This window comes from Klebsiella sp. 1SOBk5mer (assembly GCF_046603115.1).
In the GTDB taxonomy this organism is placed as follows: Bacteria; Pseudomonadota; Gammaproteobacteria; order Enterobacterales; family Enterobacteriaceae; genus Klebsiella; species Klebsiella quasipneumoniae.
Map to the genome: position 1 here is coordinate 170690 of NZ_JBKIUU010000001.1, position 57472 is coordinate 228161.

54 protein-coding genes and 2 pseudogenes (2 of these 56 cut by a window edge) are annotated in these 57472 nt (G+C 57.8%); 29 read left to right on the forward strand and 27 right to left on the reverse strand.

What is annotated here, in order from left to right:
• From dcuR to ACLH1U_RS00855, 3 genes are all read right to left on the reverse strand, one after another.
• Positions 1-679 carry the 5' portion of a two-component system response regulator DcuR gene (dcuR, locus tag ACLH1U_RS00845; protein WP_023290248.1) on the reverse strand. 38 nt of this gene lie to the left of the window's left edge, so only the first 679 of its 717 coding nucleotides appear in the window; the start codon lies at positions 677-679; its stop codon lies beyond the left edge, outside the window.
• Positions 680-732: 53 nt separating this feature from the next.
• Positions 733-2418, reverse strand: coding sequence for an NAD-dependent malic enzyme (locus tag ACLH1U_RS00850; protein WP_048336017.1), 1686 nt, complete (start codon positions 2416-2418; stop codon positions 733-735).
• A gap of 62 nt (positions 2419-2480) precedes the next feature.
• Positions 2481-3428 (reverse strand): AEC family transporter, encoded by a 948-nt coding sequence (locus tag ACLH1U_RS00855; RefSeq protein WP_065805757.1) that lies wholly within the window; start codon positions 3426-3428, stop codon positions 2481-2483.
• 416 nt (positions 3429-3844) lie between these two features.
• Here ACLH1U_RS00855 and ACLH1U_RS00860 point away from each other — a divergent pair, with 416 nt between their 5' ends.
• Positions 3845-5179, forward strand: coding sequence for a 2-hydroxycarboxylate transporter family protein (locus ACLH1U_RS00860; RefSeq protein ID WP_194859647.1), 1335 nt, complete (start codon positions 3845-3847; stop codon positions 5177-5179).
• A 63-nt stretch (positions 5180-5242) separates the two neighbouring features.
• Here the strand turns inward: ACLH1U_RS00860 and pyk are convergent, their stop codons facing one another.
• Both pyk and ACLH1U_RS00870 read right to left on the reverse strand, forming a co-directional pair.
• Entirely contained in the window at positions 5243-6685 is a 1443-nt protein-coding gene (pyk, locus tag ACLH1U_RS00865; protein WP_002911440.1) for a pyruvate kinase, read from the reverse strand.
• A gap of 125 nt (positions 6686-6810) precedes the next feature.
• The gene (locus ACLH1U_RS00870; RefSeq protein WP_072096624.1) at positions 6811-7716 is read right to left on the reverse strand and encodes a MurR/RpiR family transcriptional regulator; all 906 of its coding nucleotides are present in this window, start codon (positions 7714-7716) and stop codon (positions 6811-6813) included.
• Positions 7717-7875: 159 nt separating this feature from the next.
• Here ACLH1U_RS00870 and ACLH1U_RS00875 point away from each other — a divergent pair, with 159 nt between their 5' ends.
• The 4 genes from ACLH1U_RS00875 to ACLH1U_RS00890 all read left to right on the forward strand — a co-directional run bounded on the left by ACLH1U_RS00875 (position 7876) and on the right by ACLH1U_RS00890 (position 12225).
• Complete coding sequence (locus tag ACLH1U_RS00875) at positions 7876-8025, forward strand: formate--tetrahydrofolate ligase (protein WP_237902561.1); 150 nt, start codon at positions 7876-7878, stop codon at positions 8023-8025.
• A gap of 10 nt (positions 8026-8035) precedes the next feature.
• A complete protein-coding gene (gene zwf / locus ACLH1U_RS00880) occupies positions 8036-9511 on the forward strand; it encodes a glucose-6-phosphate dehydrogenase (RefSeq protein ID WP_004203394.1) in 1476 nt (491 codons plus the stop codon).
• Positions 9512-9733: 222 nt separating this feature from the next.
• Positions 9734-11545 carry a phosphogluconate dehydratase gene (edd, locus tag ACLH1U_RS00885; protein ID WP_023290242.1) on the forward strand — a complete coding sequence of 604 codons (1812 nt, stop codon included), beginning with the start codon at positions 9734-9736 and terminating at the stop codon, positions 11543-11545.
• A gap of 38 nt (positions 11546-11583) precedes the next feature.
• Positions 11584-12225 carry a bifunctional 4-hydroxy-2-oxoglutarate aldolase/2-dehydro-3-deoxy-phosphogluconate aldolase gene (locus ACLH1U_RS00890; RefSeq protein WP_002911423.1) on the forward strand — a complete coding sequence of 214 codons (642 nt, stop codon included), beginning with the start codon at positions 11584-11586 and terminating at the stop codon, positions 12223-12225.
• Positions 12226-12281: 56 nt separating this feature from the next.
• Here ACLH1U_RS00890 and purT read toward each other — a convergent pair whose 3' ends face one another.
• Positions 12282-13460, reverse strand: coding sequence for a formate-dependent phosphoribosylglycinamide formyltransferase (gene purT / locus ACLH1U_RS00895; protein ID WP_032453377.1), 1179 nt, complete (start codon positions 13458-13460; stop codon positions 12282-12284).
• 135 nt (positions 13461-13595) lie between these two features.
• On the opposite strand from purT, the gene ACLH1U_RS00900 reads away from it, so the two are divergent.
• The 3 genes from ACLH1U_RS00900 (at position 13596) to ptrB (ending at position 16933) form a co-directional block, all read left to right on the forward strand.
• Positions 13596-13943, forward strand: coding sequence for a YebG family protein (locus ACLH1U_RS00900; protein ID WP_411298993.1), 348 nt, complete (start codon positions 13596-13598; stop codon positions 13941-13943).
• A gap of 149 nt (positions 13944-14092) precedes the next feature.
• The gene (locus tag ACLH1U_RS00905) at positions 14093-14752 is read left to right on the forward strand and encodes a tellurite resistance TerB family protein (protein ID WP_048324838.1); all 660 of its coding nucleotides are present in this window, start codon (positions 14093-14095) and stop codon (positions 14750-14752) included.
• Positions 14753-14872: 120 nt separating this feature from the next.
• Positions 14873-16933, forward strand: a complete 2061-nt coding sequence (gene ptrB, locus ACLH1U_RS00910) for an oligopeptidase B (protein WP_048297811.1) — start codon at positions 14873-14875, stop codon at positions 16931-16933.
• A 3-nt stretch (positions 16934-16936) separates the two neighbouring features.
• On the opposite strand, the gene exoX is transcribed toward ptrB, so the two are convergent.
• The gene (gene exoX, locus ACLH1U_RS00915; protein WP_023290237.1) at positions 16937-17596 is read right to left on the reverse strand and encodes an exodeoxyribonuclease X; all 660 of its coding nucleotides are present in this window, start codon (positions 17594-17596) and stop codon (positions 16937-16939) included.
• Between the two features lie 78 nt (positions 17597-17674).
• On the reverse strand, positions 17675-17905 hold the full coding sequence (locus ACLH1U_RS00920; protein WP_002911406.1) for a DNA polymerase III subunit theta: 231 nt from the start codon (positions 17903-17905) through the stop codon (positions 17675-17677).
• Between the two features lie 112 nt (positions 17906-18017).
• On the opposite strand from ACLH1U_RS00920, the gene yobA reads away from it, so the two are divergent.
• Genes yobA through ACLH1U_RS00935 form a run of 3 tightly spaced genes read left to right on the forward strand, consistent with a single transcriptional unit; the run spans position 18018 to position 19620 of the window.
• On the forward strand, positions 18018-18392 hold the full coding sequence (gene yobA / locus ACLH1U_RS00925; protein WP_032453372.1) for a CopC domain-containing protein YobA: 375 nt from the start codon (positions 18018-18020) through the stop codon (positions 18390-18392).
• Between the two features lie 3 nt (positions 18393-18395).
• On the forward strand, positions 18396-19265 hold the full coding sequence (gene copD / locus ACLH1U_RS00930) for a copper homeostasis membrane protein CopD (protein WP_048297809.1): 870 nt from the start codon (positions 18396-18398) through the stop codon (positions 19263-19265).
• Positions 19266-19281: 16 nt separating this feature from the next.
• Positions 19282-19620, forward strand: coding sequence for a YebY family protein (locus ACLH1U_RS00935; RefSeq protein ID WP_002911404.1), 339 nt, complete (start codon positions 19282-19284; stop codon positions 19618-19620).
• Positions 19621-20259: 639 nt separating this feature from the next.
• Here the strand turns inward: ACLH1U_RS00935 and ACLH1U_RS00940 are convergent.
• Positions 20260-20403: an Ecr family regulatory small membrane protein gene (locus ACLH1U_RS00940; RefSeq protein WP_032425946.1), complete on the reverse strand. Its 144-nt coding sequence runs from the start codon at positions 20401-20403 to the stop codon at positions 20260-20262.
• Positions 20404-20506: 103 nt separating this feature from the next.
• Positions 20507-21475: a VirK/YbjX family protein gene (locus ACLH1U_RS00945; RefSeq protein ID WP_168381031.1), complete on the reverse strand. Its 969-nt coding sequence runs from the start codon at positions 21473-21475 to the stop codon at positions 20507-20509.
• 156 nt (positions 21476-21631) lie between these two features.
• Here ACLH1U_RS00945 and pphA point away from each other — a divergent pair, with 156 nt between their 5' ends.
• On the forward strand, positions 21632-22285 hold the full coding sequence (gene pphA / locus ACLH1U_RS00950; RefSeq protein ID WP_411298994.1) for a protein-serine/threonine phosphatase: 654 nt from the start codon (positions 21632-21634) through the stop codon (positions 22283-22285).
• Here pphA and ACLH1U_RS00955 read toward each other — a convergent pair.
• The 5 genes from ACLH1U_RS00955 to yebS all read right to left on the reverse strand — a co-directional run bounded on the left by ACLH1U_RS00955 (position 22282) and on the right by yebS (position 28371).
• Complete coding sequence (locus ACLH1U_RS00955; RefSeq protein WP_002911395.1) at positions 22282-22473, reverse strand: YebW family protein; 192 nt, start codon at positions 22471-22473, stop codon at positions 22282-22284. The genes pphA and ACLH1U_RS00955 overlap by 4 nt on opposite strands.
• A gap of 97 nt (positions 22474-22570) precedes the next feature.
• On the reverse strand, positions 22571-22810 hold the full coding sequence (locus tag ACLH1U_RS00960; protein ID WP_002911393.1) for a YebV family protein: 240 nt from the start codon (positions 22808-22810) through the stop codon (positions 22571-22573).
• A gap of 115 nt (positions 22811-22925) precedes the next feature.
• On the reverse strand, positions 22926-24356 hold the full coding sequence (gene rsmF / locus ACLH1U_RS00965) for a 16S rRNA (cytosine(1407)-C(5))-methyltransferase RsmF (protein WP_411298995.1): 1431 nt from the start codon (positions 24354-24356) through the stop codon (positions 22926-22928).
• Positions 24357-24485: 129 nt separating this feature from the next.
• Positions 24486-27119, reverse strand: coding sequence for a PqiB family protein (locus tag ACLH1U_RS00970; RefSeq protein ID WP_017900210.1), 2634 nt, complete (start codon positions 27117-27119; stop codon positions 24486-24488).
• The gene (gene yebS / locus ACLH1U_RS00975) at positions 27088-28371 is read right to left on the reverse strand and encodes a membrane integrity lipid transport subunit YebS (protein ID WP_032428915.1); all 1284 of its coding nucleotides are present in this window, start codon (positions 28369-28371) and stop codon (positions 27088-27090) included. The genes ACLH1U_RS00970 and yebS overlap by 32 nt, the downstream gene beginning before the upstream one ends.
• A gap of 132 nt (positions 28372-28503) precedes the next feature.
• Between yebS and ACLH1U_RS00980 the strand changes: the two are divergent.
• From ACLH1U_RS00980 to htpX, 4 genes and pseudogenes are all read left to right on the forward strand, one after another.
• Positions 28504-29017: pseudogene (locus tag ACLH1U_RS00980) on the forward strand (GAF domain-containing protein).
• Between the two features lie 81 nt (positions 29018-29098).
• A complete protein-coding gene (gene proQ / locus ACLH1U_RS00985) occupies positions 29099-29776 on the forward strand; it encodes an RNA chaperone ProQ (RefSeq protein ID WP_023290227.1) in 678 nt (225 codons plus the stop codon).
• Between the two features lie 19 nt (positions 29777-29795).
• Positions 29796-31844, forward strand: coding sequence for a carboxy terminal-processing peptidase (gene prc, locus ACLH1U_RS00990; RefSeq protein ID WP_032453364.1), 2049 nt, complete (start codon positions 29796-29798; stop codon positions 31842-31844).
• Between the two features lie 234 nt (positions 31845-32078).
• The gene (gene htpX, locus ACLH1U_RS00995; RefSeq protein ID WP_023290225.1) at positions 32079-32963 is read left to right on the forward strand and encodes a protease HtpX; all 885 of its coding nucleotides are present in this window, start codon (positions 32079-32081) and stop codon (positions 32961-32963) included.
• A gap of 68 nt (positions 32964-33031) precedes the next feature.
• Here htpX and ACLH1U_RS01000 read toward each other — a convergent pair whose 3' ends face one another.
• Positions 33032-34402, reverse strand: coding sequence for an MFS transporter (locus tag ACLH1U_RS01000; protein WP_044523967.1), 1371 nt, complete (start codon positions 34400-34402; stop codon positions 33032-33034).
• Between the two features lie 177 nt (positions 34403-34579).
• Here ACLH1U_RS01000 and kdgR point away from each other — a divergent pair, with 177 nt between their 5' ends.
• Complete coding sequence (gene kdgR / locus ACLH1U_RS01005) at positions 34580-35371, forward strand: DNA-binding transcriptional regulator KdgR (protein ID WP_004203369.1); 792 nt, start codon at positions 34580-34582, stop codon at positions 35369-35371.
• 57 nt (positions 35372-35428) lie between these two features.
• Here the strand turns inward: kdgR and ACLH1U_RS01010 are convergent, their stop codons facing one another.
• Positions 35429-35668, reverse strand: coding sequence for a YobH family protein (locus tag ACLH1U_RS01010; RefSeq protein ID WP_065805745.1), 240 nt, complete (start codon positions 35666-35668; stop codon positions 35429-35431).
• 159 nt (positions 35669-35827) lie between these two features.
• Between ACLH1U_RS01010 and mgrB the strand changes: the two genes are divergently transcribed.
• From mgrB to rlmA, 6 genes and pseudogenes are all read left to right on the forward strand, one after another.
• A complete protein-coding gene (mgrB, locus tag ACLH1U_RS01015) occupies positions 35828-35971 on the forward strand; it encodes a PhoP/PhoQ regulator MgrB (RefSeq protein ID WP_002911375.1) in 144 nt (47 codons plus the stop codon).
• Between the two features lie 74 nt (positions 35972-36045).
• Complete coding sequence (locus ACLH1U_RS01020; protein WP_023290222.1) at positions 36046-36336, forward strand: YebO family protein; 291 nt, start codon at positions 36046-36048, stop codon at positions 36334-36336.
• Positions 36337-36927: 591 nt separating this feature from the next.
• Positions 36928-36999 (forward strand): annotated as a pseudogene (locus ACLH1U_RS01025) (DUF2627 domain-containing protein); the annotation flags it as partial.
• Between the two features lie 85 nt (positions 37000-37084).
• Positions 37085-37294 (forward strand): transcription antiterminator/RNA stability regulator CspE, encoded by a 210-nt coding sequence (gene cspE, locus ACLH1U_RS01030; RefSeq protein WP_001062678.1) that lies wholly within the window; start codon positions 37085-37087, stop codon positions 37292-37294.
• Positions 37295-37481: 187 nt separating this feature from the next.
• Entirely contained in the window at positions 37482-39230 is a 1749-nt protein-coding gene (gene ftsI / locus ACLH1U_RS01035; protein WP_032428912.1) for a peptidoglycan glycosyltransferase FtsI, read from the forward strand.
• 61 nt (positions 39231-39291) lie between these two features.
• Positions 39292-40086 (forward strand): 23S rRNA (guanine(745)-N(1))-methyltransferase, encoded by a 795-nt coding sequence (gene rlmA / locus ACLH1U_RS01040; RefSeq protein ID WP_023290220.1) that lies wholly within the window; start codon positions 39292-39294, stop codon positions 40084-40086.
• Between the two features lie 3 nt (positions 40087-40089).
• On the opposite strand, the gene mntP is transcribed toward rlmA, so the two are convergent.
• From mntP to manX, 5 genes are all read right to left on the reverse strand, one after another.
• Positions 40090-40656 (reverse strand): manganese efflux pump MntP, encoded by a 567-nt coding sequence (gene mntP, locus ACLH1U_RS01045; protein WP_023290219.1) that lies wholly within the window; start codon positions 40654-40656, stop codon positions 40090-40092.
• A gap of 419 nt (positions 40657-41075) precedes the next feature.
• Complete coding sequence (locus ACLH1U_RS01050; RefSeq protein WP_023290218.1) at positions 41076-41534, reverse strand: DUF986 family protein; 459 nt, start codon at positions 41532-41534, stop codon at positions 41076-41078.
• A gap of 62 nt (positions 41535-41596) precedes the next feature.
• Positions 41597-42448: a PTS mannose transporter subunit IID gene (locus tag ACLH1U_RS01055; RefSeq protein ID WP_004145526.1), complete on the reverse strand. Its 852-nt coding sequence runs from the start codon at positions 42446-42448 to the stop codon at positions 41597-41599.
• A gap of 12 nt (positions 42449-42460) precedes the next feature.
• On the reverse strand, positions 42461-43261 hold the full coding sequence (locus ACLH1U_RS01060; protein WP_004203359.1) for a PTS mannose/fructose/sorbose transporter subunit IIC: 801 nt from the start codon (positions 43259-43261) through the stop codon (positions 42461-42463).
• A 56-nt stretch (positions 43262-43317) separates the two neighbouring features.
• Positions 43318-44289 (reverse strand): PTS mannose transporter subunit IIAB, encoded by a 972-nt coding sequence (gene manX, locus ACLH1U_RS01065; protein ID WP_004203357.1) that lies wholly within the window; start codon positions 44287-44289, stop codon positions 43318-43320.
• A gap of 446 nt (positions 44290-44735) precedes the next feature.
• On the opposite strand from manX, the gene yoaE reads away from it, so the two are divergent.
• On the forward strand, positions 44736-46295 hold the full coding sequence (gene yoaE, locus ACLH1U_RS01070) for a CNNM family cation transport protein YoaE (protein ID WP_374014601.1): 1560 nt from the start codon (positions 44736-44738) through the stop codon (positions 46293-46295).
• Between the two features lie 36 nt (positions 46296-46331).
• Here yoaE and ACLH1U_RS01075 read toward each other — a convergent pair whose 3' ends face one another.
• From ACLH1U_RS01075 to pabB, 4 genes are all read right to left on the reverse strand, one after another.
• On the reverse strand, positions 46332-47888 hold the full coding sequence (locus ACLH1U_RS01075) for an EAL domain-containing protein (protein WP_121935953.1): 1557 nt from the start codon (positions 47886-47888) through the stop codon (positions 46332-46334).
• Between the two features lie 189 nt (positions 47889-48077).
• Positions 48078-49442, reverse strand: a complete 1365-nt coding sequence (sdaA, locus tag ACLH1U_RS01080) for an L-serine ammonia-lyase (protein ID WP_004203344.1) — start codon at positions 49440-49442, stop codon at positions 48078-48080.
• A gap of 162 nt (positions 49443-49604) precedes the next feature.
• A complete protein-coding gene (locus ACLH1U_RS01085; RefSeq protein ID WP_023290215.1) occupies positions 49605-50183 on the reverse strand; it encodes a CoA pyrophosphatase in 579 nt (192 codons plus the stop codon).
• A 3-nt stretch (positions 50184-50186) separates the two neighbouring features.
• Complete coding sequence (pabB, locus tag ACLH1U_RS01090; RefSeq protein WP_411298996.1) at positions 50187-51542, reverse strand: aminodeoxychorismate synthase component 1; 1356 nt, start codon at positions 51540-51542, stop codon at positions 50187-50189.
• An 88-nt stretch (positions 51543-51630) separates the two neighbouring features.
• Here pabB and ACLH1U_RS01095 point away from each other — a divergent pair, with 88 nt between their 5' ends.
• The gene (locus tag ACLH1U_RS01095; protein ID WP_004203339.1) at positions 51631-51816 is read left to right on the forward strand and encodes a YoaH family protein; all 186 of its coding nucleotides are present in this window, start codon (positions 51631-51633) and stop codon (positions 51814-51816) included.
• On the opposite strand, the gene ACLH1U_RS01100 is transcribed toward ACLH1U_RS01095, so the two are convergent.
• Complete coding sequence (locus tag ACLH1U_RS01100; RefSeq protein ID WP_002910910.1) at positions 51817-52161, reverse strand: RidA family protein; 345 nt, start codon at positions 52159-52161, stop codon at positions 51817-51819. It lies immediately after the preceding gene.
• Positions 52162-52292: 131 nt separating this feature from the next.
• On the opposite strand from ACLH1U_RS01100, the gene ACLH1U_RS01105 reads away from it, so the two are divergent.
• The 4 genes from ACLH1U_RS01105 to fadD form a co-directional block, all read left to right on the forward strand.
• A complete protein-coding gene (locus ACLH1U_RS01105) occupies positions 52293-54203 on the forward strand; it encodes an ATP-dependent DNA helicase (RefSeq protein WP_411298997.1) in 1911 nt (636 codons plus the stop codon).
• A 145-nt stretch (positions 54204-54348) separates the two neighbouring features.
• Positions 54349-55044, forward strand: a complete 696-nt coding sequence (gene tsaB, locus ACLH1U_RS01110) for a tRNA (adenosine(37)-N6)-threonylcarbamoyltransferase complex dimerization subunit type 1 TsaB (RefSeq protein WP_101861952.1) — start codon at positions 54349-54351, stop codon at positions 55042-55044.
• 38 nt (positions 55045-55082) lie between these two features.
• On the forward strand, positions 55083-55664 hold the full coding sequence (locus ACLH1U_RS01115) for a Slp family lipoprotein (protein WP_194859641.1): 582 nt from the start codon (positions 55083-55085) through the stop codon (positions 55662-55664).
• Positions 55665-55869: 205 nt separating this feature from the next.
• Positions 55870-57472: the 5' portion of a long-chain-fatty-acid--CoA ligase FadD gene (gene fadD / locus ACLH1U_RS01120; protein WP_085551111.1), read on the forward strand. 83 nt of this gene lie beyond the right edge of the window; the window shows 1603 of its 1686 coding nt (coding positions 1-1603); its start codon is at positions 55870-55872; its stop codon lies off the right edge, out of view.

Genomic DNA, 57472 nt, shown 5'->3' on the forward strand with positions numbered 1-57472 from the left:
CCGCAAGCCGGTAACGATACTCCGGTCGGCCGGTGATACCGTAGTGATTGCTGGTGAAGAGCACGTTGATCTGCTCCAGCCAAATCAGGTATTTGCGGCATGAAACTCTGGAGATCTGCAGTGCCGCCGCCAGCTCATTGGTTGAAAAATCTCGCGCCTGATGAGCGATTATCCACCGGCACACCAGGCGAAGCGTTTGCGGCGTCAGCCCTTTCGGCAAGCGGCGGGGGCCGTCCTGTTGTTGAACCCCGCGGCGTAGCAGGGTGTCGATATCCGCTTGGGCGTAGCAGGATTTCGCTTGCTTCGCATCGCGTTTATTGCGCCAGGTTCGCAGGGCTTCCTCAAAGCGCGGAAACTGAAACGGTTTAATCAGGTAATCAACCACGCCATAGCGCAGCGCCGTCTGCACGGTGAGCGCATCGGCGGCGGACGTCATCATGATGACATCAATATTCCGCCCATCAGCGCGAAGCGCCGGCAGCAGGTCCAGGCCGCTCTCCTGTTGCATATAGACATCCAGCAGCAGCAGATCGATCGGCGCCAGATGGCTCAGCATCGCGTTGGCATCGGCGATCGTCGCCGCGACTCCGCAGCAGTGAAAATCCGCTACCTGGCTGATAAACAACCGGTTCAGTTCGGCCACCATAGGATCATCATCGACAATCAGCACATTGAACATGGGTGGTTCCCCCGAGTGGCGGGAAGCCAGCCGGCTTCCCGCGAGATGAGCGATCACAATGACGAACGTTTATACGCGGTGTAGCGCGCTCGCCAGAAGGTTTTATCGATATTCGCCGCCAGCTGCGCCTCGTCAATCTGCGGCGCTACGCCGTCGAGTTGAGCCGCGCGGGCGACCTCTGCGGCAATAGCCCGTGAGATCATCTCGATCTCTTCCACCGGCGGCAGTAAACCGCCGGTTTCGCGGGTCGCCAGAGGCGAGTGGGCGGCCAGCGTTTTACTGCAGGTGATAAGCATTGCTTCGGTGACGCGCTCGGCTTTACTGGCAAGGATCCCCAGCCCCAGACCGGGGAAAATATAGGCGTTGTTGCACTGGGCAATGTCGTAGGTTTTGCCGTCATAGAAGACTGGGTCGAACGGGCTGCCGGTGGCGATGAGCGCGCTACCCCGGGTCCACTCCAGCAGATCCTTCGGCTGGGCCTCGGCTCGGGAGGTGGGGTTAGAGAGCGGCATAATAATCGGACGCGGGCAGTGCCGATGCATCTCTTTCACTATCTCTTCGCTAAACAGCCCCGGCTGGCCTGACACGCCGATCAGCACGGTAGGGTGGACGTTGCGTACGACATCCATCAGCGACAGCTGGGCCGCCTCGGTATCCCAGTGGGCGATACTGGCTCGGGGGGTGACCAGCTCGCGCTGAAAATTGAGCAGATTAGGCATCTCATCAGTCAGCAGACCAAAGCGGTCAACCATAAAGATGCGGCGACGTGCTTCCGTTTCTGAGAGCCCATCATCCACCATCAGCGCAATGATTTTTTCCGCAATGCCGCATCCGGCCGAACCGCCGCCAAGGAAAACCACCCGCTGGTCGCGGAGCGACGTCCCGGCGGCGGCGGCGGCGGCGATCAGGGTTCCCGAGGTCACGGCGGCGGTTCCCTGAATATCATCGTTAAAACAGCACAGCTGGTGTCGATAGCGGTTGAGCAGTCGCGTGGCATTCTTTTGGGCAAAATCTTCAAACTGGAGCAAGACAGTCGGCCAGCGCTGCTGAATGGCATGGACAAACATGTCCATAAACTCCAGGTACTGCTCATCGCTGATGCGCGGATGTCGCCAGCCCATATACAGCGGATCCTCCAGATGTTGCGGATTGTTGGTACCGACATCTAACATAATGGGCAGCGTTGATGCCGGGTGAATGCCCCCGCAGGCGGTATATAACGAGAGTTTGCCAATGGGGATCCCCATACCGCCGATCCCCTGGTCGCCCAGCCCCAGAATACGCTCGCCATCGGTTACCACGATGACTTTGATATCGTTGCGGGAAAACCCCTGCAGCATCTCGTCAATATGGTGACGGTTGGGCCAGGAGATGAACAGGCCGCGTCCCCGGCGATATATTTCTGAAAAGTGTTCGCACGCTTCACCCACCGTCGGGGTATAAATAATGGGCAGCGTCTCTTTCATATGACTGCGCAGCAGGTTATAGAATAACGTCTCGTTTGTGTCCTGAATATTTCTGAGATAAATATGGCGCGAAATGCTTTTTTTGAACTGACAAAACTGGCCCCATGCGCGCTCGGTTTGTTCCTCAATGGTTTCCACATTGTGCGGTAACAGTCCCTGAAGATTAAACGCTGCGCGTTCGCTTTCCGTAAATGCGAGGCCTTTATTTAATAACGGGTTTTCCAGCAGGACAGCACCGTTATAGGGGGTGTATAAGGTTTCTGTGGCTAACATTACATGACTCCTGAATATCAAATTAAAACATTGCCTGATGTCTTGGCGTTTAATTTCTGTGATTACGAAATGAGATAAATCATGACGCCTTCGGTGACTACGCCGATGGCGGTGCCCAGCAAAATAGAAGATGAGGCGGGTTCAATATAGGTATCGCTGCGCAGGGCAAACATCCCCGCCGCGATAGCGGAAGGCGTCGCGCCAATGACAATAACCTGTTGCATCAGGGAATGACTGAGCCCAAAGGCCAGCCCGGCCAGCGCCATCATGGCCGGCTGGATCAGGTTTTTAATACTAATGTTGGTGCAGGTTTGAATATTGACCGTCGGACGTTCACCGTAAAACAGCAGCCCAAGGGCGAACAGTGACAGACCGCCGGCGATTTTACCCACCATTTCGACGGGCACGCTGAGCAGAGGCGGCAGCTGGATCCCGGCCAGGCTGAGCAGCACCCCGAAAATGGGGATCCAGACAATGGGATTTCGCACGGCGTTAAGCAGGTTTTGCAGGATCAACCGCCCGGCGTGGAGCTGGGGAGCCTCAGCGTCTCCGGGCTGGTCTCCCATGCGGATCAGGATGATGGTCAGAGGGATCATCAACACGCTGGTCACCAGGTTTCCGATAAGCACCCCGAGAAAGCCCTCCGGACCTATCAGCACCGCCAGCACGGGGGCGCCAAAGTAGGCCATATCGGGGAAGGCGCAAACCAGCGACTGAATCGCGCTGGTTTTAATATCATGACGAAAAACGTAGCGCGAGATCAGTAGCGTAAGAAAATACGACCCCATCAGACCAATAACCAGCACCGCCATAAAGGTGAAGTTTTTTATTTTATCCGGGCTGGTATGTAATGCGCCGATAAAAAGATGAAAAGGAAGGGCAAAGCGGATAACCACCGTGGCAAGAACGGAGGCGTCCTCACGGCGGGTATAGCCGAGTTTGCCGCTAAGCCATCCGAGCAGCATGATAAATACCAACGGGAAAAGAGATTGCAAGAGCAGTGAAGGCATAAAATGTCCTGACATATATTATCGGGTTGTTGTGCTGCCAATCTAACGATCCCCTAATATTTAAAAGGTGATAGCCATCACAGTCATCTGGCTTTAAATAATTTCGCCTTGGCTACTTTACTTACAAATAGAGAAAAGATTATTAAATCATTGCGTTGTATTAACAGAGTTCATTATTTTAGCTGGCGATAACTTTAGCTTCGCGATAATAAATTAAATTACTTAAAATAAACTTTATGGCTCAGTCACAAAGCCGGCAGCGTTAATACGGTTGTCGTTTTTAGTTTTAAAGTCCTGTGCTACCGTTTCGGTGTATTTAGTTGATACGGCGTTTAGTGCTTTTTAGTTCATAGTGCTGCGCGATTTTAATATTGCATCCTGACCCTACGTGACCTCCTTATTATTCAGGTAAAAATATGAAAAATAATTCACTCAACCACCCGATAGATAAAACGTTGCCGAACGGGCAAGCGACTCGACTTTTCGCCAATATCGAAGTCGGCGCCGTGCCGTTAACGCTGTTTATAGGTATCGCCGCGATAGTGGCGCTCTCCGCTGGCGCGGGGTTGTTGCCAAAAAACATGATTGGCGGGCTGGCGGTCATCATGACCCTGGGGTTCGCACTGGCGAAAATTGGCCGCATGGTGCCGGTGTTAAAAGATATTGGCGGTCCGGCGATTTTGTGTCTGATGACGCCCTCAGTGCTGGTCTACTTTGGCGTATTTGAAGCGCATACGCTCGATACCGTGCATTTGCTGATGAAGGAGGCCAATCTCCTCTATTTCGTCATCGCCTGCCTGGTGGTCGGCAGTATCCTTGGCATGAACCGCACGATTCTGATCCAGGGGATGGTGCGCATGTTTGTCCCGTTGGTGGTCGGAACCGGCGCGGCAATCATAACCGGCCTGCTGGTGGGCAGCTTATTCGGCTACAGTATGTATCACAGCTTCTTCTTTATCATTGTGCCGATTATCGGCGGCGGCATCGGCGAAGGGATCCTGCCGTTGTCGCTGGCTTATTCGGCGATCCTCGGACAGGCGCCAGATGCCTACGTGGCTCAACTGGCGCCGGCGGCGGTGGTGGGTAACATCTTCGCCATTATCTGCGCCGGCTTTCTGGCCCGCATGGGCGCTCGTCGCCCGGCGCTGTCCGGCAACGGGATGCTGATCCGCAGCCATGAAGATAATAGCGTCTTTGCGCAGAATCAGAGTACGCAGCCCACCGATTTTCAACTCATGGGCGCCGGGTTGCTGATGATTTGCGCCTTTTTCATCATCGGCGGTCTGCTGGAGAAGGTGGTGCATATTCCGGGGCCGGTTCTGATGATTCTGGCGGCGGTATTCTGCAAATATACAAAAGTTATCCCGGCGGCGATGGAGCTGGGGGCGCACAGTTGCTACAAGTTCGTCTCCGCCGCGCTGGTGTGGCCGCTGATGATCGGCCTGGGCATGCTGTATGTACCGCTGGAGAGCGTGGTCTCGGTCTTCTCCGTTGGCTACGTCGTGGTGTGCGGCTCCATTGTCATTGCCATGGCGCTGAGTGGGTTCTTTATCGCTTCACGTCTTAATATGTATCCTGTGGAAGCCGCCATCGTTACCAGCTGCCACAGCGGGCTGGGCGGAACGGGGGATGTCGCCATTCTCTCGGCCTCAAACCGCATGGGATTGATGCCGTTTGCACAGATTGCGACGCGTATCGGTGGGGCGTCGACGGTGATCGCTGCGACGCTATTGCTGAGCTGGATGGTGTAGCCTGCCGGGCGTTGGGCAAAAAAATACCTGCCAGCCGTAGCGCTGGCAGGTAGAGACCGAGGCTTACTCGACGGTGAGGATACGCGTGGTGTTGGTGCTGCCGATGGTGCTCATCACGTCACCCTGGGTAACGACCACCAGATCGCCGGAGACCAGGTAGCCTTTGTCCCGCAGCAGATTGACGGCATCGTGCGCAGCGGCCACCCCGTCATTCTGGCTGTCGAAGAACACCGGCGTCACCCCGCGGTAGAGGGCGGTCAGGTTCAGGGTGCGCTCGTGGCGGGACAGGGCGAAAATCGGCAGACCGGAGCTGATGCGCGAGGTCATCAGCGCGGTACGGCCCGATTCGGTCATGGTGATGATGGCCGTGATGCCTTTCAGGTGGTTGGCGGCATACATCGCCGACATGGCAATCGCTTCTTCCACGTTGTCGAACTGGACGTCCAGACGGTGTTTGGAGACGTTGAGGCTCGGGATTTTTTCGGCGCCCAGACAGACGCGCGCCATCGCGGCCACGGTTTCCGACGGGTACTGACCGGCAGCGGTTTCCGCGGAGAGCATCACCGCATCGGTACCATCCAGCACGGCGTTGGCCACGTCCATGACTTCCGCACGGGTCGGCATCGGGTTGGTGATCATCGACTCCATCATCTGGGTGGCGGTGATGACGGAACGGTTCAGCTGACGCGCACGACGAATCAGCGCTTTCTGGATGCCCACCAGCTCCGGATCGCCGATTTCGACGCCGAGGTCACCGCGGGCAACCATCACCACATCGGAGGCGAGGATCACGTCGTCCATGGCGTCCTGGTCGCAGACGGCTTCCGCACGCTCGACTTTGGCGACGATTTTCGCATCGCAACCGGCATCGCGCGCCAGGCGACGGGCGTAGTTCAGGTCTTCGCCGCAGCGCGGGAAGGAGACGGCGAGATAGTCGACGCCAATTTTAGCGGCGGTGACGATATCGGCCTTGTCTTTGTCAGTCAGCGCTTCGGCAGACAGGCCGCCGCCCAGCTTGTTAATCCCTTTGTTGTTGGACAACGGGCCGCCGACGGTCACTTCGGTGAACACTTTCATCCCCTGAACTTCGAGGACTTTCAGCTGCACGCGACCATCGTCGAGCAGCAGGATATCGCCGGGCACGACGTCCGCCGGCAGGCCTTTATAGTCGATTCCGACTTTCTCTTTGTCGCCTTCGCCCTTGCCGAGGTTGGCGTCGAGCAGGAATTTGTCGCCGACGTTGAGGAAAATTTTGCCTTCTTTAAAGGTCGATACGCGAATTTTTGGTCCCTGGAGGTCGCCGAGGATGGCTACGTGACGGCCCAGTTTTGCCGCAATCTCACGCACTTTATCGGCACGGAGCTGATGATCTTCCGGGGTGCCGTGAGAGAAGTTCATACGCACTACGTTTGCGCCCGCGGCGATAACTTTTTCCAGGTTGTTATCGCGGTCAGTTGCCGGGCCTAAGGTAGTAACGATTTTGGTTCTGCGAAGCCTTCTGGACATGTAATACTCCGTTGACTGATACAACTTTGGTGTTGCGTGAACATGGATTCGGTAGCGCCAGCCTGCAACGTCGCACAGCCGGATCGTTATCGAAGGTGTAATGGGGTACTGCTTGTTATCAACTTTTATTGATTATCACTGGGTACGAACGGTTCTTTATCAAAACGCGATTCCTTCAGCGCTTCCTTGACCCTCTTCAAGTTATCTCTGAATTTTGCTCCCCGGCGCAGGGTAAAGCCAGTCGCCAGCACGTCAATGACGGTCAACTGGGCCAGACGCGAGACCATTGGCATATAGATGTCGGTATCTTCCGGCACATCCAGGGTAATGGCCAGCGTGGCTTCCCGGGCCAGCGGCGAGCCGGGGGAGGTGAGGGCGATCACCATGGCATCGTTTTCACGGGCCAGCTGCGCCAGCTCCACCAGGCTCTTGGTCCTTCCGGTATGCGAGATAATCACCACCACATCATCGTCATCGCAATTCATACAGCTCATGCGTTGCAGGACAATGTCGTCGGAATAGATGACCGGCACGTTAAAGCGGAAAAATTTGTTCATCGCGTCATGAGCGACCGCCGCCGAAGAGCCCAGGCCGAAAAAGGCGATTTTTTTGGCCTGAGTCAGGAGATCCACCGCGCGATTCACTGCCGACATGTCGAGAGAATGATGGACCTGATCTAAACTCGCCATGGCCGATTCAAATATTTTTCCCGTGTATGACTCAACGCTGTCGTCTTCATCAACATTGCGGTTAACATAGAGTGTGCCGTGCGCAAGGCTCTGGGCGAGATGCAGTTTGAAGTCAGGAAAGCCGCGGGTTTCGAGACTGCGGCAAAAGCGATTGACGGTCGGTTCGCTCACCCCGGCCTCAAGAGCGAGGGCGGCGATGCTCGAATGAATGGCCTGCGCGGGGGTGGCAAGGATCACTTCCGCCACTTTGCGTTCAGATTTGCTAAGGTGTTCCAGTCGGGACTGGATTTTTTCCAGCATGTTCATTAGTAACAGGGCGCTCATCAATGGAAACGATTTCATTAATGGGTGAAATCATCGGGCGTTTTAGCAAGAATATACCCCTCCGCAAGCGCAAGCGGTGAGGAATGACGGGAAAAAATGTTGTTTTTTTTCATTACATGATCAGAGTCGTATTTTACTGACCTGAAACAGGTACAAACAACGAACAATATCAGCCAGATGTCCAAATCATCGCCGAATGTTTTCACCCTGTGCGGTTTTCCCGCCGCAAACGGAGGGGAAGGCTTTCGGGAAATACGTAAACACAGTACAGTGCAGTGTAAGAAAATTACAAATATAGCCTGGCAAAAGCACCAGACTATCAACTGAGGAGAATGACATGGCGGTAACGCAAACGGCCCAGGCATGCGACCTGGTCATTTTCGGCGCGAAGGGCGACCTGGCGCGGCGTAAATTGTTGCCTTCCCTGTATCAGCTTGAAAAGGCGGGCCAGATCCACGCCGACACCCGGATCATTGGCGTCGGCCGTGCCGACTGGGATAAAGCGGCTTACACCAAAGTGGTGCGCGAAGCGCTGGAAACCTTCATGAAGGAAAAAATTGATGAAGGTTTGTGGGATTCCCTGAGCGGACGCCTGGAGTTCTGTAATCTTGACGTCAATGACACCAGCGGCTTCACCCGCCTGGGCGACATGCTGGACCAAAAGAATCGCGTCACCATCAACTATTTCGCCATGCCGCCGAGCACCTTTGGCGCCATCTGTAAAGGTCTGGGCGAAGCGAAGCTCAATGCCAAGCCTGCGCGCGTGGTCATGGAAAAACCGCTGGGCACCTCGCTGGAAACCTCGCGGGAAATCAACGATCAGGTCGGCGAGTTTTTTGAAGAGTGCCAGGTCTACCGTATCGACCACTACCTCGGAAAAGAGACGGTGCTCAACCTGCTGGCGCTGCGCTTTGCCAACTCCCTGTTCGTCAATAACTGGGACTGCCGTACCATCGATCATGTGGAAATCACCGTCGCGGAAGAGGTAGGCATTGAAGGGCGCTGGGGGTACTTCGACCAGGCCGGACAGATGCGCGACATGATCCAGAACCACCTGCTGCAGATCCTGTGCATGATTGCCATGTCGCCGCCGTCCGATCTCAGCGCCGACAGCATCCGTGATGAAAAGGTTAAAGTGCTGAAATCCCTGCGCCGTATTGACCGCTCCAACGTGCGCGAGAAAACCGTTCGCGGCCAGTACACCGCCGGCTTTGCCCAGGGCAAAAAAGTGCCAGGCTACCTCGAAGAAGAGGGGGCGAACAAAACCAGCAACACCGAAACCTTCGTGGCGATCCGCGTTGATATCGATAACTGGCGCTGGGCTGGCGTACCGTTCTATCTGCGCACCGGCAAACGTCTGCCGACCAAATGTTCCGAAGTGGTGGTTTATTTCAAAACGCCGGAGCTGAACCTGTTTAAAGAGACCTGGCAGGAGCTGCCGCAGAACAAGCTGACCATTCGTCTGCAGCCGGACGAAGGGGTGGATATCCAGGTCCTGAACAAAGTGCCGGGCCTCGACCACAAGCATAACCTGCAGATCACCAAGCTGGATCTGAGCTACTCCGAAACCTTCAACCAGACGCATCTGGCCGATGCCTATGAACGTCTGCTGCTGGAGACCATGCGCGGTATCCAGGCGCTGTTCGTCCGCCGTGATGAAGTGGAAGAGGCGTGGAAGTGGGTGGACTCCATCACAGAAGCCTGGGCAGCCGACCGCGATGCGCCGAAACCGTATCAGGCCGGGACCTGGGGACCCGTGGCCTCGGTGGCCATGATCACCCGCGATGGTCGCTCGTGGAACGAGTTCGAGTAAGCTCGCGGTCTTATCCGTCAGGGTTATTTTACCGGTAACATGATCTGACGCAGAAAGTCGCACGCTTTTTAATCTTTTAAGCCCCGTGAGGATTCACCCACGGGGCTTTTTTTATTACACTGCCTGCAGACATTTTGCCCCTGAGCGCTGGTGTTGGTGGCTTCGGGCACCAAAACACGTCATCTCGCAGCGGCCGGACAGATAAAATTTTGAGGAGCCTTTATGAATTCGACAATGTTACGGGTAACAAATCGCATTATCGAACGGTCGCGTGATACCCGCGCGGCTTACCTCGCAAGGATTAACCAGGCCAAAACCGACACCGTGCATCGTGCGCAACTGGCCTGCGGCAATCTGGCTCACGGTTTCGCGGCCTGTCAGGCCGACGACAAAGCCTCCCTGAAAAGCATGTTGCGCAACAACATCGCCATCATCACCTCCTACAACGATATGTTGTCCGCGCATCAGCCCTACGAACACTACCCGGATATCATTCGCAAAGCGCTGCACAGCGCCAATGCGGTCGGCCAGGTGGCCGGCGGCGTGCCGGCGATGTGCGACGGCGTGACCCAGGGACAGGACGGCATGGAGCTCTCTCTCCTGAGTCGCGAAGTGATCGCCATGTCCGCGGCCATCGGCCTGTCGCATAACATGTTCGATGGCGCGCTGTATCTCGGCGTATGCGATAAAATTGTGCCCGGACTGACCATGGCGGCGCTCTCATTCGGCCACCTGCCGTCGGTCTTTATTCCCTCCGGTCCGATGGCCAGCGGCCTGCCTAATAAAGAGAAGGTTCGCATTCGCCAGCTATACGCTGAGGGCAAAGTTGACCGCATGGCGCTGCTGGAGTCCGAAGCCGCTTCTTACCACGCTCCGGGGACCTGTACGTTCTACGGTACGGCGAACACCAACCAGATGGTGGTGGAGTTTATGGGCATGCAGCTGCCGGGATCGTCCTTCGTCCATCCGGATGCCCCGCTGCGGGAAGCGCTGACCGCCGCCGCCGCGCGCCAGGTCACCCGCATGACCGGCAATGGCAACGAGTGGATGCCGTTGGGCAAAATGTTTGACGAAAAAGTGGTGGTCAACGGCATTGTGGCGCTGCTGGCGACCGGCGGTTCCACCAACCACACCATGCACCTGGTGGCGATGGCCCGCGCGGCGGGCATCATCATTAACTGGGATGATTTCTCCGACCTGTCAGACGTGGTGCCGCTGCTGGCGCGCCTCTACCCCAACGGCCCGGCGGATATCAACCATTTCCAGGCGGCGGGCGGCGTTCCGGTTCTGGTGCGCGAGCTGCTGAAAGGCGGCCTGCTGCATGAGGACGTTCACACTGTCGCCGGCTTCGGCCTGTCGCGCTACACCCTCGAGCCGTGGCTCAACAACGGCGAGCTGGACTGGCGGGAAGGCGCGACGGCGCCGCTTGACGATCAGGTCATCGCGACGTTCGAGAAACCGTTCTCCCGTCACGGCGGCACCAAGGTGCTGAGCGGTAACCTCGGCCGTGCGGTCATGAAAACCTCGGCAGTCCCGGTAGAGAACCAGGTGATTGAAGCGCCGGCGGTGGTGTTCGAGAGCCAGCACGACGTGTTGCCGGCCTTTGAAGCGGGTCTGCTGGACAAAGACTGCGTGGTGGTGGTCCGTCATCAGGGGCCAAAAGCGAACGGGATGCCAGAATTACATAAACTTATGCCGCCACTTGGTGTATTATTGGACCGCCGTTTCAAAATAGCGCTGGTGACCGATGGCCGACTCTCTGGCGCCTCCGGTAAAGTCCCGTCAGCCATCCACGTCACGCCTGAAGCCTATGATGGTGGGTTGCTGGCGAAAGTGCGCGATGGCGATCTTATTCGCGTGAACGGGCAGACGGGGGAACTGACGCTGCTGGTGGACGATGCCGAACTGGCGGCGCGTCAGCCGCATATCCCTGACCTCAGCGCGTCGCGCGTAGGAACCGGTCGGGAGATGTTTGGGGCGCTGCGTGAGAAGCTCTCTGGCGCGGAGCAGGGCGCAACCTGCATCACTTTTTAAGACGATTTAATTTCTAGATCTGGCGAGAGAAAATCCTGATGAAAAACTGGAAAACAACAGCAGAAGCAATCCTCACCTCCGGTCCGGTTGTCCCGGTTATCGTAGTGAAAAAGCTGGAACACGCGGTACCGATGGCGAAAGCGCTGGTCGCGGGCGGCGTGCGCGTCCTGGAAGTGACTCTGCGCACCGAGTGCGCCCTGGAGGCGATCCGCGCGATTGCTAAAGAAGTGCCGGACGCGATTGTCGGCGCGGGCACCGTCACCAACGTCGAGCAGCTGAAAGCGGTAACAGAAGCCGGCGCGCAGTTCGCTATCAGCCCGGGGCTGACCGAATCTCTGCTGAAAGCGGCGACCGAAGACGGCACTATTCCGCTGATCCCGGGGATCAGCACCGTCTCCGAGCTGATGCTGGGCATGCAGTACGGTCTGAAAGAGTTTAAATTCTTCCCGGCGGAAGCCAACGGCGGCGTGAAAGCGCTGCAGGCGATTGCTGGTCCGTTCGGTCACATTCGTTTCTGCCCGACCGGCGGTATCTCCCCGGCCAACTACCGTGATTACCTGGCGCTGAACAGCGTGCTGTGCATCGGTGGTTCCTGGCTGGTGCCGGCCGACGCCCTGGAAGCTGGCGACTACGATCGCATCACCACCCTGGCGCGTGAAGCGGTGGAAGGCGCGAAGTAAACCGCGCCTCAAGGTCAACAACCCGGTCAGCGGCAACGCGACCGGGTTTTTTGTTTTTACCCTTCGACGATAACCGCCGCGGCGGCGGTTTTAGCCCGCGCTACGGCCTCTTCCACTGAATCGGCGACGGCGAGGGTCACCCCCAGACGACGGGTGCCGTCAATCTCCGGCTTGCCGAACAGACGCAGCTGCAGGCCAGCTCCGACGGCCGACTGCAGCTGGCCGAAGCTGACGTTCTGGCTGGTCAGCTGCGGAAGGATCACCGCGGAAGCGGCTGGGCCATACTGGCGGATGGCGCCGACGGGCAGCCCAAGAAAGGCGCGAACGTGCAGAGCGAATTCCGAGAGATCCTGCGAAATAAGCGTCACCATTCCGGTGTCGTGCGGGCGCGGGGAGACTTCGCTGAAGATCACCTCGTCGCCGCAAACGAACAGCTCCACGCCGAACAGGCCATGCCCCCCCAGCGCCAGCACTACCTTACGGGCGATATCCTGAGCGCGTTCAAGGGCCAGGTCGCTCATCTGCTGCGGCTGCCAGGATTCACGATAATCGCCATCTTCCTGACGATGGCCGACCGGGGCGCAGAAATGCACGCCATCGACGGCGCTGACGGTGAGCAGGGTGATTTCAAAGTCGAAATTCACCACCCCTTCGACGATCACCCGCCCGGCGCCGGCGCGGCCGCCCTGCTGGGCGTAGCGCCAGGCTTCGCTGAGCTGGTCAGCCGAGCGGATAAAGCTCTGGCCTTTACCGGAGGAGCTCATCACCGGTTTGACGATGCACGGCAAGCCGATCTCCGCGACCGCCGCGCGGAAGGCGTCTTCACTGTCGGCGAAACGGTAGCTGGAGGTGGGGAGCTGCAGCTCTTCTGCCGCCAGACGGCGAATACCTTCGCGGTTCATGGTGAGCTTCGCTGCCCGCGCCGTGGGGACCACTTTCTGCCCGGCCTGCTCCAGTTCGACCAGGGTATCGGTGGCGATAGCTTCGATCTCCGGCACGATGTAATCAGGTTTTTCCTGTTCGATCAGCGCGCGCAGGCTCTCGCCGTGCAGCATATTGATGACGTGGGCGCGGTGGGCTACCTGCATCGCCGGGGCATCGGGGTAGCGGTCGACGGCGATAGTTTCAATGCCCAGACGCTGACATTCAATGGCGACTTCTTTACCCAGCTCGCCGGAGCCTAACAGCATAACTTTGGTGGCTGCCGGGCGCAGCGCGGTGCCTAATACAGTCATAACTCTCTTCCGCAGTAAAAAAAGATGCGGTCGATTATAAACGAAAACGTTTGCGTCTGTCTTTACGCGCGTGAGTTGAGTCCGGAAGGGAAATTTGTTATACTGTATAAAAATACAGTATCGAGAGGCTGCAGCATGGCGGTTGAAATTAAATATGTGGTGATCCGCGAAGGTGAGGAAAAAATGTCTTTTGCCAGCAAAAAAGAGGCCGACGCTTACGACAAAATGCTCGATCTGGCAGAGGTGCTGAATGACTGGCTGGTAGCATCGCCGCTGGAAATGGACGATGCCCAGCGCGATACCATGGCGATGTGGCTGGCGGAGCGTAAAGAGGCGCTGCAGCATATCCTGCGCGCCAGCAAACTGCCGGAGCAGGATGCGACTGCGCACGATGCGCCCGCGCCGTCAACGGACGCAGAGGCTACCCCGGCGGAAGATGCCGCCGCGCCGGCTGCCAAAACGCGGAAAGCCAAAGCGGCCTGATGGCTGGCGGGCTGGCGGGTTGGTCGGTTGGTCGGCTGAACCCGGTACCGCCGCCGCGCGCACCTTTGCGCATCTTTAGCCATATCTAACATTTCCTGACATCGCGTCGTTTAGGCTGATAACAGTGTTTGTCACCTGAGAGGAAAACCATGGCTAACTGGCTAAATCAACTGCAGTCGCTGCTCGGACAGCAGGGCGCGTCGCCGTCCGGCGAATCGTCAAAAGGGAGCGCCCTGCTACCCGGCGCCATTGGCGGGCTGGCAGGGCTGTTGGTGGCCAGCAAATCGTCACGCAAGCTGCTGGCGAAATATGGCACCAGCGCGCTGCTGGCTGGCGGCGGGGCAGTGGCGGGTACCGTGTTGTGGAACAAGTATCAGCAGAAAATGCGCGCTCAGAACGCGCCCGCCCCGACACCAGAGACGGCTGCGGCGCCGGCGGATGTCGATCCGCGCAGCGTGCGGCTGATCACCGCCCTGGTGTTTGCCGCCAAAAGCGATGGGCATATCGACGATCACGAGCGGGCGAAGATTGAAGCCCAGCTTCGGGAGGCCAATATTGACGTTCAGGCCCGGGTGCTGATCGACCAGGCGCTGGCTCAGCCGCTGGATCCGCAGCGTCTCGCCGAGGGCATCGTTGACCCGCAGGAGGCGCTGGAGATCTACTACGTCAGCTGCGCGGTGATCGATATCGACCACTTTATGGAGCGCAGCTATCTCAACGCCCTGGGTGAGGCCCTGGCGTTGCCAAAAGATGTCCGGGCCGACATCGAACAGGATATCCAGTCACAAAAACAGGCGCTAAGCGTTTAAATTATCACGTTTCGCTTGCATCGCCCGCGTCTTTTGCCACCCTTATAGACACGTCATCATTCAGGCGCCACCCTGCGGCCTGAATGCTCTTGTGTCACGAAAAAGCAGCAGAAGAATAACATGCCACCTAAAGCCAAACGGATCCCTCACGCCATGACCTTGCATGGCGATACACGCATCGATAACTATTACTGGCTGCGCGACGATGAACGCGCGCGGCCTGATGTGCTGGAATATCTGCACGCGGAAAACGCCTACGGCAAGCAAGTGATGGATTCGCAGCTCAGCCTGCAGGAGCGTCTGCTGAAAGAGATTATCGACCGCATTCCGCAGCGAGAAGTCTCGGCTCCCTACAGCAAAAACGGCTTTCGCTATCGTCAGGTGTACGAGCCGGGCTGCGAATACGCTATCTACCAGCGCCAGTCGGTGCTGAAAGAGGAGTGGGACGAGTGGGAGATCCTGCTTGATGCCAACCAGCGGGCGGCGAAAAGCGAGTTTTACACCCTGGGCGGGCTGGGCATTGCGCCCAACAACCAGCTGATGGCGGTGGCGGAAGATTATCTCTCCCGCCGCCAGTACGGGCTGCGCTTTTGCGACCTCAGCAACGGCGAGTGGTATCCGGAGACCCTGGAAAATGTCACCTCCGGCTTTGCCTGGAGCAACGATTCACGCTTTGTGTGGTATGTGCGTAAACATCCCACCACGCTGCTTCCTTATCAGGTCTGGCGCCACACCGTCGGGACGCCGGCGCAGAGCGACGCGCTGGTCTATGAGGAAAAAGATGAGACCTTCTACGTCAGCGTGCATAAAACCACATCCCAGCAGTTCGTGGTGATCTATCTCTCCAGCGCCACCACCAGCGAAGTGCTGCTGCTCAACGCCGAATTGCCAGACGCCGAGCCGGTCTGCTTCCTGCCGCGGCGTAAAGATCATGAATATAGCCTCGATCACTATCAGCACGCTTTTTATCTGCGATCCAACCGGGAGGGGAAGAATTTTGGCCTCTACCGTACCGTGCTGCGCGATGAAGAGCAGTGGACCACGCTGATCCCGCCGCGTCACGACGTAATGCTCGAAGGATTTACCCTGTTTACCGACTGGCTGGTCGTCGAGGAGCGTCAGCGCGGCCTGACCAGTTTGCGGCAGATTAACCGCAGGACCCGGGAGGTGGTAGGGATCGCCTTTGACGATCCGGCCTATGTCACCTGGCTTGCCTATAACCCGGAGCCTGAAACGTCGCGCCTGCGCTACGGCTACTCCTCGATGACCACGCCCGACACCCTGTTTGAGCTGGATATGGATACCGGCGAACGACGGGTGATCAAGCAGCAGGAGGTGAAGGGGCTGGACACCCGCTGCTATCAGAGCGAGCACCTGTGGGTAACCGCCCGCGATGGCGTCGAAGTCCCGGTCTCGCTGGTCTATCATCGCGACCATTTTCGTAAAGGGAGCAATCCGCTGCTGGTCTATGGCTATGGCTCGTATGGCGACAGTATCGATGCCGATTTCAGCGCCAGCCGGTTGAGCCTGCTCAACCGGGGCTTTGTCTACGCTATCGCGCACGTTCGCGGCGGCGGCGAGCTGGGCCAGCAGTGGTATGAGGACGGTAAATTCCTGTGTAAGAAAAATACCTTCAACGACTACCTGGACGTCTGCGACGCGCTGCTGGCCCAGGGGTACGGCGACCCGCGGCTCTGCTATGGCATGGGCGGCAGCGCCGGCGGCATGCTGATGGGGGTGGCCGTTAACGAGCGTCCAGAGCTGTTCCACGGCGTAATAGCTCAGGTGCCGTTCGTCGACGTGGTGACCACCATGCTGGATGAGACCATTCCGCTGACGACCGGCGAATTTGAAGAGTGGGGGAACCCGCAGGATGAAACCTATTACCACTACATGAAAAGCTACAGCCCCTACGACGGCGTGAAGGCGCAGGCGTATCCGCATATGCTGGTGACCACCGGGCTGCACGACTCCCAGGTGCAATACTGGGAGCCGGCGAAGTGGGTGGCGAAACTGCGTGAACTGAAAACCGACGATAACCTGCTGCTGCTCTGCACCGATATGGACTCCGGACATGGCGGAAAATCCGGGCGCTTTAAAAGCTATGAGGGGGTGGCGCTGGAGTACGCCTTTTTCATCGCCCTGGCGCAGGGGACACTGCCGGGGAAAGCGGCAGTGTAGGGGCTATTCCCCGAGATAATGCTTGAGCGTGAGGCGCAGTTCGGGGCTCATGCGGTCGAGATTGTTGAATAACCAGCGCAGATAGCCTGGATCGTTTTCAGCAATCTCGGCGACGGCTTTACCGCGGTATTTGCCGAAGGTGAAGGTGGTGAGCAGCGCCGGCCGACCGGTGATATCGGCCATTTCGTCAGGCGTCCAGCCGGAAACGTTGATGATATCCAGCAGCAGCGCAGCGGTGATATAGCAGTCATACAGCGCCCGGTGGTGATGAAGCCCCGGCGGCGTGGCCACGTTCAGCTTACGTGATTTATAGAGCCCCATATTGCTGTATTTGATCCCCGGCCACAGCCGGCGGGCCAGCTTCATGGTACAGATCCACTCGCCATGCATCTCCGGTAACACCCGACGATCGAAGCTGGCGTTATGCGCGACATACCACGGGCTGCCATGATAGTGCGGAATAATCTCCTCAATCCACGGCTTATCGGCGACCATCTCTTCGGTAATCCGGTGGATAGCCATCGCCTGCGGGCTGATGGGGCGGTCAGGACGCACCAGATGACTCATGGGATTGGTGATCTGCCCGTCGACAATGTCGACCGAGGCGACTTCAACGATGCCCCCCTGCAGTCCGCAGGTTTCGGTATCAATGACGCGCAGCATGGCTCGCTCCAGAGCAAAACAATAAGCGTAAAGCAATTGGCCAGGCTTGCCAACCGACGGCGAGGGGGGAAGTAGGCATTATTTCTGTTTTGGCTCCCAGGGCAGGCGGGACAGCGAGACGGAGGCCAGCCGATGGGCGATCAGTCGTTCGCGGAACCAGTCGCGCAGATGGGCGGGCTGTTCACGCTCGACCAAATCAGCGACCACCGGCATATTATACCGCTCTTTGAAGGCGACGCCGGCGGCGGCGAGATCGACGTTGACTTTATCCATCTCATCTTGCGAAATTTTGGCCAGATTTCTTTCCATCATACACTCCACTCTGCTTGTAAACCCGGTCAGGGCCTGACGCCCGGCTCGACTCTGCCATTATACAGGGTTATTCTCTGTGCTACAGACATAACAAAAGGGAATGACGAATATGCGACTTCTTGCTGGACGCGCGATGCGCCTCTCCGTTGCGTTTGCCGGGCTATTAACCGCGACGGGCGCGCTCGCCCACGCTCACCTGCAGCAGCAGATCCCCGCCGCCGGCGCGCAGCTGGCGGCTTCTCCGCAGACGCTGACGCTCAGTTTCTCCGAAGGCATTGAACCCGCGTTCAGCGGGGTGTCCGTCACCGGTCCGCAGCAGCATGCGGTGGCCACCGGCAAACTGACCCGCAGCGCCGACAACCCCACCCAGGTCACCGTGCCTGTGGCGGAAACCCTGCGGCCGGGAGAATACACTGTGGCATGGCATGTAGTTTCAGTGGATGGCCATAAAACCAAAGGGCAATACACCTTTAGCGTGAAGTAAGCGATGCTGACCGGGCTCTATATTACCCTGCGTTTTGGGCATTTTATCGCCCTGATGCTGGCTTTTGGCTGCGTGCTGTATGGCGCCTGGTGGGCGCCGGTGCCGCTGCGACGCGTACTGATGCTGCGCTTCTATCCGCTGTTGCGCCCGCTGCTGCTGATCGGCGCGCTCTCTACCCTGGCGCTGTATCTGCTGCAGGGGGGAATGATGGGCGAGGGCTGGGCGGATGTCTGGCAACCCGCCGTCTGGCAGGCGGTGGCGGGTACCCGCTTCGGCGGGGTGTGGATCTGGCAGATCCTGCTGGCGTGGATCGCCCTCGCCGTGGTGTGGATCCGTCCCCGCCACGGCGCTCGCCAGCTGGTGGCCCTGCTGGCGGCCCAGCTGCTGCTTTCCGCTGGGGTAGGGCATGCCGCCATGCATGATGGTTTACTCGGCGCCCTACAGCGGACTAATCATGCTGTCCACCTCTTCTGCGTTGCCAGCTGGTTCGGCGGCCTGTTGCCCTTTATCTATTGCCTGCGCCTGGCGCAGGGGCGCTGGCGGCAGGCCGCGGTCTATACCATGGCGCGCTTTTCACGCTACGGGCATCTGGCCGTCGCCGGCACCCTTGCCAGCGGGGCGATCAATGCGCTGTTGATCCAGGGAGGATTGATTGGCGCATCGCCCTGGGGACGTCTGCTGTTGATCAAATGTGCGCTGGTGGCCGGGATGGTGGTAATTGCGTTAGTGAACAGGTATGTTCTGGTACCGCGCATGTCGGCAAGCGGTTCGCGGGCGGAAAGCCTGATCCTGCGAACCACGCAGGCCGAGATAGGGCTGGGCGCGCTGGCGCTGCTGGCCGTCAGCCTGTTTGCCACCTGGGAACCTTATTGAATTAACTGGCAAAATCATGAAAAAAATTGTTCTGACCATGTTGTTACTGGCAAGCTCCGGCGCTGCTCTGGCGGCGCCGCAAATTATCACCGTGAGCCGCTTTGAGGTAGGAAAGGAGAGCTGGGCGTTCAACCGTGAAGAGGTGATGTTGACCTGTCGTCCGGGCAATGCCCTCTACGCTATCAACCCGAGCACCCTGGTCCAGTATCCGCTCAATGAGGTGGCTGAGCAGCAGGTCAAAGCCGGCAAAACCACTGCCCAGCCGATCTCGGTGATCCAGATCGACGATCCGCAGCACCCTGGGCAAAAAATGAGCCTCGCGCCGTTTATCGAGCGCGCGCAGAAGCTCTGCTAGATTTTCGCGCTATCTCGCTGTAATGACATAAAAAAAACCGCCCTTGCCGGACAACGGCAGTGGCGGTTTTTTCGCTAACAGCGCCCTCTTTTCCAGGAATTATTCGGCCACATTGGCCGCAGACTGGAAAAGCTGACGCGTTAAACTATTCTTATAGTGCAAGGCGACTTAGCCTGCATTAATGCCAACTTTTAGCGCACGGCTCTCTCCCAAGAGCCATTTCCCTGGACCGAATACAGGAATCGTATTCGGTCTCTTTTTATCTTAATCTGTCTGCTTTCGCGATGACCAGCGACATCCTGTCAGTCAATCACCAGGCTGGTCTCTGGATGTCCCGTTATAGCACACCGTTTTTAGCATACACAATTCATTTACACACAAATTGTATCCTGCGGAAGAACGATATGGGGAAGGCGGAACCGTAAGCGAGGGGAGAGGAAAAGAAAAAACCTGCACCTAAACAGGCCCGGCGTGCAGGTTAACTGGCGGGCCAACATCGGAAGTCTGCTAGTATACCTATTTGTATGATAAATTAAATAAACAAAACTTTATTGATTTGGCAATTCATGCGATTAGTCGTCCGCGCCCCACGAAATGGCGGCAAATAATATTCAGGGGCGTAGTTTCGGGCAAAAAATATTATTCCGGAACGCTAAAGGTGGGAAATATCTGACTCTCCAGATAGCAGAGTAAAAGCCAAATTTCATCGCTGAAAATAAACCATATGCTGCCCAGCAGCACGACCGCCAGAATAATCAGCAGAAAAATTTCGGTTTTACTCATCATGCTAACGACTATCCAATGGCCTGCGGGACCATGATAGTAGCGAAATAAGAACATAATAAGCAAACGCCGCGTAACGGGGCGGGTTCGCTGGTCGCGAAATTTACATGCCCGGCAGCAGCTGCGTCAATATTGCCACCTGCTCCGCCAGCTGATCCAGCAGCTGGAATCGACGCCGGTATTCGGCCCGTTTTTTACTGGCGATGCTCTCCAGCGGTTTTCTTTCCAGACGCAGCGGTAGCTGCCAGCGCCAGAGGCTTTCCGGCTTGCCGTCGATGGATTGCCAGAACTCGTCATAGCTGGCGTGGAAATGGCGCCCCTTGCTCAGGCGATAGCGCAGGGCGCGGAACACATGGCCGTTATCGCTGACGCCGTAAATCGCCGCGATATGGCTGCGAGCGGCCAGCAGCCAGATAAACTCCAGCAGCAGGCGCTTCGGGAACAGGCCGTAGCAGGCGCGAGTCGCCTGCTTGATCACCTCATGAGAAACGTGGCGTCGCGGTCCCTGTAAACCGCCGATGACCAGCTGCCAGGCGTCGCCCTCCCGGGTCACGCTGAAGGTCGCGCTGGCCAGCAGGGTATGGTCGCTGTCGCGCAGCCATAGGGTGGTTTCACCCTCACGCTCGGCCTTCCCGGCCGAAGAGGCCGAGAGGGTAAACTGGCGTTCATCCTTTCCATTGAGCGTCAGCAACGGGACCTCGCACACCGCGGTCATGGCATGCGCCAGCCGCGACCCGCGCAGGGTATCGACATAGCGATAATGGCTTATGACCGCCATCGCCCGCTGCCAGGCGTTGAGATCGCGCGTCAGATATTGACGGTGCACTTTCCCCGGCAGCGTCGCCTGCGCCGTCAGCAGCTGGTTAAAATCGTCACGAGCGCTCAGCGCCTCCAGCATCGCTTTGGTAGGGCTATAAAATAACGCCGTGCGCAGCAGAAACTTAAAGCGGTAATTTTTCTGCCGCCAGATAGGTGCGGGTGTTAATCTGCCCATCACCAGATCGGCAATGAGATGCGAGCGCGGCGTAAGCACGCTGGATGAATGCAGGCTATTGTCTGTCACGATAAACACCTCGTTGTTATTTCCTGCTATTTTAAAGCGAGGCACTGATAAGCTTAATGCTCTGGCCGACTATATTTGCCGTTTGTTTAAAATCGATTGAGGTGTAAATAAAAAACAGCGACTGTAAGCTGGAATTACCTATAATTACGGCAGAGAGGTAATTATATGTATCAGCGTATTAATGGCAGCGACTGGCGTAATATCTGGCTGATGGGCGATCTGCATGGCTGCTTTGCGCTGCTGATGGAGCGCCTGCGCCGGCTGCGCTTTGATCCCTGGGCCGATCTGCTGATCTCGGTTGGCGATCTGATCGATCGCGGGCCGCAAAGCGCTGACTGTCTCGGCCTGTTGCGCAGCCGCTGGTTCAGGGCCGTGAGCGGGAATCATGAGCAGATGGCGCTGGAGGCGCTGGAGAGCGGAGATATGACGCTCTGGCAGATGAACGGCGGCGACTGGTACGCCCGGAGCAACGTGCGGCAGCGGGATGACGTCGATCGGCTGCTGGCGCGCTGTCAGCGGCTGCCGTTGATTATTGAAGTGGAGTGCGCAAAGGCGCGGCATGTGATCGCCCATGCCGATTACCCGGCGCCGGTCTATCGCTGGCAGCAGCCGGTGGATCCTCAGCGGGTCCTGTGGAGCCGCCATCGTCTGAGTGAACATCTGGCGGGGCGTCATGGCGCTATCGCCGGGGCTGACCATTTCTGGTTTGGCCATACGCCGCTTCGCGCGCGTTGTGACTACGACAATCAACACTATATTGACACCGGCGCCGTGTTCGGCGGCACGCTGACCCTGGTGGCGCTGCAGTCGGCAGGCTAAAAGTCACTGTATTCGCTGGCGGGTTGCCAGAAGCCGTCAATAAAATCTTCTATCGGGTAGCAGCCGCCGTGGCGGATCCGCTGATCTTCCATCGCCACCAGGCACTGGGTTTCCTCGCGGTAGACGTCAACCACAATGTCCTCGCAGCCGCCATCCAGATAGCAAATAAACAACACTAAGGCAAACATCCTGGCCTCATGTCCGGGGGCACATACTCTTTAGTGTAGGGGATGACGGCGGGACGGGGAAATAAATAACCCGTCTCAGGCGACGGGTTCATTGGTGTCAGGCAAGGCGCATGACCCAGGCATCGGACTGGCGGTCGTAATGTTTACGGTAGAGGACGGAATGTTCACCATTGAGAATCGCGGGAACGCTGGTATCGGCATCCCAGGCGTCAAGCTGCATACATAAATCTGGATCGGATTTGCAGGGAATGCTTAACGTTCGCTCACCCTGATGTTCACCATGCAGTTCGGCATCGTCTATCTCAAACGCGCCGATGCGGACATTGGTTTTACTCATCGCTTCACCCCATTTTTCAGCTGAGTTGTGGTACGACCAGTTGCGGCCGTCATTTTTCAGCGTAGTCAATGGGGGGAAAACCGCCAGTCAAAAAGTGCGTATTTTTTGCGCGGTGTCACACCTTGCCGGCAAAAAGTTTCCCATCGCGTACCAGCTCGCGCGGATAACTGTTCTTCAGACGGGAGCCGACGCGCTTGGCCAGGCCCAGCGGCACGCCCTGGAAGGTGACAATGGCTTCGTCCTGCGCTGGCGGGGTTTGCGGATAGACATCGCGTCCGCGATACCACGCTTCCGCCTCCTCCAGCGTCAGCTCGAAGGCGCGCTGTGGCGCGGCAAAGGCAATAACCGCCTCATGCTGCCAGCGATAACCCTTATTGTGCAGCTCCGCCAGGCGCACGCCAATGCGCGAAAACCGCACCCGACCAAACAGAGGCTCCATAGACTGCGGAAACAGCCACAGCTCTTTATCTCGTTGCCACAGCGTGTGGCTCGCGTCCCATTCCAGGCCGACAGCGCGGGCGGCGGCGGTCGCCGCTGCGGCTTCCCGGCCCTTCAGCGGCACAAACGGGAACTTGCCGACCTTATAGCCCGGCGCCGGGAGCGGATCGATCGCCGCAGTCTTGCGCAGGCGAGCGACAAAGAAGCCTTCACAATCGTAGATCTGCGGGAAGACATGCAGAAATCCCTCCGCGTTTAGGGCATCGGCCGCGCCGGGAAACAGCGCTCCCAGCGGCTGGATCTCTACCGCCTGCGGGTAACGGGACAGCAGCCAGTGTATGACTGACTGATTTTCTTCGCGGTTCAGGGTGCAGGTCGAATAGACCAGCGTCCCGCCAGGGCGCAGGGCATGGAAAGCGCTGTCGATAAGTTCGCGCTGGGTGGCGGCGATGTCGAGGTTGCTCTCCGGCGACCAGTTTTTCAGCGCGTCGGCATCTTTGCGTACCACCCCTTCGCCGGAGCAGGGGGCATCAAGCAGAATGGCGTCGAAGGCTTCGGGCAATGCCGCGCCGAACACCCGCCCGTCGAAATGGGTCAGGCCGACGTTGCTGATGCCGCAGCGGCTGATGTTGGCATGCAGCACTTTCACCCGGCTGGCGGAGAACTCATTCGCCAGGATGCCGCCCGCATTGCCCATCCGGGCGGCGATCTGGGTGGTTTTCGACCCCGGGGCGGCGGCAACGTCCATGACCCGTTCAGGCTGCGGGTTGTCGGCGAACAGGGCGGCGACCGGCAGCATTGAGCTTGCTTCCTGAATATAGAACAGCCCGCTGAGGTGTTCGGCGGTGCTGCCCAGCGGCAGCGCATCGTCGTCCCGTTCGATCCAGAATCCCTCCTCACACCAGGGGACCGGCGTCAGCTGCCAGCCATAGGGCGCGACCAGAGAGAGGAAATCATCGACGCTAATTTTCAGCGTATTGACGCGAATACTACGGCGTAGCGGGCGCTGACAGGCGGCGATAAAGTCGTCGAAAGAGAGGTGCGCCGGCATTGCCGCGCGCATTTGAGCGAGAAACGCTTCAGGGAAATAGACAGTATTTTCGGCCACGGGCAGCGCACCACAGAAAAAAAGGGTGCGCAGTTTAGCACAAACGCCCCGGTGCAGGACACCGGGGCGTGCGGTTTGTCGTCTGCCCGCCGCCGGCGTTTGCCGGGGCGGGAGAAGGGGAGGTAAGGATTACTGCGGCAGGGCGGTGCCCCACTCCCGCCACTCTTTCGGCTCGCTCTCCAGCAGCAGGAAGTGCTTGCCGTCCTGGGCCTTCGGCGCCAGCGGCGTACCCGGCGGCGTGGCAAAGGCGATCCCGCCGCGGATAAACTGATTGAAGGTCCCGGTTTTCACCACGCCGCCAACCAGGCCGAAGTCGAGGCTGTAACCTGAGGCCAGCCAGAACACCGAGTTATTGCGCACCAGGTACTGGTAGCGCTTGCTGATGCGCATCTTAACCATGACCCGGTCAGACATCGATCCCAGCGACAGGCCGGTCACCGTCCCGACTTCCAGACCGCGGAACAGCACCGGCGTACCGATGCCAAGCGATCCGGCCTCCGGCGCTTCCACCACGATATTCAGACCGTCGATATAGCGCGAGTCGCTGATCGTCGTATCCTGGATCTCAAAGTCGCGACGCGCCGGGCCGCGTCCGGGCTCAACGTTAATATAGGACTGGAACAGGGTGTCGAGATGCTCCACGCCTGCCGCGGAGATCTGCGGGGTGATCACCGAGAAGCGAGTCCCGGCGCGGGCAAACGTGCCGACGTATTCCGGGTAAAGCACGGCTTTCGCCTGCACTTCGTTTTTGGCGGTGATCAGCTCCAGGGACTGGATCTGACCGATATCGATGCCGAGATAGCGAATCGGCATCCCGGCCGCCATCTTCCCGGCGTCGAACGCATGCAGGGTGATCTGGCCGCCCACGGCGCGCGCCGCCGTTTCAGAAGCGTAAAGGATGCGTTTATTATTCAGTCGCGCGTTGGCGCTGCTGCCGTTGAGGTTATCGAAACTGATCGCTCCTTTAATGGCGCGGGCCAGCGGCGAGGCCTGAACGGTGAGCCCGTTGCCGTCAAGTTTGACCTTCGCACCCCCTTCCGCCCAGAAGACGCTATTGTTGGTCAGCAGGTAGCGGTACTCCGGCTTGATATGCAGATCGATATCGAAAGCGTCTTTGCGCGGTTTGACGGCGATGATCTCGCCGACGGCGAATTTACGATACAGCACCACCGAGCCAGCCTGAACGTCAGGCAGCGTCTCAGCGGAGAGGCTCAGGGTGGTGGTCGGCACTTCGCTCAGGCTGTTTTCCTGCGCCTTTTCGAGGTTGGCATACAGCGGATAGCTGCTCTGCATTTCGCCTTTTTCACCCGGGATCACCCGGATCCCGCCGTTCACCCATTCGCTGGCGCTGGCGCCCAGCACCTGCACGCCATCGAGCCCCACTTTGACGTCCAGACGACTGTTCACCACAAACTTGCTGTCGCCGCGAATCAGATCGCGGTATTCCGGGGCAATCGCCACCTGGAAGGTCACCCCTTTGGCCGTCAGCTTGCGCTCCAGCACCTGGCCAACTTTCACCCCGTGCAGCACCAGCGGCTGGCCGCCGTCGATCCCGTAGCTCTCCGGCGCCGAAAGGGTGACGGTGGCGACATTGGGCTCCTCCAGCAGCGCTTTATCCGCTGGCATGACGGAGAAGTGATTACGCGGTTCGCCTTCGCCGGGCACCAGCTCAAAGGTATTGCCGGTGAGCAGGGCGCTGACGCTGGGGTTATCAAGGGAGATCTTCGGCTTCTTCATCTGAATCAGCGTTTTCTCCCGCAGCAGGGTCACCACGCTCGGGTCGACGGTCATCTCGCCCGTGACTTTGCCGCCAGGGTTAAGATTCAGTTTGCTTAACTGGCCCACTTCCAGCCCCTGATACATCAGCGGCGTCGAGCCCGCTTTCAGGCCGTCGCCGTCCGGCAGGTCGAGGGTCACCACCACCCCGCGCTGACTGTGCGCCAGGTCTTCGTACAGATGATAGTCATCGTTTTGCGACGCGACCTGCGAATCGGCAGGGGAGTCAAAGGCGATGGCGCCGTTCACCAGCGCGGAAAGGTTCTCCAGCTGCACTTTGGCCCCGCTCAGGCCGACGTCGGCTTTGATCCCGGAGACGTTCCAGAAACGGCTGCCTTTTTTCACCAGGTTGGTAAACCGGCGCTCGATCAGCACATCAATGGTGACCCCCTGGTTATTGTCATTCAGCGTGAAGTCATACACCCGCCCGACCGGGATCTTACGGAAGTAGACCAGCGAGCCGCTGCTCAGAGAGCCAAGGTCGGGCGCCTGCAGGTGGATCATCAGCTCGCCGTTGTTGATGCGGTATTTGGGCTGGGTGTCGAGGGCGACGAAGTGATCTTCGGGTTCGCCCTTGCCCGGCATCATGCCGATATAGTTCCCGCCCACCAGGGCATCCAGTCCTGACACGCCGGCCAGAGAGGCTTTCGGCGTCACCAGCCAGAACTGCGTATCTTTGCGCAGCGCCTCTTTCATATCGCGTTTGATGCTGGCGGAAACTTCAATTTTACTCAGGTCTTTACTGAGACTAATGTCCTGGACGGTACCGACTTCCACCCCCTGATAGCGGATAGGCGTCCGCCCCGGCACGATGCCGTTAGCAGACTGGAAATCGATAGTAATTGTCGATCCACGGTCGTCAAAGCTGGTCCAGATGAGCCAGGCGGCAATCAGCAGCGCGATGACCGGCAGCAGCCAGAATGGCGAGATACGACGTTTGGTTTTTATTCTGGCTTCAGTCTGCGAAGCGGGCGTTTCCTGACTCATGTGCGTCCCAAAGTAAGCGGCTGTCCAGCCATTCAACTGCAAGAATAGTTAAAATTACCGCGCCGCCGAAGTAAACCGCGGCCGGCCCCATCGTAAAGGCGAGGAGCTGATCGCGATTGATTAGCGACATGGTGAGTGAGATAACAAACAGATCCAGCATCGACCAGCGGCCAATCCAGGTTATCAGCCGCAGCAGCAGGATGCGGGTGCGCAGCCCCTGCTCGCATTTGAATTGTATGCTGAGCAGCAGGGTAAATAACACTATAACTTTGGTGAATGGCACCAAAATACTGGCGATAAACACCACGCCGGCGATGGCGATATTGCTGCTGGCGAGGGAGATGATCCCGGAGAGGATGGTGTCTTCCTGGCGCGCGCCGTTAACGTAAATGATGGAGATCGGCAGCAGGTTGGCCGGTAAGAGCAAAATCAGCGAGGCAATCAGCGCCGCCCAGCTGCGCTGCAGGCTCTGCGGTCGGCGATGGTGCAGCGGCGTGTGGCAGCGCCGGCAGCGGCCGCGGGCGTCGCGGTAGCCGGTGTAGTGGCAGCCGGTGCACACCTGCAGATTGTTATCGGCGCGGGTCGCCGGCCGTTCGGGATAGAATCGCTCCCACAGCTCTTCGACGTTCATATGAATAAGCGTCAGGATGCTCAGCAGCGTCAGGGAGATAAATGCCACGAGGCCGATGCCGGGCTGCAGAAAGGCGTAATCCTGCACCTTGATGGAGGCGACGCCGATGCCCACCAGATAGATATCCAGCATGACCCACTCCTTGAGCTTACCGAGCATTAGCAACACCGGACGCAGGTTCATCCCCAGCACGTTGCCCAGCCACAGATAGCTAATCGAAACCACCAGCAGCACCGGGGCGACCACCGCGCAAAACAGCACCATCGCGGCGGTAAGCGGATCGCCCTGCGCGGTCATCTGCCAAATGCCATGCAGGACGTTGGCGTCAATGCGTACCCCCAGCAGGTGAAGGCGCAGCAGGGGTTCGGACCAGGCAAAGGGCATTAACAGCAGCATCGCCAGGGCCATGCTGCCCAGACGGGTCAACGACCAGTCGCGGCCATCGCGCACCTTCGCGTTACAGCGCGGACACCAGGCGCTTTGGTTGCGTTTAAGCACCGGTAAGCGAAAGAGCATGTCACACTGCGTACAGCGCTGATAATGCGCATAGGGAAGCGGTGTGCTCACGGCATGCACGACCATCTTATTCGCAGGCTTAAGGGTGGATGTTTTTATCGGCATTTAATACGTACAGGAATGAATGTATCCCACTATCTTAACCTATGAATGAATTCATCTTGAGCCCAAGCGCATTTAATGCTTATTTTAGTAGGCTGTACGTATCAGGCAGTAAGACAACCAAGTGAAGATATAATGAGCAAAACAGAATTTTACGCGGATTTGAACCGCGATTTCCAGGCATTAATGGCAGGTGAAACCAGTTTCTTGGCGATGATCGCCAATACCAGCGCGCTGCTGTTTGAACGACTGGGCGAGGTCAACTGGGCCGGTTTCTATCTTCTGGAAGGCGATACCCTGGTGCTGGGGCCGTTCCAGGGCAAACTGGCCTGCGTGCGGATCCCGGTCGGGCGCGGCGTATGCGGCGCGGCGGTGGCGCAAGCCCAGGTGCAGCGCGTCGAGGACGTCCACGCGTTTGACGGCCACATCGCCTGCGATGCCGCCAGTAATTCGGAAATTGTCTTCCCCCTGCGCGTGAACGACCAGATTATCGGCGTGCTGGATATCGACAGTCCGGCTTACGGCCGCTTCACTGCTGAAGATGAGCAGGGGTTGCGCACGCTGGTCGAGCATCTGGAAAAACTCATCGCGGCCACTGATTATCAAAAAATCTTTACCCGTGTCGTGGGATAATCAACGGATAACGTAGCATTTAGCGAGGACGTCATTATAATGTCGCCTGTTCATGCCTGCGGCTTGTTGGCTACGTCCGTTGTAATCAGGAAATTTCATGGAAAATCAACCTAAGTTGAATAGCAGTAAAGAAGTTATCGCCTTTCTGGCCGAACGTTTCCCTCAGTGCTTCAGCGCTGAAGGCGAAGCGCGCCCCCTGAAAATCGGAATTTTTCAGGATCTCGTTGAGCGAGTGGGTGGTGAGATGAATCTCAGCAAAACCCAGCTTCGCGCTGCATTACGTCTCTATACCTCGAGCTGGCGCTATCTCTACGGCGTAAAAGCCGGCGCTATCCGCGTTGACCTGGACGGCAACCCGTGCGGCGAACTGGAAGAGCAGCACATTGCCCATGCGCGTCAGCAGCTGGAAGAAGCGAAAGCTCGCGTTCAGGCGCAGCGCGCTGCCCAGCAGGCGAAAAAACGCGAAGCCGCTGCCGCTGCAGGCCAGCCGGATGAAGGCGTTCGCCGCGAGCGTAAACCGCGTCCTCAGCAGCCGCGTCGTAAAGAGGGTGCTGAACAGCGTAAACCGCGTCCTGTTGCAGCCAAAGCTCCGCGTGAAGAGCGTCTTACTCCGGTATCGGATGTTTCCGTTCTGACCGTCGGCCAGGCGCTGAAGGTAAAAGCAGGCAATAACGCAATGGACGCCACCGTTGTGGAAATCACCAAAGATGGCGTTCGTGTACAGCTGACTTCTGGTATGTCAATGATTGTACGCGCAGAACACCTGGTGTTCTGAAACGGAGGCCGGGCCAGGCATGAACACATTTTTTAAAATCACCGCGCTTGCGGGCCTGCTGGCAATAGCAGGCCATGCGTTCGCTGTTGATGAAATAACCCGTGCAGATCAAATCCCCGTGCTGAAAGAAGAGCCGCAGCACGCGACGGTGAGCGAGCGCGTGACATCGCGCTTTACCCGCTCTCACTACCGTCAGTTCGATCTCGACAACGCCTTCTCGGCAAAGATTTTTGACCGTTATCTGAACCTGCTGGATTACAGCCATAATGTGCTGCTGGCCAGCGATGTGGCGAAGTTCGCGGCGAAAAAAGACCAAATCGGCGACGAACTGCGCACCGGGAAACTGGACGTCTTCTATGACCTCTACAACCTGGCGCAGCAGCGCCGCTTCGAGCGCTATCAGTATGCGCTGAAGGTGCTGGAACGTCCGATGGACTTTACCGGCAACGATAATTTCAACCTTGACCGCTCCAAAGCGCCGTGGCCGAAAGACGAGGCCGAGCTGAACAAGCTGTGGGACGCCAAGGTGAAATTTGACCAGTTAAGCCTGAAGCTGGCGGGGAAAGACGATAAAGAGATCCGCGACACCTTAACCCGTCGCTATAAGTTCGCTATCCGTCGTCTGGCGCAAACCAACAGTGAAGATGTCTTCTCGCTGGCGATGACCGCCTTCGCCCGCGAAATCGACCCGCACACCAACTATCTGTCGCCGCGCAATACCGAGCAGTTCAACACCGAGATGAGTCTCTCACTCGAAGGGATCGGCGCTGTGCTACAGATGGATGATGACTACACGGTCATTAATTCGCTGGTGGCGGGTGGTCCGGCTGCGAAGAGCAAAGCGATCAGCGTCGGCGACCGCATTGTCGGCGTCGGCCAGACCGGGAAGTCGATGGTCGATGTCATTGGCTGGCGTCTGGATGACGTCGTGGCGCTGATTAAAGGGCCGAAGGGCAGCAAGGTTCGCCTTGAGATCCTGCCGGCCGGCAAAGGGGCCAAGACGCGTATCGTCACCCTGACCCGCGAACGCATCCGTCTGGAAGACCGCGCGGTGAAGATGTCGGTGAAAACCGTCGGTAAAGAAAAAGTCGGCGTGCTGGATATCCCGGGCTTTTACGTCGGCCTGACCGATGACGTGAAAGTGCAGCTGCAGAAGCTGGAAAAACAGAACGTCAGCAGCGTGGTTATCGATCTGCGCAGCAACGGCGGCGGGGCGCTGACCGAAGCGGTATCGCTCTCGGGGCTGTTTATTCCGTCCGGCCCGGTGGTGCAGGTGCGGGATAACAATGGCAAGGTGCGCGAAGACAGCGATAACGATGGCGTAGTCTATTACAAAGGGCCGCTGGTGGTGCTGGTTGACCGCTTTAGCGCCTCAGCGTCTGAGATCTTTGCCGCCGCAATGCAGGATTATGGCCGCGCGCTGATCGTTGGCGAGCCGACCTTCGGTAAAGGTACCGTACAGCAGTATCGCTCGTTGAATCGTATCTACGATCAGATGCTGCGTCCGGACTGGCCGGCGTTAGGTTCCGTTCAGTACACCATCCAGAAGTTCTACCGCATTAACGGCGGCAGTACTCAGCGCAAAGGCGTAACGCCGGATATCATGATGCCAACCGGAAATGAAGATCGCGAAACCGGCGAGCAGTATGAAGACAACGCGCTGCCGTGGGATAGCATCAACGCGGCCACCTACGTGAAGTCCGGGGACCTCGCCCCGTTTGGACCGGAACTGCTCAAGCGCCACGACGAGCGTATTGCCCAGGATCCTGAGTTCCAGTACATCATGAAGGATATTGCCCGTTATAACGCGATGAAGGACAAACGTAACATCGTCTCTCTGAACTACGCGCAGCGTGAAAAAGAGAACGAAGAGGATGATGCGATTCGTCTGGCGCGGATTAACGATCGCCTGAAACGCGAAGGCAAACCGCCGCTGAAAAAACTGGACGATCTGCCGAAGGATTACCAGGAGCCGGATCCATATCTTGATGAAACGGTCCATATCGCGGTAGACCTGGCGCATCTCGAAAAAGCGCGCCCGGCGGTGGAACCGCCGGCCAGCCAATAAGTCGCCAACGGGCACCCTGAGAGGTGCCCGTTTTTTTATGCGCCTGGTCATCGCCATTCAGCTCATCTAACAAAATGTCAACCTGCTCTGCCGCTGTCAGCAAGATGCTACAAAATGTAAAGTTGTGTTTTTATCGTGACTTAGCGGGGGCTGATGGTTGAAAATTGCAGCCTGACCCATACGATGTGGGTAATCGCATAGTGCGTTTTGTTAAATTGAGGTAAAAAGAAAATTATGATGCGAATCGCGCTTTTCCTGCTGACGAACCTGGCAGTGATGGTCGTGTTCGGGCTGGTGTTAAGCCTCACGGGGATCCAATCCAGCAGCATGACCGGTCTGTTGATTATGGCCTTGCTGTTCGGCTTCGGTGGTTCTATCGTTTCGCTGATGATGTCGAAATGGATGGCGCTGAAGTCTGTGGGTGGGGAAGTGATCGAGCAGCCGCGCAACGAAACGGAACGCTGGCTGATGAACACCGTTGCACAGCAGGCGCAGCAGGCGGGCATTGCCATGCCGCAGGTGGCTATCTATCACGCCCCTGACATCAACGCCTTCGCTACCGGCGCGCGTCGCGACGCCTCGCTGGTCGCCGTCAGTACCGGGCTGTTGCAAAACATGAGCCGTGATGAAGCGGAAGCGGTCATCGCCCATGAAATCAGCCACATCGCCAATGGCGATATGGTCACCATGACGCTGATCCAGGGGGTGGTAAACACCTTCGTTATCTTTATCTCCCGCGTTATCGCGCAGATTGCGGCCGGCTTCCTCGGCGGCAACCGGGAAGATGAAGGCGAGAGCAGCAATGGCAACCCGCTGATCTACTTCGCCGTCGCCACGGTGCTGGAGCTGGTGTTCGGTATTCTGGCCAGCATTATCACCATGTGGTTCTCTCGTCATCGCGAGTTCCATGCTGATGCCGGCTCGGCGCGCCTGGTGGGCCGCGAGAAGATGATTGCCGCCCTGCAGCGTCTGAAAACCAGCTATGAGCCGCAGGAAGCCAGCAGCATGATGGCGTTCTGCATTAATGGTAAAGCGAAATCCATGAGCGAGCTGTTTATGACCCACCCGCCGCTGGACAAGCGTATTGAAGCCCTGCGTAGCGGTGAATATCTGAAATAGTCCGTCATCTGACGCTGAAAATAAAAATCCGCAGCCCGAAGGCTGCGGATTTTTTTTGTCCTTCATCGTCAGGCTGCGCGCGGCTGGGTGACGCGCAGACCGCTAATCAGCGCCGCGACGGTCGCCAGGATGCCGGCCAGCAGCAGGGCGGTGTGGGTGCCGCTGTTGCCGAGCAGGTTGAACAGCAGGGCCACCAGCGCGGCGCCGGTGCTCTGGCCGAGCAGGCGAGCGGTGCCCAGCATGCCGCTGGCGCCGCCGCTGCGATGGCTCGGCGCCGAGGCGACAATGGTGTGGTTGTTGGGCGACTGGAACAGCCCGAAGCCGGCGCCGCACAGCGCCATACGCCAGATAATATCCAGATCGGTGGGCGACGCCGGAAGCAGCGCCAGACCGAACAGGCCGCAGGCCATAACCAGCAGCCCAATGGCCCCCAGCAGCCCCGCATGGCATTTCTCGATTAAATAGCCGGCCAGCGGCGCCATCACCATCGTCGCCAGCGGCCACGGCGTCAGCAGCAGGCCGGTTTCCACTTCGCTGCGCCCCATCATCGTCTGCAGGAAGAAAGGCAGAGAGACCATCGCCAGCATCTGTGCACAGAAGGAGCAGATGGAGGTGCAGATTGAGAGGGAGAAGAGCGGGATGCGCAGCAGATCGACCGGCAGCAGCGGGACGGGCATCGTGAGCTGACGGCGAACGAAGAAAAAGCCTACCACCAGCATAGCGGCGACCTCCGCCAGCACCAGCTGCGTGGACTGGCCCTGGGCGAAACCGCTCAGGGCGGTGATCAACAGCCCGAAGGTCAGCGCGTTCATGATGGCGCTCGGCAAATCGAAGCGGACGATTTTGCTGCGCGCGCTGTTGGGCGGCAGAAAGCGCATGGCCAGGACAAAGGCGACGATGCCGAGAGGCACGTTAATTAAAAACAGCCATTGCCATGAGGCGAGGGAGAGGATGGCGGCGGCGATCGTCGGGCCTGCCGCCGAAGAGACGGCGACGACAAAGGAGTTGATACCCATGCCGCGACCGAGAAAGCGCTGCGGATAAATCAGGCGGATCAACGCCGTGTTTACGCTCATCAGCGCGGCGCCGCCTAGTCCCTGGGCGACGCGGGCAAAGGTCAGCATTTCGAGGCTGCGCGACAGGGCGCAGGCCAGCGAGGTAAAGATAAACACCACCAGGCCTATCTTATAGATACGGCGATAGCCGACCATGTCGCCGAGGAAAGAGAGCGGCAGCAGGGCGATAACAATGGCGATTTGGTAGGCGTTAACGATCCAGATTGAAGCCGCCGGCGAGGCGTTAAGATCGCTGGCGATGGTTGGCAGCGCGACGTTGGCGATAGCCCCGTCGAGCACGGCCATGGTCAGCCCAAGCACAATGGTCAGAATGGCGCCATAGCGTTGCGGCAGCGGCACGCCATCGGATGAATTTTTATCCATGGTGAATATAAGTCTTGAATGAAACGGTTTTTTGAATGATGAGTTTAGCATTGATTATTCCGCAGTATGTCGCAGATTTGTAACGAAGTGGCAGAAGAATGATTGCGGCGCAGAGGCGGCGAATTTATAATAAAAACCGGTTCTAAATTTTATAAAACAGTTACGACGAGGTGATAAATGGCAGGTGCAGATTTGGATAAACAGCCAGATTCTGTCTCTTCGGTATTGAAGGTTTTCGGCATCCTGCAGGCGCTGGGTGAAGAGCGTGAAATTGGCATTACCGAACTGTCCCAGCGCGTCATGATGTCGAAAAGCACCGTTTATCGCTTTTTACAGACCATGAAATCACTGGGCTATGTGGCGCAGGAGGGAGAGTCTGAGAAATACTCCCTCACGCTCAAACTGTTCGAGCTGGGCGCGCGCGCGCTGCAGAACGTCGATTTGGTGCGCAGCGCCGATATTCAGATGCGGGAACTCTCCCGCCTGACGAAAGAGACTATCCATCTCGGCGCGCTGGATGAAGACAGTATTGTTTACATTCACAAGATTGATTCAATGTATAACCTGCGGATGTACTCGCGTATCGGCCGTCGCAACCCGCTGTACAGCACCGCGATTGGCAAGGTTCTGCTGGCGTGGCGCGATCGCAGCGAAGTGGAGCAGATCCTTGACGGCGTGGAGTATAAACGTAGCACCGAGCGGACCATCACCAGTACCGCTGAGTTGCTGAAGGTGCTGGATGGCGTTCGCGAGCAGGGGTATGGTGAAGATAACGAAGAGCAGGAAGAGGGGCTGCGCTGCATCGGGGTACCGGTATTCGACCGTTTCGGCGTGGTCATCGCCGGGCTGAGTATCTCTTTCCCGACCTTACGTTTCTCTGAAGAACGTTTGCATGAATATGTGGCGATGCTGCACCAGGCGGCGCGCAAGATTTCTGAACAGATGGGATATAACGACTACCCCTTCTGACATGGCGCTGAAGCATTCGGCGACCGCGGCGCTATCGTCGCGGTCGCCGGTTCGATCTTAGCCGTTATCGATGACGGTTGCGCTTTTACGCAGCAGCGGGCAGTTGCTGACGCCGATCACGCCGCTATTGGAATGCACATAAAGTGCGGTACTGACCCCACGGGCGGTGAGATATTGACACTTCAGGCCGAGACCGCCGACGTTTTCTTCACTGTGGAATAATACCCCGTAGCCGCTTAATAATACGCCAATCCATAAGATAGCCACTACGACAATAGTACGAATGATTAATCGCATTGATGCCTCATTATTTGTAAGATCCTTGCCGTGATTTTGACACGAACACGTTTTGAAACAAGTCGATGATTCCTAAACTTGCCTTTCGTATTACAGTTAGCCGCGGTTTAAGAAGGCCGTGTTATCCTGGCGACATAACGTACTGATGCGGAGAGTGGAGTGAAAAAATTACGGTGGGTTTTACTGATAGTCATCATAGCAGGCTGCCTGTTGCTGTGGACTCAGATGCTTAACGTAATGTGCGACCAGGATGTTCAGTTTTTCAGCGGCATTTGCACTATCAACAAATTTATCCCGTGGTAAGACATTTTTCTGACGACCGATTTCCTTCTGCGCCGCGGGTGGTAGAATGAACGCCTTCTCTTTGAGGTGGTGAAATGAGTGAGTTACTAAATCCTGGGATCTTAAATCTGGCATCGCTGGCCGTGTCTGTGGCGCTGCTGCTTGTCGGTCTGTTGTTATGGTTCTTCGTCAACCGCGCCAGCTCGCGGGCGAATGAGCAGATAGAACTGCTGCAGGCGCTGTTGGATCAGCAAAAGCGGCAGAATGCGCTGCTACGTCGCCTGTGCGAAGCCAGTGCGCCGGAAAAAGAGGACGTGGCTGAGCCGACCGTCGCCGGTAAGGCGAAAGGGGAGGACGAGTTTATCCGCCTGGTGGCAGAGCGCTAAGTACCTCGACAGGTGTGCATCATAAGATGCGCACCTGCATGATAGCGGGCGGTAATATCTTATTCTTATTCCATTATTCCTTTCTCAATGTACTATCCCCTTTTTTACACGCTGTAAATAAAGTGATCCCCGCCGCGTTTATTGTTGGATAACGTGACGCTGTCATCTTTTTTTCATTATTAAGGTGCAGAATTAGCACTATTTTTAGCGTGACGACTAACAGGTTTTATTATCACTACACTGGCGTGGCTTTAGCGATTTTTCGTCTGGGGTTATAACGAATTTTGCGCATCAATATTCATCACGGCCCGCCAGTCGCCTGTATACTGGCAGTTCGTATACGGACATACCTGGACGAAGCGAAGTTGTTGAGCTATGGTAAAAAAGTTGCCGTTACCGGGCTGCGCTCTTGCGTTATTGATAAACGCCATAACGCCTTGCCAGGGGCGACAAACACGCATAAATGTGCAGGCGATCAAAGGATTACCTTATAATTTGTGCGAACGATCGAGACACGTTTAAAAATGGCTTGCCATTATTTACGTAGTGTGTGATAACACCTTTCGGGTTAAACGAGGTACAGTTCTGTTTATGTGTGGCATTTTCAGTAAAGAAGTCCTGAGTAAACACGTTGTCGTTGAATACCGCTTCTCTGCCGAACCTTAAATTAGTGCCTCATGCAGTTATGTGTCAGTTTTATCTATGTAAACGCCAGCAGGCGAAGAAAACAGTCTAAGGAATTTTGCAAATGGCAAAGATTAAAGGTCAAGTTAAGTGGTTCAACGAGTCTAAAGGTTTTGGTTTCATTACTCCGGCTGATGGCAGCAAAGACGTGTTCGTACACTTCTCCGCTATCCAGGGTAACGGCTTCAAAACTCTGGCTGAAGGCCAGAACGTTGAGTTCGAAATTCAGGACGGCCAGAAAGGTCCGGCTGCAGTTAACGTAACTGCTATCTGATACAAGACCACTCTTCTTGTATAAAAGCCTCGCCTGCGCGGGGCTTTTGCGTTTTTATTGCAAAGCATGTCATTTTTCCCCCTCTCGTCGCGTCTTGTTGCAAATACTCAACTTTATTAGCATTGTGTAGCAGTCTGTTTTGCTAATTTTCTGTTAAATCAGTTGGTTGCAAAAGAATGCCGGAGCTATGGTGCTAAATAAAAAAATGAAGTCCGCCGCCAGCTTTACCCCGATTCGCTTCGGGTTACTCTGCGTGGCCATACTCGGTTGTCTGGGACTGCTATTGGCCCGCGTGGGCTGGCTGCAGATTATTTCCCCCGATAATCTGGTAAAACAAGAGGATATGCGTTCTCTGCGCGAAGAGCCCGTTGCGGTTGAGCGGGGGATGATTACCGACCGGGAAGGACGACCGCTGGCGGTGAGCGTTCCGGTCAGCGCAATCTGGATCGACCCGCAGACCACCATGGAGAAGGGCGGCGTCGGCTACGGACCCCGCTGGCAGGCGATGGCCGAAGCGCTGCATCTCAACCTCGGGGAACTGGCCCAGCGGGTACAGAGCCATCCCCACGCCCGCTTTCTCTATCTGGCGCGGCAGATCAATCCCGAGCAGGCGGCGTGGATTGATAAACTGCATCTGCCAGGCGTCTACCTGCGCGATGAATCGCGGCGTTTCTATCCGGCAGGTCATGTGGCTGCCAATCTGCTGGGCTTTACCAATGTCGATAATCAGGGCATCGAAGGGGTGGAGAAAAGCTTCAACGCCCAGCTGACCGGTAAACCCGGGCGACGTCTGGTGCGGAAAGATAAACATGGCAATGTGATTGAGAACATTACCGAAGTACCGCCTGTGCCGGCGCATAATCTGCAGCTGAGTATCGATGAGCGCCTGCAGACGGTGACGGAAGATGCCCTCGACAACGCTGTTCGCTGGAATAAAGCCGAGTCCGGGGCGGCGGTGCTGATTAAAATCGATACCGGCGAGATCCTGGCGATGGCCAGCTATCCGGACTTCAATCCCAACAATCGCGATGCCGCAACGCTGGATGATTTTCGCAACCGGGCCATCAGCGATACCTTCGAGCCGGGGTCGACCGTCAAACCGCTGGTGATCATGACCGCGCTGCAGCAGGGGATTGTCCAGCCGGACAGCGTCGTGGACACTCATCCGTTTGTCCTCGACGGCCACCGTATCCGCGATGTCGGCTATTATCCGGAGCTGAGCCTGACCGGCATCCTGCAGAAATCCAGCGATACCGGCGTATCGCATCTCTCGCTTGCCATGCCGGTGCAGCATCTGATTGACACCTATACGGCTTTCGGCTTCGGCGAGCCGACGGGGTTGGGGTTGACCGGCGAAAGCGCCGGGCTGATGCCGCATCGTCGTTACTGGGGGCAACTGGATCGCGCCACCTTCGCTTTCGGCTATGGTTTGATGGTTACCCCGCTCCAGCTGGCGCACGTTTACGCCACCATCGGCGGCTTCGGCATACAACGACCGTTGTCGATCACCCGTATTGATCCGCCGGTGATTGGCACGCGCGTAATGCCGGAGAATATTGTTCACAGCGTGGAGCATATGATGGAGAGCGTGGCGCTCCCGGGCGGGGGGGGTACCAAAGCGGCGGTGCGCGACTACCGGGTGGCGGTAAAAACGGGGACGGCGAAGAAAATCGGTCCGGACGGCAAATATATCGACAAATATGTCGCCTATACCGCCGGCGTGGCGCCCGCCAGCCGTCCGCAGTTCGCGCTGGTTGTAGTGATGAACGACCCGAGCAATGGCTCCTACTACGGCGGGGCCGTTTCCGCCCCGGTATTCAGCCAGATTATGGGCGATGTCCTGCGGCTGGAGAACGTCATGCCGGACGGCATGCCACAAGGCGCAGAGAATCTGATCGTTATGCACGACAGCCACCCGCTGGCGCCGGCGCTGTAACAGTGGTCTGCAGGGGCGAATAGCGCTACACTTTCGCCCTTTCAGCGACACCGGAGCCGTCATGTCATACAGTTGCCCCCTTTGCCACGCGCCGCTCAGCCGTAGCGACAATCACTATTCCTGCCCGCAGCGGCACCAGTTCGATCTGGCGAAAGAGGGGTACGTCAATCTGCTACCGGTGCAGTTCAAACGGTCGCGCGATCCCGGCGACAGCGCTGAGATGATGCAGGCCCGTCGGGCGTTCCTCGACGCCGGGCATTATCAGCCGCTGCGGGACGCTATCGCTGAGCGACTGCGGCACGCTGCCCCTCAGGCATTACTGGATATCGGCTGCGGCGAAGGATATTACACCCACGCATTTGCCGCCATCGCCAGCCGCAGCTGGGGGCTGGACGTGTCGAAGCCGGCAATCCGCGCGGCGGCGAAACGCTACCCGCAGGTGAATTTTTGCGTCGCCTCCAGCCAGCGGCTGCCATTCTCCGATAACAGCTTCGATGCGGTGGTGCGCATTTACGCCCCCTGCAACGCCGGTGAGCTGGCGCGGGTGGTGCGGCCTGGCGGATGGGTGATCACTGCCACGCCGGGACCCCGCCATCTGCTGGAGCTGAAAGGGCTGATTTACGATGAGATCCGCCTGCATGAGCTGAAGACGGAAGCGATGCCGGGGTTCCGCCTGGATGCTCAGCAGCAGCTGGCTTATCCGATGACCCTGACGGGAAGTGAAGCGCAGGCCCTGCTGCAGATGACGCCGTTCGCGTGGCGGGCCAAAGCCGAAGTGCATGACGCGCTGCGTCAGCAGGCGACCTTTGGCTGCCAGACCGATTTTATGATCCATTGCTGGCAGCGTGAGGAGTAAAGCTTAACCGGCGAAATGGCTCCAGAGAATTTCGCTGCCGATGCCAATCAGTACGATACCGCCGAGAATTTCGGCCCGTTTGCCCAGCAGCGGGCCGATAAAGCGACCCACCATGATCCCCAGCGTCGACATGATAAAGGTGGCGCAGCCGATCGCCAGCGCGGTGGTCACAATGCTGACCTGCAGGAAGGCCAGACCGACGCCGACGGCCATCGCGTCAAGGCTGGTGGCGAAGGCGGTGGTGACCAGCAGCCAGAAGCCATGCCGGCGAGGCGCCTCGCACGCCTCGTCGCTATCGCCGCGAAGCCCTTCGACAATCATCCGCCCGCCGAGAAACACCAGCAGAATAAAAGCAATCCAGTGATTCCACTCGAGCACAAACTGGCTGGCCAGCATGCCCAGTCCCCAGCCGACCAGCGGCGTCAGGGTTTCAATGGCGCCAAAAATCAGCCCGGTGCGTACAGCTTCTGAGAATTTGGGTTTATGCAGGGTGGCGCCTTTGCCGATAGAGGCCGCGAAGGCGTCCATAGACATGCCGAAAGCGAGAAGAAGGGTTGCGGATAAATTCATGTGCCTGTCCTGACCGGGGATAATCCATATGACACATCGCTGCCCCCAGTAAATATACGCGGAGCCGCTCAATGGCTGAGCAATACGTACAGCAGTGATGTATCTATGGTCTCGCCTGATTGAATCACTTCAACCCGTACGTGCCACGTTTTGCAACGAGTATGTTGACACGTACATTTCCTGACGGGCAGGAAATCGGCTACTCCCCAACGACGGGCGCAACCTTAACATATTTTTAGAATATAAAACAATAACAGAAGAGCGCTATTTTAATAACCAAATGATAACGATTTTCATTTGAATTTATAAGTAAATAAATAGTTAATGAAAAACAGAAGGGCAGAGGGGGAAATATAGCCATGGCTATATAATTCCCCAGACGAAATCTGAAAAAACATAGCGTTGGCTATATTTTTAAATCATTGAGTTGAAACGAGAAGTTTGTATATTTTTTCCAGATCGTCGATATTTCGTACGCGAATCAGCAGCCGCCGTTGCTCTAATTGCATCACCAGTACGCCGTCTTCGGATAAATTCATCTCTTTAATTCGCTGATATTCTATCCACACGTTGGCGAAGAAAAAGCCGCGCGGTTTAAAAATGATTTTCGGCGTACGGATCCAGAATAAATAGAGTCCCATCAGCGCCAGCGCAGATAATAGCCAGGTGGTGATCGCGGTGCCGTGCTGGGTGATGTTGTTATAGATCAGAATGGCGATGAGGCCGACAAAGATCATGCCGTCAACGCGGCTGCGGCGAAGCAGGGGGATGGCCAGCAGCACCGGGCCGTTGCGCCTCGGCATAATAAACTGGTCATACACCGCGTAGGCCAGTAGCGCAAGGATAAACAGGATGATCACCAGGTCCGTGAATGTCATTGCTTTGCGTTCCTCCTGATAAAAAAAAGCCGGGGGCAAGCCCCCGGCGTACAACCTGGAAATTACAGACCCAGCAGACCGACAGCGTAGCCCGCGATACCGATGACAAAGAAGCCAACGATGATCCACAGCGGGTTAACTTTCTTACGCAGCAGCCACATACAGGCGAAGGTCAACAGCAGCGGTACCAGGCCCGGCATCAGCTGGTCGAGGATCGTCTGCACCGTGGTGACGTGAACCTGTCCGTCAGAGCCGGTGATTTTTGACACCACCATCGGAATGTTCACGTGCGTCCACTTGTTAACCAGCGCCCCCATGACAAACAGGCCGAGGATTGACGCCCCCTCAGTCAGTTTCTGCAGGAAGCCGCCGCCCATATCTTTCACGATGTCCACGCCTTTGCGGTAACCGTAGGCGACGCCATAGTAGCGGGTCAGTAGTCGCACCGCGTTGAACAGGATAAAGAACAGCAGTGGTCCGAGCAAGCTTCCGCTCATCGCGATCCCGGCGCCTAAGGCCGCGAACACCGGACGCACCGTACCCCAGAAGATCGGGTCGCCGACGCCGGCCAGCGGCCCCATCAGACCGACTTTGATGCCGTTGATGGCGCCATCGTCAATCTCTGCGCCATTGGCGCGCTGCTCTTCCATCGCCAGCGTTACGCCCAGTACCGGCGCGGCAACGTAAGGATGGGTATTGAAGAACTCAAGGTGACGCTTAATCGCCTGCTTACGCGCATCGTTGTTCTCCGGGTAGAGACGACGAATCGCCGGAACCATAGAGAAGCAGAAGCCCAGCGCCTGCATACGTTCGAAGTTCCATGAACCCTGGAACAGGTTAGAACGAATGAACACGCCACGAATATCACTCTGAGTGAGTTTTTTCTCGGTGGTATTTTTAGTCATATCAACCATTTCGCTCACCTGTTAGTCCAGTTCGTTATCGAGGTCGTTGTTACCAGCCGCCTGAGCAGGGGCACCGGCGACGCGGTTATATTTCGGGCTCAGCTGGATGTAGAGGATTGCCATGACCGCGCCAATCACGCCCAGGGCCACCAGGTTGAAGTTGGTGAAGGCGGCGGTGACGAAGCCGAGGTAGAAGAACGGCATCAGGTAGCCCGCGCGCATCATATTGATGACCATCGCGTAACCCACAACCACGATCATGCCGCCGGCGATGTTCAGGCCGCTGGTAACCACTTCAGGGATCGCATTCAGCAGGCCCTGGACTTCGCTGGTACCGACGGAAATGGCCACGATGACGGCCGGGATAGCGATACGCATCGCCTGCAGGAACAGGGATGAGACGTGCAGCCACGACAGGGCGGTCAGGTTGCCATTCTCCGCCGCTTTATCCGCTGCGTGCTGGAAGGCTACGGTGATGGTACGCACGATGATGGTCAGCACCTGGCCTGCAGCCGCCAGCGGGATAGCCAGCGCGATGCCGGCGCCGATGCTCTGATGGCCGGCAATAACCAGAACGGTGGAAATAATGGACGCCAGCGCGGCATCAGGGGCAACCGCCGCACCGATGTTCATCCAGCCCAGGGCGATCATTTCCAGCGTACCGCCGATGATAATACCGGTTTTCATATCGCCGAGAACGGCGCCGATCAGCGTACAGGCGACCAGTGGACGGTGGAACTGAAATTCATCAAGCACCGACTCCATACCCGCAATACACGCGACGATGAACACCAGCACAATCTGAAGAAGGGTAATCTCCATTGTACTTCTCCTGTTGATTAAGTCTTAAAGTGAAAACTGGGGCGCGATCGTCCGGGTTATTTATCAACCTTGGCGATCAGATCCATCATTTTCAGTTTCGGGTCGGTGGACACTTTACGTGCCTCCAGCTCGATACCGCGTGCGTTCAGCTTGTTAAACGCCTCAATATCTTTGGCATCGACCGAAATCGCGTTGTTAACCTGGGTTTTGCCCTGGCGGAACGCCATACCGCCGATGTTGACGCTGGTGATTTTCACGCCGCCCTCGACGACGCGCTCAACGTCGGTCGGGTTAGTAAACAGCAGCATCACGCGCTGTCCGGCGTACATCGGGTTGTTGTAGACGCGGATCATTTTGGCGACGTCCACCACGTGGGCGGTGACGCCCGGCGGCGCAACCTGGGTCAACAGGGTTTTGCGCACGGTATCCGCGGCGACTTCGTCGCTGACGACGATGATGCGGGTGACGTTGGTCTCTTTGGTCCAGCGGGTGGCGACCTGACCATGGATCAGGCGGTCGTCGATACGCGCAAGGCCAATGACCATGTAGTCATTCGGGCCCATCGGTTTGGCCGGGGCGGCGGCTTTTGGCGCCGCGGCAGGAGCGGGCGCAGGGGCCGCTTTTTCCACCGGTTTGGCCTTCAGCGCTTTCACGCCTTCGCTGCCGGTCTCTACCGCTAAGGCGACCAGCTCATCAAAGGAAGGATCGTCATCGCGGGCCATGAAGGTTTCCACCAGCATCGGGATGTTAACGCCGGCGATGACTTCGTAATGCTCTTTATCGACGACAATGCGGCTCGCAGCGTTGAACGGGCTGCCTCCCCATGTATCGACGAGAAACAGCACGCCTTTACTGGTATCCAGTTTTGCCAACTGGGCATTGTATTTCTCGATCAGCGTTTCGGCGTTTTCACCCGGAACGAAATCGATCCAGCCAACGTTTTCCTGCTCGCCCAACAGCATCTCTGCTGTTTTCAGCAGCTGTTCTGCAGCCCAACCATGTGTGCCTATTACAATAGCAATCGTCACTTGCTACCTCCTTTATTATCGTGAATGCATCATCTGCTTTGATACATCCTGAATCACTCTTGAGGACAAAATCGATTCAGTTAGGGTGTAAGATAGAAAATAGTTACTACCGCGAATTATTTTAGACAGTGAAAAAATAATTAATGTGATGAAGATCCGTTAATCAGGCATCGCCTGGTAATAATTTTGCAGCGCAAAAAATAGCCTTAGTTATTGCAAATTCAGGTAAATCTTTTCCAATTTCGATCTATATTTTGCTATGTTTAACTTCCGTTTAATTACTCAGGAGTATAGGGCATAGCCCGCAGTATGGACCGTCATCGACGTCTTTTCACTTTCTGGCACCTGGTTGCCACCTCCACGCATCACGCTTATCTCTCAGCATCTATTGTCGCGTCCGTGCATGACATGGCGATGACTGACGTTGGCGCTAACCGGAGTCGCACATGGAATTGTTAATGGATCCCTCAATCTGGGCCGGCCTGTTGACGCTTATCGTTCTGGAAATTGTGCTCGGTATCGATAACCTGGTGTTTATTGCCATCCTGGCGGACAAGTTGCCGCCGAAGCAGCGTGATAAAGCGCGACTGATCGGCCTGTCGCTGGCGCTGGTGATGCGCCTGGGGCTGCTGTCGGTGATCTCCTGGATGGTGACGCTGACTAAACCGCTGATTACTATCGCCGATTTCTCCTTTTCCGGGCGTGACCTCATCATGCTGCTCGGCGGGATCTTCTTGCTGTTCAAGGCGACAACCGAGCTGCATGAACGGCTGGAAAACCGCCAGCATGACGCCGGTCACGGGAAAGGCTATGCCAGTTTCTGGGTGGTGGTACTGCAGATCGTGGTGCTGGATGCTGTCTTCTCTCTGGATGCGGTGATCACCGCGGTCGGGATGGTGAACCATCTGCCGGTGATGATGGCGGCGGTCGTGATCGCGATGATTATGATGCTGCTGGCGTCGAAGCCGTTGACGCGCTTTGTCAACCAGCACCCGACGGTGGTGGTGCTCTGTCTGAGCTTCCTGTTGATGATCGGCCTGAGCCTGGTGGCGGAAGGGTTTGGCTTCCATATTCCGAAAGGGTACCTGTATGCGGCGATCGGTTTCTCGATCATCATTGAATTCTTTAACCAGGTGGCGCGCCGCAACTTTGTTCGTCACCAGTCGACGCTGCCGCTGCGCGCCCGTACCGCGGATGCGATCCTGCGCCTGATGGGTGGCCGTAAACAGGCCTCCGTCAACCATGACGCCGACAGCCCGACGTCGGTGCCGGTACCGGAGGGCGCCTTTGCGGAAGAAGAGCGCTACATGATTAACGGCGTGCTGACGCTGGCTCAGCGCTCTCTGCGCAGCATCATGACTCCGCGCGGGGAAATCAGCTGGGTGGACGCTGAGCAGAGTGAAGATGAAATTCGCCGTCAGCTGCTTTCGTCGCCGCACAGTCTGTTCCCGGTCTGCCGCGGAGAACTGGACGAAATCATTGGCATCGTGCGGGCGAAAGAGATGCTGGTGGCCCTGGAGTCGGGCGAAAACGTCGCGGCGCTGGCCTCCGCCTCTCCGGCGATTGTGGTGCCTGAAACGCTGGACCCGATCAATCTGCTCGGCGTCCTGCGTCGCGCGCGCGGCAGTTTCGTCATCGTGACCAATGAATTTGGCGTGGTGCAGGGGCTGGTGACGCCGCTGGACGTCCTGGAAGCGATCGCCGGTGAATTCCCGGACGCCGATGAGACGCCGGAGATCATTATCGATGGCGACGGCTGGCTTATTAAGGGGTCGACCGACCTGCATGCGCTGCAGCAGGCGCTGGGGCTGGATCCGCTGATCAATGACGATGAGGATATTGCCACCGTTGCCGGTCTGGTGATCTCCGCCAATGGCCATATCCCGCGCATTGGCGACGTGGTGTCGCTGCCGCCGCTGCATTTCACCGTGGTGGAAGCGAATGACTACCGGGTCGATCTGGTTCGCGCGGTGGTCACCCGTCCGCCGAGCGACGAAGAAGAATAATCGTCCTGCGCGCCGGTCCCAGTGGGGGCCGGCGAGTTATTCTGTTGCCTCTTGACTGGCCAGCCACGCCGGGAACGCCTCCACCGGCATCGGCCGCGCATAATAAAACCCCTGCAGCACATCGACGCCGTGGTTTCTGAGGTAGCTTTCCTGCTCCAGCGTCTCCACCCCTTCGGCAACGGTAATAATATTCAGCCGGTTGGCGAGGGAGATAATGATATCGGTCACCGTGGCATTGACGCTGTCTATCCCCACCGAGCTGGTAAACGAGCGGTCAATCTTCAGCACGTCCGGGCGCAGTTTTTCCAGCCATGAGAGCGAACTGTTGCCGGTGCCAAAGTCATCGATCGCCAGCTGTACGCCTTTCAGGTGCAGATCTTCGGCCATATGCTGGTCGCCATCCTGCAGGACATCGCGTTCGGTCAGCTCGACCACCAGCTGTTGTACCGGGTTCATGCTGAACCAGTAATTATGCAGGTCATGCAGCAGTAAGCCGTTGGCGAAGTGGCGGGCAGCGACGTTAATGGCGATATGAAATTGGCGGTCGCTGGGAAAAGCATCCAGACGGCGGGCGGTTTCGGCAATGACGTAGCGGGTGAGGGGGATGATCAGATTGTCCCCTTCGGCGATGGGAATAAACACCTCCGGCGAAATCGCTCCGCGGCGAGGGTTGTTCCAGCGCAGCAGGATCTCCACCCCGCAGCAGCGGCCGCTGCGCGCATCCTGCAGCGGCTGGCACCAGAGGGCAAACTCCCGGGCGGAAATACCGAGGCTTATCTCCCGCGAGAAGCTCATTCTTCCGGCGGTGGCCAGCCAGGCGATGCCGGTCATTAGCAGGCTGAAGATCAGCGCCAGCGGCAGCTCGCCGGGCAGTTCTTCGAGGGCGATTGTCGAGGCGCCAGGGCCGTTGATGTTGATGGTAAACGGAAACTCGCTAGAGCGTTGGCGATAAATCACCGTTCCCTGCGGGGTATGCGTTTTATCGAGAAGCCCATCGCGGCTGCTAAAATAACGATCGCCAACCTGCAGGCTGACGTCGCTTATCAGGGATGATTTTTCGTTGAGAATTAAGGTCCCCAGCAGCTCGATATTGACAATCAACATCACGCCGTCCTGGCCGCTTTCCGGGGTGGGGTACCACTGGATCAATACCGGCGTCCCTTTAAGCAGCGATTTTTCGGTTGAAAAGAGTAATAAAGGATGGGGGGCTGGCAGCGAGGGCTGCAGCTGGTGTAAATCCGCCTGCCGTTGCCCGAAAATACTCGAACAGTAAACGATACCGTCCTTCACGAGGACGACGGAACGAACGGTCTGCAACGAGGCTGCCATTTTGCGCAGGGTCAGATGGATATCCGGGCAGCGTTTGCCCACCAGAGGAAGCAGGGTGGTGCGCTCCGCGCTCAGCGGGCGCAGGATATTATTTAGCGCCGCCACCCGCTGGCTGGCGGCCGTGCGAATATAGTCTTCATTTTCGCTACGCTGCGAAATAAATCGGATGGCTAAGGTGGCGCCCAGGGTCACCAGGGCGACCAGCAGGCAGACTATAATGCGTTTGCGGCGATAGGCCGTAATGACTTTTTGTGCAGTCTGCATGTGCGACACCCTGTCGACAGGACGAGTGGTTAAGCGTGGCTTATTTAATAGAGCAATTGTAGTGGCAGAATATCGCCAGGTATAGAAAAAAGAAAATGCGCCACGGAGGGCGCATCAGGAAGGCAGGGGCTTTTAGTTACCCTCGCTCCGCGCCTGCGCCCCGGGAGGCGGCAGGCGAAAGCCAACATGTTAGTCACACTGAACTTTAATCGCCAGGCCGCCTCGCGAGGTTTCGCGGTACTTGGCGTTCATGTCTTTGCCGGTTTCGTACATGGTCTCGATCACTTTATCGAGCGAGACGCGCGGTTCGCTGGTGCGGCGCATCGCCATCCGCGCGGCGTTGATCGCTTTCACGGAGGCGATGGCGTTACGTTCTATGCACGGCACCTGTACCTGGCCGGCGACCGGGTCGCAGGTCAGGCCGAGGTTGTGTTCCATGCCGATCTCCGCCGCCACGCAGACCTGCTCCGGGCTGGCGCCGAGCAGTTCAGCCAGACCCGCCGCCGCCATCGAGCAGGCGACGCCCACTTCGCCCTGACAGCCGACTTCGGCGCCGGAAATGGAGGCATTCATCTTGTACAGCGCGCCGATCGCACCGCAGGCCATAAAGTAGCGGATATAGATCTCCGGGCTGACGGATTCGATAAAGTGATCGTAATAGGCGAGTACCGCCGGAACGATGCCGCAGGCGCCGTTGGTCGGCGCGGTCACCACGCGACCGCCGGCGGCGTTCTCTTCATTGACCGCCAGCGCGAACATGTTGACCCAGTCAACGACGTTCATCGGATCGCTGGAGAGCTTATCGCTGGCCACCAGCAGACGACGCAGCGCCGAGGCGCGACGCGGCACGCGCAGCGGGCCAGGCAGCACGCCTTCGGTGTTCATGCCGCGGTCGATACAGGCGCGCATGGTCTGCCAGACATTAGCGAAATAGTCCTCGATCTCTTTTTTGCTGTGCAGCGCCAGCTCGTTCTGCATCACCATCCCGGAGAGCGACAGGCCGGTCTCTTTGCAGTAGGCCAGCATTTCCTGCGCCGATTTAAACGGGTAGGGCACCTGCAGTTCGTTGGCGTTTTCTTTGCCGAAGTGCTCTTCGTCGACGATAAAGCCGCCGCCAATCGAGTAATAGGTCTTGCAGTAGATCTCTTTCTCGCCGGCCCAGGCATGAATGGTCATGCCGTTTTCGTGCAGCGGCAGATTGTCGCTGCGAAAACGCATGCCGTCATCCGCCGGGAAGTCGACCTCGTGCTGACCGTTGGCCAGCAGCAGACGGCCGCGTGTCTCGACGTCACGGATAAATGCCGGTATCGCGTCTATATCGACCGTATCGGGCTGATTGCCCGCCAGTCCCATGATAATGGCGATGTCCGTATGGTGGCCTTTGCCGGTTAATGACAGCGAACCGTAGACGTCAACCGCCACGCGGGTCACTGCATTAAGCAATCCTTTTTCGACCAGGTCATCGACGAACTGTTTACCGGCCTTCATCGGGCCAACAGTGTGGGAAGATGAGGGACCAATCCCCACCTTGAACATGTCGAATAGACTAATCACGATAATACTCCTGACAGGGTTACCGCGGGTGCGGTAACGATGTAATAACTGCGCATAGTGTAAGAGGGAAGCGCCCTGTCAGTTCAACTATTCACATGAATTAAACTAATGGATAACCGCGATTTTACTAATAGTGAGAGCGCCCTCTCATAATCAGTATAGCTAAGGGCGCGCGCCTATCTGCAGCGCCAGCTCGCGAATGATCCCGGCGGTCATCCCCCAGACAAAATAATGCTGGTACCAGGAGAGCCAGACGCGGTGGTCGTTGCCCCGGCGGTGGATATCGAGCGGATGATAGCGCCCGAGGCGCAGGGCCTCGGCGAGCGGCATTTCAAATACCGCGGAGACTTCGTCCTGGCTGGCGTGATAGTGCAGATCCGGCGGAATAATACCCACCACCGGCGTCACCTGGAAGCCGGTGACGCTGTCCACCGGCGGCAGAACGCCAATCACCTCAACCGTCTCCGGCGGGATCGCCACCTCTTCCTGGGCTTCGCGCAGAGCGGCGGCGATAAGAGTCGCATCGGTATTATCTACCGCCCCGCCGGGAAAGGCGACCTGGCCGGCGTGCTTGCGCAGCAGCGGCGAGCGCTGGGTCAGCAGCAGGCCAGGCTGCGGCCGGCGCACGATCGGCACCAGTACCGCCGCCTGCCGCTGATTGAGCGCATGGCGCGAAGGCTGAGGGCGCAGCAGCTGGAAGCGGGACAGAAAATCATCCAGATTGAGGGCGTGGTCCGCCATGGTCTAGTTCTCCAGTTGGTGCAGGATACGATTAACTTTATCAAAAGTTTCCTGATATTCCGCATCTTCCTCGCTGTCCGCGACGATACCGCCCCCGGCGGAGCAATACAGTTGCCCCTGCCAGGCCGTCAGGGTGCGAATGGTGATGCTGGTATCCATATTGCCGCAATAGCTCAGATAGCCGACGCTCCCGCACCAGGCGTTGCGTCGCTGGGGTTCCAGTTCATCAATAATCTCCATCGCCCGTACCTTCGGCGCGCCGGTGATCGACCCTCCGGGGAAGGCGGCGCGCAGCAGATCGCTGGCATGAAGCGTCGCCGGCAGGCGGGCGGTGATGGTGCTGACCAGATGATGGACCGCCGGGAACGGCTCCACGACGAACAGCTCGGGGACCCGCACGCTGCCCGGGACGGCGACGCGGCCGATGTCATTGCGCATCAGGTCGACAATCATTAAATTCTCAGCGCGGTCTTTCGGCGAGTTCGCCAGCTTCTCCGCCTGCTGCGCATCCGCCAGCGGCGAATCGAGCCGCGGCAGGGTGCCCTTAATCGGGCGCGTCTGGATCTCACCCTGGCGGAGCTGAATAAATCGCTCCGGCGACAGGCTTAAAATCGCCCCTTCCGCAAGGCGGATGAAGGCGCTAAAGGGGGCGCGGTTGGCGGCGTTCAGCCGGCGGAAGGCCTGCCATTCATCCCCGACGTAGCGGGCCTGAAAACGCTGGGCGAGGTTGACCTGATAGCAGTCACCGCTGCGCAGATAGGCCTGCACCTGACGAAATTTCTCGCCATACTGCTGGCGGTTCATATTTGACTGCCAGGCCGAGGTCAGGGCGAAGGTTTCACCCGGCGTCGGCGTTTGCGCCTCCAGCCACTGCAGACGCTGCTGCGGGTCGTCATAGCTGAGCAGCGACACCTGCTGGCGCTGATGGTCGACGATCAGCGCCCAGTCATAAATCCCCACCGCCATATCCGGCAGCGCGATATCGGCCTGCGCGGCAGCGGGAAGTCGCTCAAAACGGCGGCCCAGATCGTAACCGAAAAGCCCCAGCGCGCCGCCAAGAAACGGCAGATCCTCATGGGGCTTCGGCGTGAACGGCTGACGATCCAGCTGCTGCTGAAGCAGTTGCAGCGGATCGTCAGCCGAGACACAAACGGTCTCGCCGTCATCGATCCAGGTCTGTTCACCGCGCGTCAGCAACGTGGCGCGCGGGGCCGCCACCAGAATATCAAAACGGTTATGCGGATGGTCGGCAAAGCCGGAATGCAGCAGCATCGCCCAGGGCGTGGCGCTTAACGGCGTAAAATAGTATTCGGCGGCATCCGGGCGCCAGGGCAGGGTAATAATCGCGGGGGACAACATCTTTCTCGATCCTGAACGTTACCGTCCCTCTGGCGTAGGCGGGGACGGCGTGAAATAATTACGCCCCACAATGTAGCAGGAGTACAAGATGTTTGCAGGTTTACCTTCGCTGAGCCACGAGCAACAGCAAAAAGCGGTCGAACGTATCCAGGAACTGATGGCCCAGGGGATGAGCAGCGGCCAGGCGATTGCCCTGGTGGCGGAAGAGCTACGCGCGACGCATACCGGCGAACGGATCGTCGCGCGCTTTGAAGATGAAGACGAAGACGAGTAATTACACCGCGGCGATGATTTTGATCTCAACTTTATATTGCGGGTTCATCAGCGTCGCTTCCACCGTGCAGCGCACCGGGGCGTGACCGGCTACCACCCAGGCGTCCCAGGCTTTATTCATCGCCGCAAAGTCGCTTTTGTCGGCAAGGAAAATAGTGGCGTCAAGAATACGCGACTTGTCGCTGCCCTGTTTTTCCAGCACCGCGTCAATCTGCGCCAGGGTGTTGGCGGTCTGCTCGAAGGCATCGGCATCAAGATTCGCCGGTACGCCGGTGTAGTAAAGGGTCTGATTGTGGATCACCACATCTGACCAGCGGGCTTCGGCATCAATACGCGTAATTGTCATTTCTCATTCCTCTTTGAGCATTCCATTCGGCAGCGGCAAGACTGCCATAATGTTCCGCTCGCGTCACTACCCGGACTGGCGAAACGCCGTCCTCCCTGACATAATCACTGTCCAAATAACCAGGGGGCAATGTGATCGACGATTTTGCAGCAGACGGCCAGCTAGCCAAAGCCATACCGGGATTTAAACCGCGCGAGCCGCAGCGCCAGATGGCGGTGGCGGTCAGCGAAGCGATTGAGGCCTCCCGGCCGCTGGTGGTGGAAGCGGGGACCGGAACCGGTAAAACCTACGCTTACCTGACGCCGGCGCTGCGGGCGAAAAAAAAGGTGATTATCTCCACCGGGTCGAAAGCGCTGCAGGATCAGCTCTACAGCCGCGATCTGCCCACCGTCGCCAAAGCGCTCAAATTCACCGGCAAACTGGCGCTGCTAAAAGGGCGCTCCAACTACCTGTGCCTCGAACGCCTGGAACAGCAGGCGCTGGCTGGCGGCGATCTGCCGGTGCAAACCCTCAGCGACGTGATCCTCCTGCGCTCCTGGTCGAACCAAACCCAGGATGGCGATATCAGCACCTGCGCCAGCGTGGCGGAAGATTCCCAGGCCTGGCCGCTGGTCACCAGCACCAACGATAACTGCCTTGGCAGCGACTGTCCGCTGTATAAAGATTGCTTCGTGGTGAAGGCGCGTAAAAAAGCGATGGACGCCGACGTGGTGGTGGTCAACCATCATCTGTTTCTTGCCGATATGGTGGTCAAAGAGAGCGGCTTTGCCGAACTGATCCCCGAGGCGGAGGTGATGATTTTCGACGAAGCCCATCAGCTGCCGGATATCGCCAGCCAGTACTTTGGCCAGTCGCTTTCCAGCCGCCAGCTGCTGGATCTGGCGAAAGACATCACCATTGCCTACCGCACCGAACTGAAAGACACCCAGCAGCTGCAAAAATGCGCCGACCGCCTCGCGCAAAGCGCCCAGGATTTTCGCCTGCAGCTGGGGGACCCGGGCTACCGCGGCAACCTGCGCGAGCTGCTGGCGGACAGCCACATTCAGCGGGCGCTGCTGCTGCTCGATGATGCTCTTGAACTGTGTTACGACGTCGCCAAACTTTCGCTGGGGCGCTCGGCGCTGCTCGACGCCGCCTTTGAGCGCGCCACGCTTTATCGCGGGCGTCTGAAGCGGCTGAAAGAGATCAATCAGCCGGGCTACAGCTACTGGTATGAGTGCACCTCGCGCCACTTTACCCTTGCGCTGACGCCGTTGACCGTGGCCGAGAAGTTTAAAGAGGTGATGGCGCAGAAGTCGGGAAGCTGGATCTTTACCTCGGCGACGCTGTCGGTAAATGACGATCTACACCACTTCACCGCCCGGCTGGGGATCGACGAGGCGCAGACTCTGCTGCTGCCTAGCCCCTTTGACTATCAGCATCAGGCGCTGCTCTGCGTACCGCGTAATCTACCGCTGCCGAACCAGCCCGGCGCGGCGCGTCATCTGGCGGCCATGCTTAAACCGCTGATCGAGGCTAACGACGGTCGCTGCTTTATGCTGTGTACTTCGCACGCCATGATGCGCGATCTGGCGGAGCAGTTCCGCGCCACCATGACCCTGCCGGTGCTGCTGCAGGGAGAGACCAGTAAAGGCCAGCTGCTGCAGCAGTTCGTCAGCGCCGGCAACGCCCTGCTGGTGGCCACCAGCAGCTTCTGGGAAGGGGTCGATGTGCGCGGAGACGCGCTGTCGCTGGTGATCATCGATAAGCTGCCGTTTACCTCGCCGGACGACCCGCTGCTGAAAGCGCGGATGGAAGATTGCCGGCTACGCGGCGGCGATCCGTTCGATGAAGTGCAGCTCCCGGACGCGGTGATCACCCTCAAGCAGGGGGTGGGCCGGCTGATCCGCGATATCGACGACCGTGGGGTGCTGGTTATCTGTGACAATCGGCTGGTGATGCGCCCTTACGGCGCGGTGTTCCTGGCCAGCCTGCCGCCCGCGCCGCGGACCCGCGATATCCGCCGGGCGGTGCGCTTCCTCGCCGTGCCGCCGGCAAGGTAATCCGCCCTAAAATGTGTTAAGCTGCGCGCCATTTTGTTAATTAGCGGTTCCCACTAGACTTCGGGCGGTGTGGCGACGGATTGACCGTCTGCCGGTAAACAGGCTGCCTGAAGGCCTGAACTATGTAACGAGAGCGTGACCACCCATGCGAATTTTGGCTATCGATACCGCCACAGAGGCCTGCTCCGCGGCGCTGTGGAATGATGGCACCCTTAGTGCTCATTTCGAAATTTGTCCCCGCGAACACACCCAACGTATCCTGCCGCTGGTGCAGGAGGTTCTCACCGAGAGCGGCACCACCCTGACCGAGCTGGACGCGCTGGCCTTTGGCCGCGGCCCGGGCAGCTTTACCGGCGTGCGTATCGGCATCGGTATCGCCCAGGGGCTGGCGCTCGGCGCGGAGCTGCCGATGATCGGCGTTTCCACGCTGGCCACCATGGCGCAAGGCGCCTGGCGCAAAACCTGCGCCACCCGCGTGCTGGCGGCGATTGACGCCAGGATGGGTGAAGTCTACTGGGCTGAGTACCAGCGCGACGAGCAGGGCGTCTGGCACGGCGAAGAGACGGAAGCGGTGCTCAAACCGGACGCGGTGGCCGAACGGCTGGCGCAGCTTTCCGGCGAATGGGCCACCGTCGGCACCGGCTGGCAGGCGTGGCCGGATCTGGCGAAAGAGAGCGGACTGACCTTAAGCAGCGGCGAAATTGAACTGCCGGCGGCAGAGGATATGCTGCCGTTAGCCTGTTATCTGCTGGCGGCAGGGAAAACCGTGGCCGTGGAGAAAGCGGAGCCGGTTTATTTGCGTAACGAGGTGGCGTGGAAGAAACTTCCGGGCCGCGAGTGAATCTCAGTAACAAGAAGACTGAGAAAAGGAGTCGCATCATGGCGGGTCAAAAACAGGGCGTTCGCTGGCTGCTGGGCGCGGCGGTTGCCGTTGCGCTGAGCGGCTGCGTATCGGTGCCGGATGCCATCAAAGGCGCCAGCCCCACGCCGCAGCAGGATTTGGTGCGGGTGATGAACGCCCCGCAGCTGTACGTTGGTCAGGAAGCGCGCTTTGGCGGCAAGGTGGTCAACGTGCAGAACCAGCAGGGTAAAACCCGCTTAGAAATCGCTACCGTGCCGCTGGACAGCGGTGCGCGGCCGGAACTGGGCGAACCCTCGCGCGGGCGAATCTTTGCCGATGTTAACAGCTTCCTCGATCCGGTGGACTTCCGGGGTCAGCTGGTGACCGTGGTCGGGCCGATTGCCGGGGTGGTCGACGGCAAAGTGGGTAGCACGCCCTACAAATTTATGCTGATGAACGCCACCGGCTACAAACGCTGGAACGTGGTGCAGCAGGTGGTGATGCCCCCGCAGCCCATCGACCCGTGGATGCTGGGTCCCCGCCCCTGGGGGTACGGCTATGGCGGATGGGGATGGTACAACCCCGGCCCTGCTGAGGTAAGAAACGTTGTAACTGAATGATTTTGTTGTTTTTGTTAGTTCAAAGAAACAGCGGCCAGTCCGCTGTTTCTTTGTTTTCAGTCGAATAAGAAAAAAAATAGTGACGCGCTTCGCAACCTGCTCATTGCCTAATTAATAAACTGGTACGCTGAGTTAATATAATGTTAACAAAATGTATTTCCCAGGGGCTGTGATGACGACGAATAACTATTTCAGAGGTGATGCAGTGAAAAAGGTTTGGCTAAACCGTTATCCCGCAGATGTTCCGGCGGAGATAAATCCTGACCGCTATCAATCCCTGGTTGAACTGTTTGAACATGCCACCACCCGCTACGCCGACCAACCGGCGTTTATCAATATGGGTGAAGTGATGACCTACCGTAAGCTGGAAGAGCGCAGTCGCGCCTTCGCCGCTTACCTTCAGGAGGGCTTAGGGTTACAGAAGGGCGATCGGGTGGCCCTGATGATGCCTAACCTGCTGCAGTATCCGGTGGCCCTGTTTGGCATCCTGCGCGCCGGGATGATCGTGGTCAACGTCAACCCCTTATATACCCCGCGTGAACTGGAGCATCAGCTCAACGACAGCGGCGCGGCGGCGATCGTCATCGTCTCCAACTTTGCCCATACCCTGGAAAAAGTGGTGGCGAAGACCCAGGTGAAACACGTGATCCTGACGCGCATGGGCGATCAGCTCTCCACCGCCAAAGGCACGCTGGTGAACTTTGTGGTCAAGTACATCAAGCGCCTGGTGCCGAAGTACCATCTGCCGGATGCCATCTCGTTTCGCAGCGCGCTGCAGCACGGCTATCGCATGCAGTACGTGAAGCCGGAGATCGTAGCGGAAGATCTGGCGTTTCTGCAGTACACCGGGGGCACTACCGGGGTGGCTAAAGGGGCGATGCTGACCCATCGCAACATGCTGGCCAACCTCGAGCAGGTCAATGCCACCTACGGCCCGCTGCTGCATCGCGGCAAAGAGTTCGTGGTGACCGCGCTGCCGCTGTATCACATTTTCGCCCTCACCATGAACTGCCTGCTGTTTATCGAGCTGGGCGGGCAGAATCTGCTGATCACCAACCCGCGCGACATACCCGGACTGGTGAAGGAGCTGGCGAAATATCCCTTTACCGCCATGACCGGGGTCAATACCCTGTTCAACGCCTTGCTGAACAACAAAGAGTTCCAGCAGCTTGATTTCTCCTCGCTGCACCTCTCCGCCGGCGGCGGCATGCCGGTGCAGCAGGCGGTGGCTGAGCGCTGGGTGAAACTGACCGGGCAATATCTGCTTGAGGGCTACGGACTGACCGAGTGTTCGCCTCTGGTCAGCGTCAACCCCCACGATATCGACTACCACAGCGGCAGCATTGGTCTGCCGGTGCCTTCCACCGAAGCCAAACTGGTGGATGATGACGATAACGAAGTGGCGCCGGGCCAGCCTGGCGAACTCTGTATCAAGGGGCCGCAGGTGATGCTGGGCTACTGGCAGCGACCTGACGCGACGGATGAGATCATCAAGAACGGCTGGCTGCACACCGGGGATATTGCGGTGATGGATGAAGAGGGGTTCCTGCGCATCGTCGATCGGAAAAAAGATATGATCCTGGTGTCGGGTTTTAACGTCTATCCGAATGAAATCGAAGATGTGGTCATGCAGCACAGCGGCGTGCTGGAGGTGGCGGCCATCGGCGTGCCGTCCGGCAGCAGCGGCGAAGCGGTGAAGATCTTCGTGGTGAAGAAAGATGCCGCGTTAACCGAAGAAGCGCTGATTACGTTCTGCCGACGCCATTTGACCGGCTATAAGGTGCCGAAACTGGTGGAATTCCGTGACG

Coding starts and splice junctions, on each gene's coding strand:
- ACLH1U_RS00890 (WP_002911423.1), top strand. CDS start 11,584: ATGAAAAACTGGAAAACAACAGCAGAAGCAATCCTCACCTCCGGTCCG.
- ACLH1U_RS01085 (WP_023290215.1), bottom strand. CDS start 50,183: ATGGCGGACCACGCCCTCAATCTGGATGATTTTCTGTCCCGCTTCCAG.
- mntP (WP_023290219.1), bottom strand. CDS start 40,656: ATGAATTTATCCGCAACCCTTCTTCTCGCTTTCGGCATGTCTATGGAC.
- ACLH1U_RS00955 (WP_002911395.1), bottom strand. CDS start 22,473: ATGTTTGCCTTAGTGTTGTTTATTTGCTATCTGGATGGCGGCTGCGAG.
- ACLH1U_RS01000 (WP_044523967.1), bottom strand. CDS start 34,402: ATGGATAAAAATTCATCCGATGGCGTGCCGCTGCCGCAACGCTATGGC.
- ACLH1U_RS00935 (WP_002911404.1), top strand. CDS start 19,282: ATGAAAAAAATTGTTCTGACCATGTTGTTACTGGCAAGCTCCGGCGCT.
- yebS (WP_032428915.1), bottom strand. CDS start 28,371: ATGCCGATAAAAACATCCACCCTTAAGCCTGCGAATAAGATGGTCGTG.
- yobA (WP_032453372.1), top strand. CDS start 18,018: ATGCGACTTCTTGCTGGACGCGCGATGCGCCTCTCCGTTGCGTTTGCC.
- ACLH1U_RS00905 (WP_048324838.1), top strand. CDS start 14,093: ATGGCTAACTGGCTAAATCAACTGCAGTCGCTGCTCGGACAGCAGGGC.
- ACLH1U_RS00960 (WP_002911393.1), bottom strand. CDS start 22,810: ATGAGTAAAACCAATGTCCGCATCGGCGCGTTTGAGATAGACGATGCC.
- exoX (WP_023290237.1), bottom strand. CDS start 17,596: ATGCTGCGCGTCATTGATACCGAAACCTGCGGACTGCAGGGGGGCATC.
- ACLH1U_RS01100 (WP_002910910.1), bottom strand. CDS start 52,161: ATGACAATTACGCGTATTGATGCCGAAGCCCGCTGGTCAGATGTGGTG.
- ACLH1U_RS01075 (WP_121935953.1), bottom strand. CDS start 47,888: ATGCAGACTGCACAAAAAGTCATTACGGCCTATCGCCGCAAACGCATT.
- ACLH1U_RS01050 (WP_023290218.1), bottom strand. CDS start 41,534: ATGACATTCACGGACCTGGTGATCATCCTGTTTATCCTTGCGCTACTG.
- ACLH1U_RS00870 (WP_072096624.1), bottom strand. CDS start 7,716: ATGAAATCGTTTCCATTGATGAGCGCCCTGTTACTAATGAACATGCTG.
- ACLH1U_RS01055 (WP_004145526.1), bottom strand. CDS start 42,448: ATGGTTGATATGACTAAAAATACCACCGAGAAAAAACTCACTCAGAGT.
- ACLH1U_RS01020 (WP_023290222.1), top strand. CDS start 36,046: ATGAGTGAGTTACTAAATCCTGGGATCTTAAATCTGGCATCGCTGGCC.
- pabB (WP_411298996.1), bottom strand. CDS start 51,542: ATGTTGTCCCCCGCGATTATTACCCTGCCCTGGCGCCCGGATGCCGCC.
- pyk (WP_002911440.1), bottom strand. CDS start 6,685: ATGTCCAGAAGGCTTCGCAGAACCAAAATCGTTACTACCTTAGGCCCG.
- ACLH1U_RS00940 (WP_032425946.1), bottom strand. CDS start 20,403: ATGAGTAAAACCGAAATTTTTCTGCTGATTATTCTGGCGGTCGTGCTG.
- prc (WP_032453364.1), top strand. CDS start 29,796: ATGAACACATTTTTTAAAATCACCGCGCTTGCGGGCCTGCTGGCAATA.
- cspE (WP_001062678.1), top strand. CDS start 37,085: ATGGCAAAGATTAAAGGTCAAGTTAAGTGGTTCAACGAGTCTAAAGGT.
- ACLH1U_RS00860 (WP_194859647.1), top strand. CDS start 3,845: ATGAAAAATAATTCACTCAACCACCCGATAGATAAAACGTTGCCGAAC.
- zwf (WP_004203394.1), top strand. CDS start 8,036: ATGGCGGTAACGCAAACGGCCCAGGCATGCGACCTGGTCATTTTCGGC.
- ACLH1U_RS01010 (WP_065805745.1), bottom strand. CDS start 35,668: ATGCGATTAATCATTCGTACTATTGTCGTAGTGGCTATCTTATGGATT.
- htpX (WP_023290225.1), top strand. CDS start 32,079: ATGATGCGAATCGCGCTTTTCCTGCTGACGAACCTGGCAGTGATGGTC.
- proQ (WP_023290227.1), top strand. CDS start 29,099: ATGGAAAATCAACCTAAGTTGAATAGCAGTAAAGAAGTTATCGCCTTT.
- ftsI (WP_032428912.1), top strand. CDS start 37,482: ATGGTGCTAAATAAAAAAATGAAGTCCGCCGCCAGCTTTACCCCGATT.
- purT (WP_032453377.1), bottom strand. CDS start 13,460: ATGACTGTATTAGGCACCGCGCTGCGCCCGGCAGCCACCAAAGTTATG.
- ACLH1U_RS01095 (WP_004203339.1), top strand. CDS start 51,631: ATGTTTGCAGGTTTACCTTCGCTGAGCCACGAGCAACAGCAAAAAGCG.
- ACLH1U_RS00875 (WP_237902561.1), top strand. CDS start 7,876: ATGTCCAAATCATCGCCGAATGTTTTCACCCTGTGCGGTTTTCCCGCC.
- pphA (WP_411298994.1), top strand. CDS start 21,632: ATGTATCAGCGTATTAATGGCAGCGACTGGCGTAATATCTGGCTGATG.
- ACLH1U_RS01060 (WP_004203359.1), bottom strand. CDS start 43,261: ATGGAGATTACCCTTCTTCAGATTGTGCTGGTGTTCATCGTCGCGTGT.
- ptrB (WP_048297811.1), top strand. CDS start 14,873: ATGCCACCTAAAGCCAAACGGATCCCTCACGCCATGACCTTGCATGGC.
- copD (WP_048297809.1), top strand. CDS start 18,396: ATGCTGACCGGGCTCTATATTACCCTGCGTTTTGGGCATTTTATCGCC.
- edd (WP_023290242.1), top strand. CDS start 9,734: ATGAATTCGACAATGTTACGGGTAACAAATCGCATTATCGAACGGTCG.
- tsaB (WP_101861952.1), top strand. CDS start 54,349: ATGCGAATTTTGGCTATCGATACCGCCACAGAGGCCTGCTCCGCGGCG.
- kdgR (WP_004203369.1), top strand. CDS start 34,580: ATGGCAGGTGCAGATTTGGATAAACAGCCAGATTCTGTCTCTTCGGTA.
- ACLH1U_RS00920 (WP_002911406.1), bottom strand. CDS start 17,905: ATGGAAAGAAATCTGGCCAAAATTTCGCAAGATGAGATGGATAAAGTC.
- ACLH1U_RS00970 (WP_017900210.1), bottom strand. CDS start 27,119: ATGAGTCAGGAAACGCCCGCTTCGCAGACTGAAGCCAGAATAAAAACC.
- ACLH1U_RS00855 (WP_065805757.1), bottom strand. CDS start 3,428: ATGCCTTCACTGCTCTTGCAATCTCTTTTCCCGTTGGTATTTATCATG.
- ACLH1U_RS01115 (WP_194859641.1), top strand. CDS start 55,083: ATGGCGGGTCAAAAACAGGGCGTTCGCTGGCTGCTGGGCGCGGCGGTT.
- rlmA (WP_023290220.1), top strand. CDS start 39,292: ATGTCATACAGTTGCCCCCTTTGCCACGCGCCGCTCAGCCGTAGCGAC.
- ACLH1U_RS00900 (WP_411298993.1), top strand. CDS start 13,596: ATGGCGGTTGAAATTAAATATGTGGTGATCCGCGAAGGTGAGGAAAAA.
- yoaE (WP_374014601.1), top strand. CDS start 44,736: ATGGAATTGTTAATGGATCCCTCAATCTGGGCCGGCCTGTTGACGCTT.
- ACLH1U_RS00850 (WP_048336017.1), bottom strand. CDS start 2,418: ATGTTAGCCACAGAAACCTTATACACCCCCTATAACGGTGCTGTCCTG.